58 protein-coding genes, 2 tRNA genes and 1 other RNA gene (1 of these 61 running past the window's edge) are annotated in these 57,671 nt (G+C 40.8%); 5 read left to right on the forward strand and 56 right to left on the reverse strand.

Going from position 1 to position 57,671, the window contains the following annotated elements; translation table 11 throughout:
* Positions 1-423 precede the first annotated feature (423 nt).
* From FPQ10_RS09495 to spoIIE, 13 genes are all read right to left on the reverse strand, one after another.
* Positions 424-1,062: a hypothetical protein gene (locus tag FPQ10_RS09495; protein ID WP_144163280.1), complete on the reverse strand. Its 639-nt coding sequence runs from the start codon at positions 1,060-1,062 to the stop codon at positions 424-426.
* 250 nt (positions 1,063-1,312) lie between these two features.
* Entirely contained in the window at positions 1,313-2,806 is a 1,494-nt protein-coding gene (gene lysS / locus FPQ10_RS09500; RefSeq protein ID WP_144163281.1) for a lysine--tRNA ligase, read from the reverse strand.
* A gap of 333 nt (positions 2,807-3,139) precedes the next feature.
* Entirely contained in the window at positions 3,140-3,634 is a 495-nt protein-coding gene (gene folK / locus FPQ10_RS09505; protein WP_144163282.1) for a 2-amino-4-hydroxy-6-hydroxymethyldihydropteridine diphosphokinase, read from the reverse strand.
* Positions 3,624-3,998 (reverse strand): dihydroneopterin aldolase, encoded by a 375-nt coding sequence (gene folB, locus FPQ10_RS09510; protein ID WP_144163283.1) that lies wholly within the window; start codon positions 3,996-3,998, stop codon positions 3,624-3,626. The genes folK and folB overlap by 11 nt, the downstream gene beginning before the upstream one ends.
* Positions 3,991-4,827 carry a dihydropteroate synthase gene (folP, locus tag FPQ10_RS09515; RefSeq protein WP_370512034.1) on the reverse strand — a complete coding sequence of 279 codons (837 nt, stop codon included), beginning with the start codon at positions 4,825-4,827 and terminating at the stop codon, positions 3,991-3,993. The genes folB and folP overlap by 8 nt, the downstream gene beginning before the upstream one ends.
* A 41-nt stretch (positions 4,828-4,868) precedes the next feature.
* A complete protein-coding gene (gene hslO, locus FPQ10_RS09520) occupies positions 4,869-5,741 on the reverse strand; it encodes an Hsp33 family molecular chaperone HslO (RefSeq protein WP_144163284.1) in 873 nt (290 codons plus the stop codon).
* A gap of 6 nt (positions 5,742-5,747) precedes the next feature.
* Positions 5,748-6,521, reverse strand: a complete 774-nt coding sequence (locus FPQ10_RS09525) for a type III pantothenate kinase (protein ID WP_144163285.1) — start codon at positions 6,519-6,521, stop codon at positions 5,748-5,750.
* 191 nt (positions 6,522-6,712) lie between these two features.
* Positions 6,713-8,776, reverse strand: coding sequence for an ATP-dependent zinc metalloprotease FtsH (gene ftsH, locus FPQ10_RS09530; RefSeq protein ID WP_144163286.1), 2,064 nt, complete (start codon positions 8,774-8,776; stop codon positions 6,713-6,715).
* Positions 8,777-8,939: 163 nt separating this feature from the next.
* Positions 8,940-9,476 (reverse strand): hypoxanthine phosphoribosyltransferase, encoded by a 537-nt coding sequence (gene hpt / locus FPQ10_RS09535; protein WP_144163287.1) that lies wholly within the window; start codon positions 9,474-9,476, stop codon positions 8,940-8,942.
* Between the two features lie 29 nt (positions 9,477-9,505).
* Positions 9,506-10,885, reverse strand: coding sequence for a tRNA lysidine(34) synthetase TilS (gene tilS, locus FPQ10_RS09540; protein WP_144163288.1), 1,380 nt, complete (start codon positions 10,883-10,885; stop codon positions 9,506-9,508).
* Positions 10,886-10,965: 80 nt separating this feature from the next.
* The gene (locus FPQ10_RS09545) at positions 10,966-11,934 is read right to left on the reverse strand and encodes a protein kinase domain-containing protein (RefSeq protein WP_144163289.1); all 969 of its coding nucleotides are present in this window, start codon (positions 11,932-11,934) and stop codon (positions 10,966-10,968) included.
* Complete coding sequence (locus FPQ10_RS09550; protein WP_144163290.1) at positions 11,897-12,637, reverse strand: vWA domain-containing protein; 741 nt, start codon at positions 12,635-12,637, stop codon at positions 11,897-11,899. The genes FPQ10_RS09545 and FPQ10_RS09550 overlap by 38 nt, the downstream gene beginning before the upstream one ends.
* An 86-nt stretch (positions 12,638-12,723) precedes the next feature.
* Positions 12,724-15,168 carry a stage II sporulation protein E gene (spoIIE, locus tag FPQ10_RS09555; protein ID WP_144163291.1) on the reverse strand — a complete coding sequence of 815 codons (2,445 nt, stop codon included), beginning with the start codon at positions 15,166-15,168 and terminating at the stop codon, positions 12,724-12,726.
* Between the two features lie 944 nt (positions 15,169-16,112).
* Here spoIIE and FPQ10_RS09560 point away from each other — a divergent pair.
* A tRNA-Met gene (locus tag FPQ10_RS09560) sits at positions 16,113-16,186 on the forward strand.
* Between the two features lie 52 nt (positions 16,187-16,238).
* Positions 16,239-16,310 (forward strand) — tRNA-Glu (locus FPQ10_RS09565).
* 150 nt (positions 16,311-16,460) lie between these two features.
* On the opposite strand, the gene FPQ10_RS09570 is transcribed toward FPQ10_RS09565, so the two are convergent.
* The 25 genes from FPQ10_RS09570 to metG all read right to left on the reverse strand — a co-directional run bounded on the left by FPQ10_RS09570 (position 16,461) and on the right by metG (position 41,025).
* Positions 16,461-16,841, reverse strand: coding sequence for a S1 domain-containing RNA-binding protein (locus FPQ10_RS09570; protein WP_144163292.1), 381 nt, complete (start codon positions 16,839-16,841; stop codon positions 16,461-16,463).
* Between the two features lie 71 nt (positions 16,842-16,912).
* Positions 16,913-17,305 (reverse strand): FtsB family cell division protein, encoded by a 393-nt coding sequence (locus tag FPQ10_RS09575; RefSeq protein ID WP_144163293.1) that lies wholly within the window; start codon positions 17,303-17,305, stop codon positions 16,913-16,915.
* 15 nt (positions 17,306-17,320) lie between these two features.
* Entirely contained in the window at positions 17,321-17,887 is a 567-nt protein-coding gene (gene yabQ, locus FPQ10_RS09580; protein WP_144163294.1) for a spore cortex biosynthesis protein YabQ, read from the reverse strand.
* Entirely contained in the window at positions 17,884-18,186 is a 303-nt protein-coding gene (gene yabP / locus FPQ10_RS09585) for a sporulation protein YabP (protein ID WP_144163295.1), read from the reverse strand. Before yabP ends, yabQ begins: the two co-directional genes overlap by 4 nt.
* 58 nt (positions 18,187-18,244) lie before the next feature.
* Complete coding sequence (locus tag FPQ10_RS09590) at positions 18,245-18,511, reverse strand: RNA-binding S4 domain-containing protein (protein ID WP_144163296.1); 267 nt, start codon at positions 18,509-18,511, stop codon at positions 18,245-18,247.
* Between the two features lies 1 nt (position 18,512).
* Entirely contained in the window at positions 18,513-19,976 is a 1,464-nt protein-coding gene (gene yabN / locus FPQ10_RS09595) for a bifunctional methyltransferase/pyrophosphohydrolase YabN (protein WP_144163297.1), read from the reverse strand.
* A 5-nt stretch (positions 19,977-19,981) separates the two neighbouring features.
* Positions 19,982-21,484, reverse strand: coding sequence for a polysaccharide biosynthesis protein (locus FPQ10_RS09600; RefSeq protein ID WP_144163298.1), 1,503 nt, complete (start codon positions 21,482-21,484; stop codon positions 19,982-19,984).
* A gap of 345 nt (positions 21,485-21,829) precedes the next feature.
* Positions 21,830-22,363: a stage V sporulation protein T gene (spoVT, locus tag FPQ10_RS09610; RefSeq protein ID WP_144163300.1), complete on the reverse strand. Its 534-nt coding sequence runs from the start codon at positions 22,361-22,363 to the stop codon at positions 21,830-21,832.
* Between the two features lie 108 nt (positions 22,364-22,471).
* On the reverse strand, positions 22,472-26,011 hold the full coding sequence (gene mfd / locus FPQ10_RS09615) for a transcription-repair coupling factor (protein WP_144163301.1): 3,540 nt from the start codon (positions 26,009-26,011) through the stop codon (positions 22,472-22,474).
* A 74-nt stretch (positions 26,012-26,085) separates the two neighbouring features.
* Positions 26,086-26,313 carry an anti-sigma-F factor Fin gene (locus FPQ10_RS09620; RefSeq protein WP_144163302.1) on the reverse strand — a complete coding sequence of 76 codons (228 nt, stop codon included), beginning with the start codon at positions 26,311-26,313 and terminating at the stop codon, positions 26,086-26,088.
* Positions 26,314-26,398: 85 nt separating this feature from the next.
* Entirely contained in the window at positions 26,399-26,956 is a 558-nt protein-coding gene (gene pth / locus FPQ10_RS09625; RefSeq protein WP_144163303.1) for an aminoacyl-tRNA hydrolase, read from the reverse strand.
* A 204-nt stretch (positions 26,957-27,160) separates the two neighbouring features.
* On the reverse strand, positions 27,161-27,799 hold the full coding sequence (locus tag FPQ10_RS09630; protein ID WP_144163304.1) for a 50S ribosomal protein L25/general stress protein Ctc: 639 nt from the start codon (positions 27,797-27,799) through the stop codon (positions 27,161-27,163).
* A 104-nt stretch (positions 27,800-27,903) separates the two neighbouring features.
* Complete coding sequence (locus FPQ10_RS09635; RefSeq protein ID WP_144163305.1) at positions 27,904-28,857, reverse strand: ribose-phosphate diphosphokinase; 954 nt, start codon at positions 28,855-28,857, stop codon at positions 27,904-27,906.
* Positions 28,858-28,875: 18 nt separating this feature from the next.
* Positions 28,876-30,246, reverse strand: coding sequence for a bifunctional UDP-N-acetylglucosamine diphosphorylase/glucosamine-1-phosphate N-acetyltransferase GlmU (gene glmU, locus FPQ10_RS09640; protein ID WP_144163306.1), 1,371 nt, complete (start codon positions 30,244-30,246; stop codon positions 28,876-28,878).
* A 154-nt stretch (positions 30,247-30,400) separates the two neighbouring features.
* Entirely contained in the window at positions 30,401-30,688 is a 288-nt protein-coding gene (gene spoVG / locus FPQ10_RS09645) for a septation regulator SpoVG (protein WP_144089365.1), read from the reverse strand.
* A gap of 373 nt (positions 30,689-31,061) precedes the next feature.
* Complete coding sequence (purR, locus tag FPQ10_RS09650; protein ID WP_144163307.1) at positions 31,062-31,874, reverse strand: pur operon repressor; 813 nt, start codon at positions 31,872-31,874, stop codon at positions 31,062-31,064.
* A gap of 95 nt (positions 31,875-31,969) precedes the next feature.
* Positions 31,970-32,821 (reverse strand): 4-(cytidine 5'-diphospho)-2-C-methyl-D-erythritol kinase, encoded by an 852-nt coding sequence (ispE, locus tag FPQ10_RS09655; RefSeq protein WP_144163308.1) that lies wholly within the window; start codon positions 32,819-32,821, stop codon positions 31,970-31,972.
* A 229-nt stretch (positions 32,822-33,050) separates the two neighbouring features.
* Positions 33,051-33,227 carry a small, acid-soluble spore protein, alpha/beta type gene (locus tag FPQ10_RS09660; protein WP_144163309.1) on the reverse strand — a complete coding sequence of 59 codons (177 nt, stop codon included), beginning with the start codon at positions 33,225-33,227 and terminating at the stop codon, positions 33,051-33,053.
* Positions 33,228-33,443: 216 nt separating this feature from the next.
* Complete coding sequence (gene veg / locus FPQ10_RS09665; RefSeq protein ID WP_144089361.1) at positions 33,444-33,698, reverse strand: biofilm formation stimulator Veg; 255 nt, start codon at positions 33,696-33,698, stop codon at positions 33,444-33,446.
* Positions 33,699-33,869: 171 nt separating this feature from the next.
* A complete protein-coding gene (gene yabG / locus FPQ10_RS09670) occupies positions 33,870-34,757 on the reverse strand; it encodes a sporulation peptidase YabG (RefSeq protein WP_144163310.1) in 888 nt (295 codons plus the stop codon).
* 59 nt (positions 34,758-34,816) lie between these two features.
* Positions 34,817-35,695, reverse strand: a complete 879-nt coding sequence (gene rsmA / locus FPQ10_RS09675; protein WP_144163311.1) for a 16S rRNA (adenine(1518)-N(6)/adenine(1519)-N(6))-dimethyltransferase RsmA — start codon at positions 35,693-35,695, stop codon at positions 34,817-34,819.
* Positions 35,692-36,273, reverse strand: a complete 582-nt coding sequence (gene rnmV / locus FPQ10_RS09680) for a ribonuclease M5 (RefSeq protein ID WP_144163312.1) — start codon at positions 36,271-36,273, stop codon at positions 35,692-35,694. Before rnmV ends, rsmA begins: the two co-directional genes overlap by 4 nt.
* A gap of 424 nt (positions 36,274-36,697) precedes the next feature.
* Positions 36,698-37,942, reverse strand: coding sequence for a G5 and 3D domain-containing protein (locus tag FPQ10_RS13450; RefSeq protein WP_186278634.1), 1,245 nt, complete (start codon positions 37,940-37,942; stop codon positions 36,698-36,700).
* 320 nt (positions 37,943-38,262) lie between these two features.
* The gene (locus FPQ10_RS09690) at positions 38,263-39,030 is read right to left on the reverse strand and encodes a TatD family hydrolase (protein WP_144163314.1); all 768 of its coding nucleotides are present in this window, start codon (positions 39,028-39,030) and stop codon (positions 38,263-38,265) included.
* A gap of 30 nt (positions 39,031-39,060) precedes the next feature.
* Positions 39,061-41,025 carry a methionine--tRNA ligase gene (gene metG, locus FPQ10_RS09695; protein WP_144163315.1) on the reverse strand — a complete coding sequence of 655 codons (1,965 nt, stop codon included), beginning with the start codon at positions 41,023-41,025 and terminating at the stop codon, positions 39,061-39,063.
* A gap of 293 nt (positions 41,026-41,318) precedes the next feature.
* On the opposite strand from metG, the gene FPQ10_RS09700 reads away from it, so the two are divergent.
* A complete protein-coding gene (locus FPQ10_RS09700) occupies positions 41,319-41,600 on the forward strand; it encodes a transition state genes transcriptional regulator AbrB (RefSeq protein WP_144163316.1) in 282 nt (93 codons plus the stop codon).
* A gap of 115 nt (positions 41,601-41,715) precedes the next feature.
* Here FPQ10_RS09700 and rsmI read toward each other — a convergent pair whose 3' ends face one another.
* The 11 genes from rsmI to FPQ10_RS09755 form a co-directional block, all read right to left on the reverse strand.
* Complete coding sequence (gene rsmI / locus FPQ10_RS09705; RefSeq protein WP_144163317.1) at positions 41,716-42,597, reverse strand: 16S rRNA (cytidine(1402)-2'-O)-methyltransferase; 882 nt, start codon at positions 42,595-42,597, stop codon at positions 41,716-41,718.
* The gene (locus FPQ10_RS09710; protein WP_144163340.1) at positions 42,566-43,357 is read right to left on the reverse strand and encodes a tRNA1(Val) (adenine(37)-N6)-methyltransferase; all 792 of its coding nucleotides are present in this window, start codon (positions 43,355-43,357) and stop codon (positions 42,566-42,568) included. The genes rsmI and FPQ10_RS09710 overlap by 32 nt, the downstream gene beginning before the upstream one ends.
* A 347-nt stretch (positions 43,358-43,704) precedes the next feature.
* Positions 43,705-44,031, reverse strand: coding sequence for an initiation-control protein YabA (locus tag FPQ10_RS09715; RefSeq protein ID WP_246569185.1), 327 nt, complete (start codon positions 44,029-44,031; stop codon positions 43,705-43,707).
* 25 nt (positions 44,032-44,056) lie between these two features.
* Positions 44,057-44,887, reverse strand: a complete 831-nt coding sequence (locus FPQ10_RS09720) for a PSP1 domain-containing protein (protein ID WP_144163319.1) — start codon at positions 44,885-44,887, stop codon at positions 44,057-44,059.
* Between the two features lie 7 nt (positions 44,888-44,894).
* Positions 44,895-45,881, reverse strand: coding sequence for a DNA polymerase III subunit delta' (gene holB / locus FPQ10_RS09725; protein ID WP_311379178.1), 987 nt, complete (start codon positions 45,879-45,881; stop codon positions 44,895-44,897).
* A gap of 30 nt (positions 45,882-45,911) precedes the next feature.
* Complete coding sequence (locus tag FPQ10_RS09730) at positions 45,912-46,352, reverse strand: YaaR family protein (protein WP_144163321.1); 441 nt, start codon at positions 46,350-46,352, stop codon at positions 45,912-45,914.
* Between the two features lie 29 nt (positions 46,353-46,381).
* Positions 46,382-46,711 carry a cyclic-di-AMP receptor gene (locus FPQ10_RS09735; protein WP_144163322.1) on the reverse strand — a complete coding sequence of 110 codons (330 nt, stop codon included), beginning with the start codon at positions 46,709-46,711 and terminating at the stop codon, positions 46,382-46,384.
* Positions 46,712-46,782: 71 nt separating this feature from the next.
* A complete protein-coding gene (tmk, locus tag FPQ10_RS09740) occupies positions 46,783-47,415 on the reverse strand; it encodes a dTMP kinase (protein WP_144163323.1) in 633 nt (210 codons plus the stop codon).
* Between the two features lie 14 nt (positions 47,416-47,429).
* Entirely contained in the window at positions 47,430-48,866 is a 1,437-nt protein-coding gene (locus FPQ10_RS09745; protein ID WP_186278635.1) for an aminotransferase class I/II-fold pyridoxal phosphate-dependent enzyme, read from the reverse strand.
* A 332-nt stretch (positions 48,867-49,198) separates the two neighbouring features.
* Positions 49,199-49,378, reverse strand: coding sequence for a sigma factor G inhibitor Gin (locus tag FPQ10_RS09750; protein ID WP_186278636.1), 180 nt, complete (start codon positions 49,376-49,378; stop codon positions 49,199-49,201).
* Between the two features lie 86 nt (positions 49,379-49,464).
* Positions 49,465-49,731 carry a pro-sigmaK processing inhibitor BofA family protein gene (locus FPQ10_RS09755; protein ID WP_144163326.1) on the reverse strand — a complete coding sequence of 89 codons (267 nt, stop codon included), beginning with the start codon at positions 49,729-49,731 and terminating at the stop codon, positions 49,465-49,467.
* Positions 49,732-49,957: 226 nt separating this feature from the next.
* Here FPQ10_RS09755 and FPQ10_RS09760 point away from each other — a divergent pair, with 226 nt between their 5' ends.
* Positions 49,958-50,509 (forward strand): hypothetical protein, encoded by a 552-nt coding sequence (locus tag FPQ10_RS09760; protein WP_144163327.1) that lies wholly within the window; start codon positions 49,958-49,960, stop codon positions 50,507-50,509.
* Between the two features lie 675 nt (positions 50,510-51,184).
* Here the strand turns inward: FPQ10_RS09760 and recR are convergent.
* From recR to tadA, 6 genes are all read right to left on the reverse strand, one after another.
* Positions 51,185-51,781, reverse strand: coding sequence for a recombination mediator RecR (recR, locus tag FPQ10_RS09765; protein ID WP_144163328.1), 597 nt, complete (start codon positions 51,779-51,781; stop codon positions 51,185-51,187).
* Between the two features lie 12 nt (positions 51,782-51,793).
* A complete protein-coding gene (locus FPQ10_RS09770) occupies positions 51,794-52,111 on the reverse strand; it encodes a YbaB/EbfC family nucleoid-associated protein (RefSeq protein WP_144163329.1) in 318 nt (105 codons plus the stop codon).
* A gap of 12 nt (positions 52,112-52,123) precedes the next feature.
* Positions 52,124-53,821 carry a DNA polymerase III subunit gamma/tau gene (gene dnaX / locus FPQ10_RS09775; RefSeq protein WP_144163330.1) on the reverse strand — a complete coding sequence of 566 codons (1,698 nt, stop codon included), beginning with the start codon at positions 53,819-53,821 and terminating at the stop codon, positions 52,124-52,126.
* Between the two features lie 207 nt (positions 53,822-54,028).
* Positions 54,029-54,805, reverse strand: a complete 777-nt coding sequence (nadX, locus tag FPQ10_RS09780; protein ID WP_144163331.1) for an aspartate dehydrogenase — start codon at positions 54,803-54,805, stop codon at positions 54,029-54,031.
* Between the two features lie 61 nt (positions 54,806-54,866).
* Positions 54,867-55,133, reverse strand: an RNA gene (gene ffs / locus FPQ10_RS09785) — signal recognition particle sRNA large type.
* Positions 55,134-55,215: 82 nt separating this feature from the next.
* Positions 55,216-55,686 (reverse strand): tRNA adenosine(34) deaminase TadA, encoded by a 471-nt coding sequence (gene tadA / locus FPQ10_RS09790; protein ID WP_144163332.1) that lies wholly within the window; start codon positions 55,684-55,686, stop codon positions 55,216-55,218.
* 105 nt (positions 55,687-55,791) lie between these two features.
* Here tadA and FPQ10_RS09795 point away from each other — a divergent pair, with 105 nt between their 5' ends.
* Positions 55,792-57,075: a glycoside hydrolase family 18 protein gene (locus FPQ10_RS09795; protein ID WP_144163333.1), complete on the forward strand. Its 1,284-nt coding sequence runs from the start codon at positions 55,792-55,794 to the stop codon at positions 57,073-57,075.
* Between the two features lie 71 nt (positions 57,076-57,146).
* Here the strand turns inward: FPQ10_RS09795 and FPQ10_RS09800 are convergent, their stop codons facing one another.
* Positions 57,147-57,671: the 3' portion of a DUF3891 family protein gene (locus FPQ10_RS09800; protein ID WP_144163334.1), read on the reverse strand. Its footprint extends 240 nt past the window's final position; only the last 525 of its 765 coding nucleotides appear in the window; its start codon lies beyond the right edge, outside the window — the gene reads right to left on this strand; the stop codon is at positions 57,147-57,149.

Below are 57,671 nucleotides of genomic sequence, written 5' to 3' on the forward strand. Positions count from 1 at the left end.
TCTTTCCCAATCAATAAGAAAGAAACCGAATTGACTTCAGGCTATTTTGTTTAGTTTTCAAGGTTCGAAATGTTCTTGTCATTTATTGTCGCCTCAAAACAGCGACTTTATAAATATAACAAAAATGAAATTCAATGTCAACAACTTTTGTTAATTTGTTTTTTCATTTTTGTTCGGTTGCCGTTTTTGTTGCGACAACGTTTAATAATTTATCATGGTTTTTAAATGCGTGCAACTGTTTTATTGAAGTAAATTTTTTCTGAAAACTATTTGCCATATAAACGCCCGTCATGTAGCGACCAACCACTCTCTTATCGCCACTAGTTTCAACCTTTAACAGCCAGTGTGCGACTAAGTGACAAAGCTCCAAAAAACCAGCCAACCTTTTTATCAACGGTTGGCTGGTTCATGCATAACGATCTCTTACCAAATTTTTATCTCTTCCCCTAACCTCTTTTCATTTACTTCTCCGGTCGATGTTAACGAATAATTGATCCACCCGACATAATGATTTTCATTTTGTTTTGCTTGCTGTTCTGTCCACCCCCCTGCCGTACTTAGCCATTGTCCTGTTTGATCACCTGGAGGCGTTCCTGGTTTTGGATGACTTGATCCATTGGAAGCAATGACTTGGCATCCACTGACATGCAGAAATTCGACTGGGAATTGACTGGATGCTACTCGACACCCTGTGAATATTACTTTGCAAGTTGAACAAAAGGTTATTTTTCCTTCCTGTACAAGCTGTGCAAAGTCGTTTATATACCTCGCATCTGTGTCATCGTATAAACTCTGTTGTGAATAGAATCCAGCAACATCCACACCGCCCAGCTTCACACCTCCGCGATTTCCACCGGGTATATATGGCCATGCATGTGAAAATATATATAATCGTTCAATACAGTTCTCTCCTCCATTCGAAGCATTGACCATATGGGTCAGCAGTTCTTTGCCCGATCCCCATTGCTTCGTATTCGGAGCGCCCACCGCTCTTGTTCCCCACGCTTTGAATGCTTCCTCATCTGTTCCTCTAGCCGCAAGTGCCAATGCAATCTTTGCCATCATGATCCTCCTTGAAGTTTTAATTGATATAGCTTATGCATGCACTTTTCGTTGTTGCACCTTCAAGAATATGACTTTTGAAGAGGCCAATGTTGGTTATATGAAGTTTATGACCACGCCACTTGTCTCAAACTTGTTTGCCTTGATGATCAACGACTAGATTCTTATCCGACTTTACAACCGACGGAATCGTACTTTGACTTAAAAAATAAAAAGCCACTCACCTAAAGGCAAGTGGCAATCATTTGTATTATTCAGAGCGTTTTCTCATTTGAGGGAATAGCAGTACATCGCGAATAGAAGGAGAATTCGTGAGTAACATTACAATTCGGTCGATCCCGATTCCTAGACCACCCGTTGGCGGCAGACCGTATTCCAATGACTCCAGAAAGTCTTCATCCATATAATGCGCCTCATCGTTTCCAGCTTCCCGTTCTTTCAACTGGGATTCAAAACGTTCACGCTGGTCGATCGGGTCATTCAACTCAGAGAATGCATTTGCGTGTTCACGACCTACAATGAATAGTTCAAATCGATCGGTAAACCGTTCATCTTCTGGATTCTTCTTCGCTAATGGTGAAATCTCAACTGGATGACCGTAAATGAATGTAGGCTGAATTAAGTGCTCTTCAACTTTTTGTTCAAAAAACTCGTTAACGATATGACCAAACGTCATATGTTTTTCAACTTCGACGCCATGTTCTTCAGCTAACTGACGAGCTTGCTCATCAGACATCTTTTCGAAAAAGTCTACGCCTGTATATTCTTTAATGGCATCGACAATATGCCATCTTTTCCAAGAAGGTGCTAAGTCAACTTCATAGTCTCCATATTGGATTTTCGTCGTTCCTAACACTTCTTGTGCGATATGAGCAATCAACTCTTCTGTAAGGTCCATAATATCGTTGTAGTCTGCATACGCTTCATACAATTCGATCATCGTAAATTCCGGGTTATGTCTCGTAGAAACCCCTTCATTTCTGAAGACGCGGCCGATTTCATAGACTTTCTCCAGCCCACCGACGATTAATCGTTTTAAATGAAGTTCTATCGCGATTCGCATATACAACGGAATATTCAACGCATTGTGGTGCGTCTCGAATGGTCTAGCAGAAGCTCCACCAGGGATCGAATGCATCATTGGTGTTTCAACTTCCAAAAATCCTTGGCCATCTAAGTAACGACGCATCGCTTGAATAATCTTACTTCGCAAAATGAATGTTTCTTTACTTTCATGATTTGTAATCAAATCTAAATACCGTTGACGGTAACGCTGTTCAACATCCTTCAGGCCATGAAACTTCTCAGGTAGTGGACGTAGCGATTTTGTCAGTAATTCAAACGTATTCGCTTTGACGGAGAGTTCACCTACGTTGGTCTTAAACATGACACCGGTAACCCCGACGATATCTCCTAAGTCAGCGGATTTGAAAAGTTCGTATGCTTCTTCCCCGACTTCATCTTTTCGTACATATAGCTGAATTTGTCCATCCAAGTCTTGGATATGGGCAAAGCCTGCTTTCCCTTTACCTCGCTTCGTCATAATTCTGCCCGCGATTGTAACTTCAGTTTCCTCTTCCTTCTCAGCCAGTTCCTCTTTTGTGAAATGATCAAAAGTTTCTTTTAACTGGTTGGTCAAGTGGGTACGTTCAAATTTATTTCCGAATCCACTGACTCCTTTTTCTTCTAACCCTCTAAGCTTCTCTAAACGGGTTTTCATTTGGTCATTCAATTCTTCAGACACTTGCTTCACCTCATATATGTTTAGTTGTATAACTTGATATGTTTTTGCAGTTTCTTCTGCAGGATCTATAAACTGTACGCAATCAAATCACAAGATTCCATCAAAAAACGATCTACTTATTAACGAAAACTGCCTACAGCAAGCAGTGAAGGCAGTTTCCCATTGGTGACATCCATTATAGGAAGTGGCTCGTTTGATCGAAACACTTCTTATGCTCGTATATCAAAATCATTAAAGGTCATTGCTTTCACATAAGTTGATTCGTTTACTTACTTTATCATTCCCTCTGATGCCTTTCAAGTACGAGACAGAACGCTATTGGATGCTCTGTTTTTAATTGGTTTCTCGCTTTCTTACATCTGCCAAGTCGTCTTGTGGAAGTTTACTGACGTATTCCCTTACTTGTTTGCCATCAATTTCGATGGACTCATCAATTTCAGCTAATGGTACTAATACAAAAGCTCGTTCTTTCATTCTTGGATGAGGAATCGTAAGTTGCTCTGATTGCAGCGTTTTATTTTCATAAACCAAAATGTCCAAGTCAATTGTTCGAGGTCCATTTTTGATCGTTCTTCTTCGTCCTAAGGATTGCTCGATGGATTGGCATGCAGTCAGCAATTCGCTGGGTGTATAATCAGTCTTGATTTCGACAACCATATTCAAAAAATAATCTTGATCGGTGTATCCAACAGGAGCAGTTTCATAAACAGCAGACTGGTGAATCATCTCAACAAATGCATCAGCTTCCAATTTTCCTAACGCTTCGCTTAAATAATGTTCTTTCGGCGGAATATTGGCCCCTAATGCGATAAATGCTCTATGCTTCATAATCGTCTCTCTTTCGTGTGACTTCGACGCCGACAGACTGATAATAACCTGGAATCGGAGGGCCTGGTTTATCGATATAAATCGTGATTGTCTCTAATAAAGAAAATGAGTCAAACATCGATTGAGCAATGGTCTCTGCAAGTGATTCCAACAGGTTGTATGCTTTTCCTTCCATTATTTCTTTCGTTACTTCATAAACCTGTCCATAATCAATACTGTCTTCCATACGGTCGGTTTGGCCAGCTTTACGGAAGTCGCCCATTAATTCTACATCGACGGTAAATCGCTGACCTAATTTGTTTTCTTCTGAAAAAAGGCCGTGATATCCGTAAAACATCATTTGATTCACCTTAATTTTATCCAAATGAAACGCCTCCTTTGCCAAGCATCGCATCCATCATTTTGGCAGCCCGATTGATTTCTTTCACATCATGCACGCGCACGATTTCCACGCCTTGTTGTATACCTGAGCAGACAGTTGCGATCGTGCCTTCCAATCGTTCCTCAACAGGCAAGTCCAACACTTTTCCAATCATCGACTTCCTTGAGGTACCGAGTAAAATTGGGTAACCCATCGTTTTCAATTCACCTAACCGGCGCATCACTAATAGATTCTGCTCAAGTGTTTTTCCAAAGCCTACCCCTGGATCAAGAATAATTTTTTCATCTGATACACCATTTTTCTTTGCGATTTCTATACTCTCTGACAAACTTTTTTTCATATCTTCAATAATGTCATCATAATCAGGATCGTCCTGATTGTGCATCAAAATGATTGGTGCATCGAAGGATTTGGCGACGGCAGTAATTTCTGGGTCGGCTTTCGCTCCCCAAACATCATTGATGATCGTAGCACCCGCTTGAAGGGCGTTCTCTGCTGTTTTCGCTTTAAACGTATCGATTGAGATCGGTGTGTCTATTGTTTTCACCAAACGCTCAATCACTGGAACGACGCGGGCACTTTCTTCTTCGTGAGAAACGGGCTCATGTCCAGGTCGTGTTGATTCTCCGCCAATATCAATGATTCCAGCACCGTCAGCAACTAGTCTTTGAGCTCGCTCGACGGCATCATCCAATCGATTAAACTTTCCACCGTCTGAAAAAGAGTCCGGTGTTACGTTTAAAATCCCCATAATGATTGTTTTCTTGGAAAAATCAAGTTGAAATTGATTGTTAATATTCATGATTTTCATATCCCAGCCCCCTCAAGCTTTAGGTCTCTTTTTCTGGCCAGTTAAGATGATTTTAAGGCAGCTAATTCTTCAACTGTTAAATAATAACGTTCATTACAGAAATGACAAGTAGCTTCAGCGCCGCCGTCTTCCTCGATCATCTCATCGATTTCTTCATCGCCTAATCCACGGATGGAGTTTTCTACACGCTCTTTTGAGCAGTGACACTGGAAACGAACATCGGATTGCTCATTGATTTTCCAGTCTTCTCCTTCAAAAAAGATACCTAAGATGTCTTCTGGACTTTTTCCTTCTTGAATCATTGTAGAAATTGCAGGAATTTCTCCGACGCGTTTTTCAAGTTTTGAGATGATTTCTTCAGAAGCGCCTGGCATCACTTGAATAATAAAACCTCCAGCAGCCAGAATGGAATAATCTGTGTCGACTAAAACACCTGCACCGACTGCAGACGGGATTTGCTCAGAATTGACAAAGTAATACGTGAAATCTTCGCTGACTTCTCCTGAGATAATTGGTACCTGCCCCGTAAAGTTATTTTTCAATCCTAAGTCTTTTACGACGCTTAAAGAACCATTCGTTCCTACGGCTCTTTTGACATCCAATTTGCCTTGTTCGTTGGACTCAAAATCTACATGTGGATTCATCACATAACCGCGGACTTCGCCATTCGCATTACTATCCGCAATGACTGCACCAATCGGTCCATCACCTTCTAGCTTGACGGTTAATTTGTCTTCATTTTTCAACATCCACCCCATCATGGCAGATATGGTTACGGTTCGACCCAGTGCAGCCGAAGCCGTTGGCCACGTATCTAACCTCGAACAATTTTCATTAACGGTGTCTGTCGAGCGGATGGCAAATGCCCGTACCGCTCCTTCGTATGCCGTTGCTCGAATCATATAATCCTTCATATATCATCAATCCTTTGTATTGTTTTGATAAATTTCATATAAACCTTTTAACGTTAACGAATCATCGACATAATCAATCGTTCTGGAGCCTTTTCCGATTAGTTTAGCCAATCCACCTGTTGCTATAACGGTTGGATCTGTCCCGGCTTCTTCTTTCATGCGACGCACAAGCTCATCCACTTGTCCGACGTAGCCATAAAATACACCTGACTGCATGGCTCCAACGGTTGATGTTCCGATTACTGAGTCGGGTCGGGCAATTTCAATTCTTGGCAGTTTTGCGGCCTTTGTATAAAGTGCTTCCGTCGAAATTTTTATTCCCGGGGAAATAAGCCCTCCGCTATACTCTTCCTTTTCATTGATATAACAAAAAGTCGTTGCTGTTCCGAAATCAACGATAATTAATGGAGCTCCGTATTCTTTAATTCCCCCGATTGCGTTTACAATCCGATCTGCCCCGACTTCCTGCGGTTGAGGATAATTCATTTTTAGGTCCGTTTTTACGGAATTCTCACCGACAACCAATGCTTTTGTTTTAAAATATTTTTCACTCATATGTTCCAGCGCAAACATAGCTGGTGGCACAACGGACGAAATAATTACGCCTTTAAAATCACTGAAATATAGTCCGTGGTGTCGCAATAATGCTTTTATATTCATCGCATATTCATCTTCTGTTTTGAAACGATCCGTTTTAATTCTCCATTGATAGATTAGCTTGTCATCTTCAAACGCGCCAAGTACAGTATTCGTATTTCCGACATCTAAAACAAAGATCATAAGTTCAACCCATTTCTATCTGGTTTTTCATCGTAAATCATATCACAATTGGCAACGTGATGTGTAATAAGAGTTCTCATTTTACAAATTTTCATACGTGTTGGTTTTTGTTATACGGCAGACTTTATATTCAAATGAAAAAGCGAAACACCAATCAATCGATTAGTGTTTCGCTGACATATAACCTCTTATTATTCTTTACGGTTTGGATCATCTTCTGGTTTTTTCGGCTCTTTGTCTTGATCTGTATCTTCCGAATCAACAACTGAAGAATCATTCTCTTGACGGTTAATGTTCACTTTCACATCTGAGCGTTCTTCACGGTTTTCCGTTTGCTCGGAGTCCGCATCAGATTCGTCTTCTTTATAATCAGACTTCGTATTGTCAACTTCACTTAATTGCTCTTCGACACTCTCTTCTTTTGGCTCAGGAAGTTTTCCGTGATAGAAGAGGCCATCGATTTGGTCTGCATCCAATGTTTCGACCTCAAGTAAGGTTTGAGCAATTAATTCAAGCTGTTCTTTATGCTTCGTGATAATTTCTTTAGCCCGTTCGTAACATGTGTTGATAATGTTTTGAATTTCTAAGTCAATTTCATAAGCAATTTTATCACTGTAATTCGGTTCGTTTTGTAGGTCGCGACCTAAGAATACTTGACCGCCACCAGAACTACCGAACTGTAGTGGACCTAGTTTTTCACTCATACCAAACTCAGTGACCATCCGTCTGGCAATACTTGTTGCACGTTGGAAGTCGTTATGAGCTCCTGTACTTGCTTCATTGAACATAACTTCCTCAGCAACACGTCCGCCAAGCAATCCAGTGATTTTATCCAATAACTCTGGTTTTGTTTGGAAATAACGGTCCTCTCTCGGAAGCATAACGGCATAACCGCCTGCCTGGCCACGAGGAACAATCGTTACTTTGTGTACCATGTCTGCATCGTTCAGCACAACGCCGATGACAGTATGGCCACTTTCGTGATAAGCGACGATGTTTTTCTCTTTTTTAGAGATTACACGGCTCTTCTTCGCTGGACCTGCAATCACACGGTCAATAGCTTCATCAACGTGTGACATATTAATCATCTTAGCATCTTCACGAGCTGCAACGAGTGCGGCTTCGTTTAGTAAGTTTTCTAAGTCAGCACCTGAGAAACCTGGTGTACGCATCGCAATCGTCTTCAAGCTAACGTCATTCGCAAGTGGTTTGTCCTTCGCATGAACACCAAGCACTTCTGTACGTCCTTTTACGTCTGGCGCATTGACAGGTATCTGTCTGTCAAAACGACCTGGACGAAGCAATGCTGGGTCAAGAATGTCCGGACGGTTCGTAGCTGCCATGATGATAATTCCTTCGTTCACACCGAAACCATCCATCTCAACAAGAAGTTGGTTCAATGTTTGTTCACGCTCATCATGTCCACCACCGACACCCGCGCCACGTTGACGACCGACAGCATCAATTTCGTCAATGAAGATGATACATGGTGCGTTCTTCTTCGCGTTTTCAAACAAGTCACGAACACGTGATGCACCAACACCGACAAACATCTCTACGAAATCGGAACCACTGATGGAGAAGAACGGAACGCCCGCTTCACCTGCAACAGCTTTCGCAAGAAGCGTTTTACCGGTACCAGGAGGTCCAACGAGTAGAACACCTTTCGGAATACGTGCACCGAGAGCAGAGAACTTCCGTGGATCTTTCAAGAATTCAACCACTTCTACAAGTTCCTGTTTCTCTTCATCAGCACCGGCAACATCGGTAAATCTTGTTTTCTTCTTATCTTCGGTATACATTTTCGCTTTACTCTTACCGAAGTTCATCATCTTACCGCCGCCGCCTTGCATTTGGCTAAGCAAGAAGAAGAATAGAATAAAGATGATGATGAAAGGAATCAACGTCGTTAGAACCCGAGCCCACGCACTTGGTTCTTCAGCTGGCTCAACAGTCAACTCACTTTGTTGATTCGCTTGCGTTACAATCGCATTAATGATCTCATCATTTGCTGGAATTTCAGCAATGAAACTTTGTGTACCTTCATCTCCCGTGTATTCACCACGGACTTCATAAGCAAAATTTGTATATTGCAAGGTCATTTCATTTACTTGACCTTCTTCTAACACTTCAGTGAATTGGTTATAATTCATTTGTTCTGTCTCTGATGCAGGGCTATTAAACATGCTGACAATCGCAATCAGAATCAAGAATATAACCAAATAAAATATGGTATTACGGAACACCCGACTCATTACTTACCTCCTCCTAAAGCACAAAACTAAACTCATACTATCACAATATTTTTCACTCACTCAACTATAAAGTCTTGACTTTTCCCAAATCATTTCAATTTAGCTTTATTATTACATGGACCACTACAAACAACCGCTTGTTCTACAAAGGATTCAACTCATTCTATGAATAAATTTCAGGTTTCAACACACCGATATAAGGAAGGTTCCGATATTTTTCTTGGAAATCCAGTCCATAACCGACTACAAATGCATCTGGCACTTCGAAACCGACTAAGTCAGCCGAAATATCTGCTTTACGACCACTTGGTTTATCCAACAAGGTTACAATGGTGATCGACTTGGCTCCTCGGTGCTTAAACAATTCAACCAAATAACCTAACGTCAAACCACTATCAATAATATCTTCAATAATTAGTAAATCGCGACCTTTGACTTGTGTGTTTAAGTCTTTCACGATTCGAACTTCTCCACTCGATTCCATGCCACCACCGTAGCTGGAAACATCCATAAAATCCATTTCCACATGTGTGTTCACATTTTTCAATAAATCACTCATAAAAGGCATGGCGCCTTTCAAAACGCCAATCGCTAATGGGAATTTTCCTTCAAACTGCTCAGTAATCGTTTGTCCCAGTTCCTTTGTTTGTTTCTGTATCTCTTCTTCTGTAAATAAAATTTCCTCGATCTCATTATGCATGGACGGTCCTCCTAATCTTCGTTGGTCCTTCAATTTTTCTCTTGGCGGTTCACGCGAATCACAACATAGGAAGTCGCATGATCACTAAGAACACCCAACTCGCTCCGGGCCAATAAAGGCAGCCAAAGGATTTCTCCATCTCCATTTACCACAATTGGCCACGTATCTCGGTCAACGGCTGGTACTTTTTTATCGATAAATATATCCTTCACTTTTTTCGTACCCGCTAATCCTAAAAGTCGAATTCGATCTCCGGGATTCCGAGTGCGGATGTGTAAAGGAAATTCGATAAGCCGGCGATCACAAACAAAAACATTTTCATTGAAAAGCTTGTTTGTGTTCGAGTGCACTTCCTCCACGGTCACTGTCCAACCGCCCGGTAAGTGTTGTGTCTCATTTAACTGGATGTTTTCGGAAAATGAAGAGGTGAACCCTGTTTTCTTCCGTATTTCACATTGTCCATAGCTCTTAATCCAGCTATAATCTTCTTGAAAAGAATATGTAGCATTCGGCTTTTCTGCTTGAAGCCATTCCAAAAAATCAAAAAAATAATCTTTTTTCCCTATTGGAACTTGAAGATAGTTTAATATTAGATGAAACCCTCTTCTTTGTAAAGGTAAAGGAAGTTCAAGGAAACCATCTATTGAAAAAGTCACTTTTTGTTCATAAAACTGAGTGAAGTGTCGCATTTTTTCTTCCATCACTTCATCCAAAATCAGGTCTTCATCACGTTGGATTTCCGCGATTCTTTGCACACCTTCAAGAAAATTCGGATTTTCGCTCTTAAAAAAAGGCAGTACATATTTTCGAAATCGATTACGTGTGTATGTATCCTCCTCATTGGAAGGATCCTGATGATAAGGAACTTCATTCTCCTCGGCGTACGAAATCAACGCCTGTTTACTGACACATAAAAAAGGACGGATCAGTTGGAAGCCTTCAAATTGCCCACTAGCAGGAATCCCCTTGGGCCGGACTCCTTTGCCAAGTTGCATTAATATCGTTTCCGCTTGATCATCTGCGTGATGTGCGGTAACCAGCTTGGCTTTTTTTTGACCGCGCAATTGTTTCTGGAAAAAATCGTATCTGAGCGTCCTTGCCGCTTCTTGCGTACCTATTTGATGATTTTTTTGATAAGCTTTCACATCTACCTTACCTTCGATAACAGGTAATCCTCGTTTAGCGGCTTCTTTTTTAACGAACTCCACATCTTTTTTTGAGTCTTCTCCGCGAAGCTGATGGTCAACTGTAATAACGTTAATATCCAGTGACCATGTTTCCTTAATTTGATAAAAAAATTCAAGCATGGCCATTGAATCTGGTCCGCCTGAAACCGCCAAATACAACGTATCTTTTTGCTTAAACAATTGATGCTTTTGATTAAACGTCAAAATGGTTTGTAAAAGCATTCGCCCGCACTCCGTTTTTCATCATATACATTCATTACAGTATATCACCACTATTCAACTAGATTCAACGAATGCTTTCGTTAAAACCAATAATAAAAACTGACCAATAATGAAAATTGCACGAACAAAAGCGAACCAATACCGACCACCTCTTTTTTCATCGACTGCTTGGCTGATTGGAGGTGTTGGGGAGTTGGTTGGCTGACTGATTTCTTCGTGACGGGAGTCGTCTTTCTTCTTCCTGTTTTTCTTCGTTGGTTCAGTTGTATGCGATCTAAATCTTTTTTCATTTGCATCGCTTGTTTATAGTCACCTTGTACGGCTTTCTTTAAAACTGGATGATACGCTTCAAGTGTGCGGCTTTGACCGATTAACTTCACTAACTCTCGTCGATTGGTAGCCACCCGTTTAAATGTAGGGTCCAGTTGGAGAATACAAATGGCGAGAGCAAATAAGTCATATGCAGGGTCGGCTTTTCGTTCGCCCTTTTGCCAGTAACCGCGATCATAGTAACTCGTATATTCACGTACAGACCTTCCTACCTGTGTAACGCCACCAAAATCAATCAGTCTTACTTGCTTCGTTTTCCGGTCAATCAGTAAATTTTCTAACTTCAAATCACCGAAAATATATCCGGCGAGATGAAGATGATGCAACTGGAAAAGAAGCTGTTTGACCACGATTGCAAGTTGCGACGCTTTACTTGGATGGTACCAATCTTTAATGCGTATGCCATCCACATATTCCATGACATAAAAAGAGTATTGTGTCTGACGTAGGTTAAAGTCATCAACATCGATTAAAAAAGGTCCAAGCTGTACGCCCTGGACCTTTTTCATGAGTCGAAGAATTTTTGCCTCGCGGGTGATGACAGAAGAATCCTTGCTGATTTTCAACGCATTCAGCCCTTGACTCCCTTTGACAAGATAAATGGATCCTCTTGCACCCTCACCAATTTGACGAATAACTTTATAGGTCTGCTTATGCCATTTGCCAACAATCTTCGTACCGTTAGCTAGATGAACGGTAGGATGAATCGATGATGTCATAATGTGGTTCCTCTCCAATCACGTCTTCGTCGAACATCTTCACCGCTTCCTTCAACGCTGCTCCAGTTGGAGTAATTCCCCCTGTAGCAAGTTTCGGAAATACTTTTGCGATTTCTGCTCCTTCGTTTGTCCACGAAAGAAGCCTTTTCGTAATTTGTCTACGCGTCGGAAAATGATAGATGGAGAAATAATAGCTTCCCATACGTGCTCTTAAACTAATGACTAAATCATTCAATGACTCCCGTACAGCAGACATTTTGTGCTGCATACTCGCACTTGTGTCAATCAAAATCAATACTTGCAAGTCGACCGTCTCACCTAAGTCCTCAACGATCTCGTGAACTTCTTCCTTGGTTTCCGGTGATAGTTCGTCCTCATTTACTTCTTTTCCGAAAATATCTTTTAGTTCCTTTGAAACGTAACCTTGTATCGTTTGTGTGATCGCCTGTTGGGTAACCATCTGGACGGTCTCCGATAAATCTTCTGCATAAACAATCCGGCTGACACCGTTTCCTGCCTCTGCAATTTCGTTCACTTCGGTCAATCCGGTCGGGTCTTCTGTCTGGTCATCTTCCAAAACACCAATGACGTTAACAGAGATTCCTTGCTTCGCTATCTGTTCACTAACACGAACCGGGTCTTCCCCTTGGTTTGAACAACCATCTGTAATTAATAGAATTTGTCGAATGGTTCCTTTACTCATCGCCGATCGCCTCCTCTATTTTTATCTCCATTCTTGACCTATTTCACAGCATTTATACGATGGAGAGTTAAAATGTTCTTGTTTCATTAAAGACCGACGAAAGCAGTAAAAGAAGCCCACTTCGGTTTGCTTTTATCTACCTTTGCAACCAAAACCGTCATATCGTCAACAATTTGCCCATAATTACTTCGCACCACTTCTTCCAACAACAAGTCTGCGATCTCTTGAGGATCCTTTGTTTCCATGTGTCTCAGTTTCCGTTTCAACCATGCTTCTCTGTTTTCTGCCCGATCGGTCGATTCCAAAATTCCATCACTGGCCATGACAAGAATATCGCCATCCTTTAGATCTTCCCTTACTGGTTCCACATCAAATTCTTCCAATATTCCAATTGGTAGATTTCCGGACTCCACCGGGTAAATTGAACTACCACGTAGGATATAACTGACGGTCGCTCCAATTTTCAAGAAATTGACGTAAGGTTGTTGCAGGTCAACGATCGCTAAATCCAATGTGGCATAGATCTCATCCGATGTTCGCAGCGAAAGGATTGAATTGATGGATTGAATGGCTACCTCTTCGCTAATGCCAGAATTTAATATTTGTTGTAATAACCGCAATGTTTCCGAACTCTCTTGGTAAGCTCGCTCTCCATTGCCCATTCCATCGCTGATCGCCAAGGCGTACCGGCTTTTACCTAATTCTTTAATCATGTAACTGTCCCCTGATAAAAAGTTTCCGTTTTTCGCAGCATGCGCGATTCCTGTAGTCAGTTGGAATTTACGAATGGAACTTAAATGGAACGTCCGGTAACCATTCCGACCTCCAAATGCTTCTTCTTTTTCAACTACGACGGTTTCTCCCAATAAGTCGGATAAATATGGGGCGATCAATTTCTCCGCTTCTCCGTGATAATCATGGAAATAAGCAGTCAATTCAATATCGATATTTCCTTTGTGAATCGAATATAGTTCAAGTCGCTCCAACAAAATATTCATTTGACCAAGCACACGGCGGATTTCCTCTTCGTGCCATGAATATTCTTCACGTTCTTTCATCATTTCTTTTGCGAAGTTGTTCATAACTTCCGAAACACCATTCAATTGTTCGGAAACAAATTTCCTGCTTTCCTTCACCTGTTGCTTTAATCGTTTATTGGCATGGTAGTAAGAAAGCTCGTAACGCATCTGGTCTGTCATCTGTTCTGGTTTTACACAAAATTTCCGTAGCTTACCAACGTTGAAATTCGTCCGCGATGTATCTTTTTCTTCGATAGATTGAATCATATCGCGCAACACAGGGTATGTACGATCGAAATGTTGTACCCAACATGAATGCTTTTTCAAGCATGACTGACACGTGTTTTCAGTGACCCTGCTTAAATATTCATCCACTTCCGCTTGATTCTCCAGTTGCTTCCCCTCTTGCTCAATCGATGCAAAGCTATGCGATAAGGCTTGAAACATTTCCGAAAAGCGCTCCACACGTTCTGCTGTCACATGGCGAATCTTTTCGGCGTACTGATCTTGACTCTCTTTTTCTTCATTGGTCCCCGGTACGAATCCAGCAATTTTTTTCAATAAACCTTGTGGTGTAAGCAAAAAGAGCCCTGTCGCTATAGATGCTTCGATTACGAGCTGTTCAAACTGAATCACTTCAATATTGTAAAAGCCGATTAAAAGAACTGCGAGAAATAATCCGAATGCCGAGATCAATCGATGCATATCCTTTAGTAAGCCGACCATCAATCCAGCAAGTGCCAACAAGCTGACGTGGTATAGATCCATCATGTTGACGAAGCTCAGCATCAATCCAACAATGACTCCAACTGCGGCGCCTACCGTGGCACCGGATATATAAGCTCCCATTAAAATAAAATAACTGGCGCCAATCACTTCCAATTGCAAGTCATAAAATTGAATTCCAGCCAGTCCCGTTAAAATGGCTGTCACAAAAATAACCAGGCAAACGAGTTCTTCAACTTTAAGCTTTTTCGTCGATACTTGGATCGTCAAAAAAGGATACGATTGAAGAAAAATCATGACTAAAAATGATGCGAGTAATGCTTCAATAAAAATAATCACGCCATTATACAATGTTAAAGAGTCCACAAGTGCAACAACAGATGTTCGAGCAATCACTGAACTTAAGAAAATAGCAAAGATCATTGGATAGATCATTTTTGTCATTTTGGACAACCAATGTTTATAACATAGAAATAGCAGCAATCCTGTACCTAATACATAAAATGTTTGTTCCAAGTTCACTGTCCAAGCGCCAAGGGCTAAAAAGAGATAAACCCTAAATGCAAGTGACTTCTTGGCGACAATGGTTGCACCTAAAAAAGCTATAGCAAACGGGGATACACTGGATAAAACAATAGCTCGTCCGAGTAAAAAGCCAATTAAGTAAAATAACCATCCTCGACTCAAGAAGCTACTGACCCATTGAGTTTTTAGTGAACGAAAAGCTTGAGATATCCTCCCGATTTTCGAATCAACTATTACTTCACCGATCTTCATTGAATCCATAACGTAATTCCCCCTCCTGTATTCACTATCTAATCACAGAGGGTGGGATGTTTTTTGTCATAAAAACAAAGGGACACCAAAAAATCATTCGACGAATCAAGGGGATTTTATCTAACGATTCTACAAGAACTGATGGAATTAATAAATTTCGGTTCGAATTTTTGTAGATAGGATATAGAAACTCGTCGATTGACGAAGTTTGAGTGGTGAATATCCGCAGAAATACGATTGACTTAGTATGCCGTGTGAAACAGTACGTTGGCCGAAAACCGTGGACAGAAGAAAAGTACTTCCCCGGTTGAGATTCCTTCTCGGATACGGAAGAGAACGAATTACGATCCCTTTCCCGGCTTGATAACCCCTCTCGAATACGGAAGAAAACGAATTACGATCCCTTCCCGGCTTGATAACCCCTCTCGAATACGGAAGAAAACGAATTACGATCCCTTCCCGGCTTGATAGCCACTCTCGAATACGGAAGAGGACGAATTGCGATTCCTTCCGTGTTTGAGAGCCCCTCTCGAATACGGAAGAGGACGAATTGCGATCTCTTCCGTGCTTGATAACCCCTCTCGTACACGGAAGAGAACGAATTGCGATCTCTTCCGTGCTTGATAACCCCTCTCGTACACGGAAGAGGACGAATTGCATTTCCTTCCGTGTTTGATGAACTCTTCTCGATGCTGTTCCATTGATTCGAATGATTAGAGGTACTAAAATCAACCAAGGCAAGCATCAACTAAAACTTCGAGTAAATAAAAAGTTTCCCTTCAGGCGAATTTACTTAGATAAATTTCGAGCGGTGAATAAGTAATTACTTGATTAGAAGGGATTTTCTAATAAAGTTAAATAAATAGAAAAGTTAAATTTCGATAAAGTTATTGACAGGTGCTGGATCGTGTTGTACCATAATTTTTGTGTCTAAGAGACATATTTCAATAAACGGCGGCGTAGCTCAGCTGGCGAGAGCGTACGGTTCATACCCGTGAGGTCGTGGGTTCGATCCCCTCCGCCGCTATAAAAAGGGATCGGTTTTCTGATCGTAAACCGGTCTCTTTTTCTTTACATAAGGCCCGTTGGTCAAGTGGTTAAGACACCGCCCTTTCACGGCGGTAACACGGGTTCGAATCCCGTACGGGTCATAATTTTATAAGTGCGTAAGAAGTAGGAGAGAAGTCTAAAAGCTTCTCTCCTACTTTTTTACAAGTAAAAAACCTGTTCATCCTAACGATGAACAGGTTGAACGATCATTTATTTAGTGACATTCTTTATATAATCATCATAGACAGCAATTATCCCCGCTTAGCACCTCGACCTCCACGACGAGACTCCGTGTGTTTTTTGAGTGAGGCGAGCTTATCTTCGCTATCCTTTAAGAATTTGTTCATTTTGGATTCGAAGCTTTCCACTCGTTTGCGTGGTTGCGGACGGTTATTTTTCTCATTGGCTTTCTTGATGGATAGACCAATTTTACCGTTCTTCTCTACATTTAATACTTTTACGGTGACCTCATCACCGACAGAAAGGTGTTCGTTGATATCTTTAACATAACGATCAGCGACCTCACTAATATGAACCAAACCTGTTGATCCATCTGGTAGCTCTACAAAAGCTCCAAAATTTGTAATGCGGGTTACTTTTCCGCTTAGCTTGCTGCCTACTTCGACTGACATAAAAAAAATGCTCCTCCTTAAGAATTTAAAAGTATATTCTAATACATTATATATATGGGGTTCAAAAAGTGTCAATAAGAAGGCTCTTCATCAGGTAATTTAAAGATGATTTCACCGTCTTTTGAGAAAAAGTAATCTTTCCTGGCAATTTGAAGTAAATAATCAATGTCACTCAATTTTTCTACTTCTTCTTTTAATGTTTCGTTTCTGTTCGTTAATTGTGTCATTTTTTCATTTAACTGCTGGTATTCCGCTTGCTTTTCTTGCATTTGAGCACGTTGTTGGAAATGGTATGTTGTCATACCGCCACAAATCAATACAAAAAGAAAGACGAAAGCAATCAGACGACGAAAGAGAAGTTTTTTTTCGCGTGACTTTTGGGCCATTTGTTTTTCCTGCTGCTTAGCATAAGTAGAATTTATTTTTGCGATATTATCTTTATTGCGTTCTTTTCTTCTCTCCATAGTATCTGTCGCCTCCTATCTTTTCATCATTTCTTTCATGCGGAATAATAGCTTATCTTTTATTCTACTACACTTTTTCAGAAAAGAAATACCACTTCGCTTGATTTTTTCTGGAATTAGTGGTTCGACCAGCCACCAAATAATTTTACCTATCAAAGCTATGATCTTTCGAAGGATATAGAAGATGAATACAACTAGTGTGAATAATTGTATAAGGATCCACGTAATCGGTTGAAAAACAACTCGATTAATAATTCTCAATATTATCCCGAAGAAGCCTTTTACAATACGTACCAACTTGTCCAATAACCATAAATACGTCCGTTGCAGTAATGCATAATAAATTGAGATGCCGAGTAAAATAGCTAAAAATAAATAAAATTTCAGAATTCCGCCATTGATTTGATATAAGAAGTAAAAGAGGACACAGGCTTCCGTTAAAAAGAAAACGACATCAACGCCGATTTGTCGCCAAAAAGAGGCGGGCCGGAATAATTGCTTGTACGTATCAAATGTAAGTGCTGCTTGAATGCCGCCAGCAACCATCACGGCCATGGATAAAAATTGCACGCTTAGCGTCATTTGAATAGCTTACCTAATAGACTCTTGGATTGCTTCTGATCTTCATCGATGTAACTAAATGAGGCAATCCTACCTTGAATGGTCAAGAGTCCTTGTTCGACATTCAAATTTTTCATATGCAGATTGTGGCCTTGAATGACGAGATAGCCTTGTGTCGTTTTCAATAAAAATTCTTCCGTATCAAAACTATCAACATCTTCCACGCCTTGCACTTCAAGCTTTCTCCGATTGACTAGCTTTAACTCGTGATCCTTTTGCTGGCTTCTCCCTTGATTATACATTGGTTTTTCATATGGCATGTCCTTTCCCTCCTATCAGTATAAAATATGAGGGAAATCTATAAAACATGCCTATAATCTATTCATCAGCTTGAATTCTTTCTTCATTGACAACTGAGTATAAGTTTTCTGCTTGTTCTTTGTTGACCTGTTCCCGCAAATCCTCTATTTTAATCGTTAGTTTTTTCTGAGCAAAATGAATCGTCATCTCATCACCAACTTGCAGGTTTGATGATGCCTTAGCCGGTTGGCCATTCACTTTGATTCTACCTTTACCAGCGATTTCTTTAGCAACTGTTCGTCGTTTAATAATACGGGATAACTTCAAAAATTTATCTAAACGCATATTATTCCTCTCCTTTTCGTAACTCCTTTGCTTGTTTCCAGTAGTCCTCCATAACCTCTAAAGGTAGATCCGCGAGTTCATCTCCGTTTTCTTTTGCGATGGATTCAATATATTGAAAACGATTCTTGAATTTTTGGCTCGTCCGATGAAGAGCGACTTCTGGATCAATGGAAAGCAACCGAGCAACATTCACTAGTGAAAACAGTACATCTCCGAATTCCAGTTCTATTTCATTAGTATCTTCTTTCTGGATAGCTTCTTGTAATTCCTTTATTTCTTCTTCAACTTTTTTAAAGGCAAGCGTTGCATCACCCCAGTCAAACCCTACTTTTGATGCTTTTTTCTGCATTTCTTGCGCATAAAGTAAGCGAGGTAATGCTTCCGAGATCCCTTCCAATATCGTATCCTTTTTCGGTTTCCCTCTACTTTTGATTGCTTCCCAGTTCGACGTGACTTCATCCGCTGAACCAACTTCAACGTCCCCGAACACATGTGGATGCCGCTCAATCATTTTTTCGGTAATCGACCGGATGACATCGTCAACAGAGAAAAATCCACTGTCTTCTCCTATTTGGCTATGCAGCATGACTTGAAGCAGTACATCGCCAAGTTCTTCTGCTATATGGTCGTCATCTTCTTCCTGTATGGCGTCGATGACCTCGTATGCTTCTTCAATCAAATACGGACGAAGCGATTCATGGGTCTGTTTTCGATCCCATGGACATCCGTTTGGTCCACGAAGTGTTGCGATCACTTCCCTTAAGCGATCAAACGTATGTGTTAAATGCTCACTTGATTGGGGTGCAACATATAAGGTCGTCAAATCACTAAAAGTACCTTCGCGGTCGAGCTCATATAAAGGTAGTGTCGAGACTTTTTCATCGTTACTTCCTGCAGCATCGACAATCGTTACCGGATAATCTTCCGGCAAGTCCTCCATTAACGTCAGCTTAATGTCCGAAGCGACAAAAGAATCGTACACTTGAGCAATTAATAAGTGATTTGTCAATTGAATGGAAGACCGCTCTAATGCTGTTCCGTCGAGTAATTGAAAGCCCTCAATTGGATCAATTTCCAACGCATTGAATAATGAATCTAAAAAACTTTGGCCGCCGTGAAATTTGATATGAAGATGATCGCTTTTATGTTCCAACAGTAATTGCACCGTTCGTTCTGCAACAAATGGATGTCCAGGTAATGCATAAACAATGTCCTGCCGTTGTGCCGCTTCGACTAATTGTTTCGTGATGTCTCGATAAACATCTTCAAATTGTTCATGTTTCTCATAGACGTGATCAAAACTTTTAAACGTCATCCCCTCTTGTTCCAACTCTTTAATGACAGGATGTTGGTTCGTTCGAACGAAAACTTCTGTTTCTACATTTGTTAAAAATCGATAAATCCCTATGGGTAATTGGTCAAGCGTACCTGCACCCAGACCAATCACGTGAATTGTTTGACTCATTACGTTCACCTGCTTCTTTTTAGTATGTTTTGTAAAAGACTTTTAGGAAAAAGCTTCATGGCCCACGTCATAATTAACACCATCATGACTCCGATGAAACTTAATAGAATTGTCGGCACAATCAAAAATAAACGCGTTGCATGTATGGAAAAAAGTTGTGCGCCTAAAACAACAATGACATACATGAAACCGATTGTGATCATTGCTTTTACGTAAAATAATAAATCCAAATGTATCCCAGCCCGCTTCAGCCAAATCCAACCATAAATAATGACTAAAGTCGTCGCTGAAAGGATTGAAGCGATACTGGCGCCTAGTATGCCATAGATCGGGATCAACCAAAAGTTGCAAGCAATTTTCACGGCAAACATCAATACAATCCATTTAAATTGCTGCTGTTTATAGCCTGTACTTTGCAATAAAACGGAGAAGGTAATGATTAAAGACAATAAAAAGACGAGAAGCATCAACCACTGGATAGCTGTTGTCCCTTGCTGGTCCAAGTAAAATAAGGGATTTAAAAATGGCATAATGGCGATTAACCCAGCTGATGCTGCCAGGGAGAAAAGAAAAGTCATTTGGATTGCTTGCACCGCTTCTCCCTGTTTTCGTTTTGATTGTAAGCTTGGAATCAAAGCAAATGCGAGGGATGAACCGAATACTAACCCTAACTGAATCATCGGATTTCCACGGTCAAAAATTCCCTTTTGCACTTTAGATTCTTCGAAAGACCATCCATGCTCCTGCAGAAGTGGAATCATTGTCATCACATCGACAGCTTGGAAAATTAGGTGAAGAACATACGTCAAACTGTAAATGAACACGCCAGCAAAGAACCACTTAGCTGTTTGCCTGAACGGAATCTTACTAGTTGGCGTCTCCATTGAGTTCTTTCGAAGAAGAAATTTGATACCTAAATAGATGACTGCAACAAACGTACCGATGATCGTTGCCAGTGCAGCAAGCGTTCCGAGTTCATATAATGAACGATTCGTTGAAACGACATAAAATGTAATGCCGATAATTAAAATAACGCGGACAAATTGCTCGACAACTTGTGAAATGCCTACCAAATGCGTTTCTTCATAGCTTTGAAAATAGCCCCGCAACAGTGAGATCATCGGAAGCAGTAAAAACATAAAACTGCTCATTTGTATAGGTTTGGTCAGTTGCAGATCACCCATCAGCAGCGCCCACGTTTCTGCAAATAAGTAAATTCCCAACCATGACAAAATCCCAAGTCCTGTCAGCAAATAAAAGACCCGGGTGAACAGTTGCCGCGACGGTTGGTCTTCTGAAAACTGCTGTGCGACTGCGCTTGGAATGCCATACAGCGATAAGATGATGGCTAGTGAGAGCAAAGGATAAATTTGCTGATATACATATAAGCCTTCGTCTCCAGCAATATTCTGCAAAGGAACGCGGTAAATCATGCCCAATATGCGACTGATGAACCCCGTAATCGTAAGGATGATTGCGCCCCTCATCCATTTATTTGTTTCACTCATAAAAACTTCACTTCCAACAATAATTCAATCTTTTAGGACGTTTGAGTCTCCTTTTACTTTATCATAGTTTGAAGCGTGAAGAATCTCTTTCTTTGGTTGATGGATGAAGCATAGTTACACGCGTTCTTTGAACAGTCAACGCAATGATTTGAACGGTCACGCACGCTTTTTGAACAGTCAGCCCGACACTTTGAACAGTCACGCGCATTTTTTGAACGGTCACATGCATTCTTTGAACGGTCACACACGCTTTTTGCACAGTCAGCGCGATGTCTTAAGCGATGAGAACGTTTCTGTAAACATGCAAAAAGCCTACCGGACTTTTCCAGCAGGCTTTAATGAGTTTTATTCCATTTGGCGGGCAAGGAAGCTGGCAGCAGTTTGGCAAAGTTTTATTTCCACGTCGGTGACAGAATCTTTATCTGTAAATAAGATGATACTTCCGACAGGGTCGCCATTAGAGATGATCGGTTGAATTAAATAGGATGCTACTTTCTCTTCAATTCCATCGACGATTTCCAATGTGTATTCATTCTTCTCGACAACCGCTTCTCGGTCTTCCATTGCTTTTTCAATTAGTTCTCCAATGTTTTTATTCAAGTACTCTTTTTTACTGACTCCCGCCGTCGCAATAAATTCATCCCGATCTGCAATGAGAATTTTTTGCCCAACTGCTTCAAAAAGCGATTGTACATATTCATCGGCGAATTCACTAAGCTCATTAATCGGAGAGTATTTTTTTAAGATAACTTCTCCTTCACGGGCAACAAAAATCTCGAGAGGATCTCCTTCCCGAATTCTCAATGTTCGCCTGATTTCTTTCGGAACAACAACTCGTCCGAGGTCATCAATACGGCGTACAATTCCTGTTGCTTTCATCTTCGAATCCCCACTTTCTTTGATGTACTTGCATGGGTGAAGCCTTGCTAAAGGATTCCTGGCTAAATCACCTGCTAGTAATTGTTAGTATAAAACAGTGGCGATGAACTATTCATTGTTTGATGAAATTTTTGCCTGATGAAGCTTAGATAGGAAATCTTCAAGTTGATCGTGACGAATTGTTTTATTTTGTCTGGAAAACTGGAATACAATTTTCAATTGTCGCCCTTCTGTTCCCAATTGGATGGTTCGCCCATATTCGTTGGCTAACTCAAATAGCTTTGCACCATCAATTTGTTGGCTTTGTTCAGCTTCCATGAGACATTCGATTTTTTGTTTCGACTCATGGATCGATTCAATTTTGTTCTCTTTTCCATGTAGGCGTATTCTTGAAATTTGCAGTAAGTTTCCGACTTCATCTGGATACTCACCGAAACGATCTAATAATTCGTCATTCAAATCGTACGTTTCTTGGATAGATTCCAAAGCTTGAATGCGTTTGTACATCTGAATTTTTTGTCCTTCATCTTGAATATAAGATTCAGGAATATAGGCGTCCAGGTCGAGACCAATTTCAACTTCAAATGGTTTTGCTTCTTCATAAGAAACCCCTTGTTGTTTGGCACGAACCGCATCATTCAGCATTTGTGAGTACAAGTCAAAACCAACGGAATCGATAAATCCGTGTTGCTCCGTTCCAAGAAGGTTTCCGGCACCCCGAATCGATAGGTCACGCATGGCGATTTTAAAGCCACTTCCGAGCTCGGTAAATTCCTTAATGGCTTCGAGACGCTTCTCAGCGACTTCAGACAGAACTTTATTTTGTTGATAAGTAAAATAAGCATAAGCTAATCGATTCGACCGACCGACACGACCACGGATTTGATAAAGTTGGCTTAATCCCATTTTATCTGCATCATTCACAATTAAGGTGTTCACGTTCGGTATATCAACACCCGTTTCAATAATGGTCGTACTGACTAATACATCCGCTTCACCTTCTAAAAACTCCAGCATGATGTTTTCTAACTGACGTTCATTCATTTGACCATGGGCGTAAACCACACGTGCATCTTCAACGAGTTCATTGATTTGCGCAGCGACACGATCAATCATATCGACTCGATTGTATAAGAAAAATACTTGGCCGCCTCTCGCCAATTCTCGCTCAATGGCATCCCGAATGAGTAGTGGATTATATTCCACTACGTATGTTTGAATTGGAAAACGGTTTTCCGGTGGGGTTTCAATAACAGAAAGATCACGCACCCCTACCATCGACATGTGCAACGTTCTTGGAATTGGTGTCGCTGTCAACGTTAATACATCGACATTTGTTTTCAGTTGTTTAATTCGCTCTTTGTGTTTCACGCCAAAACGTTGTTCTTCATCGACGATCAATAGGCCCAAATCTTTAAACACAACATCCTTGGATAAGACACGATGCGTTCCAATGACGACATCAACCAACCCTTTTCGGAGTTGATCAATCGTTTCTTTCTGCTGCTTCGGTGTTCTGAACCGACTAAGCAGACCGACGTTTACGCCGAATTCCTTAAAACGTTCTTGAAACGTTTCGAAATGCTGTTGTGCCAAAATGGTTGTCGGAACTAACACAGCTGCTTGTTTTCCTTCGACAATCGCTTTAAAGACTGCTCGAATGGCAACTTCTGTCTTCCCGTAACCAACGTCTCCACAAAGTAGACGATCCATCGGTTGCGTTTTTTCCATATCACTTTTAATCTCTTCGATACAACGAAGCTGATCTTCCGTTTCTTGATAAGGAAAAGCCATTTCAAAGTCTTTCTGCATTTCTGTATCTGGACCAAACTGATGACCCTGAGCTGCTTCACGCTCAGCATAAAGCTTAATTAGATCGTCGGCAATATCCTCTACAGAAGACTTGACCCGCGACTTGACCTTTTTCCATTCGCTGCCTCCCAGTCGGTATAGCTTCGGTTCTTTTCCTTCCGACGCAACATATTTTTGAACTTGATCGATTTGATCAGTCGGAACAAAAAGCTTGTCGTTTCCTGAGTACCGAACGACCATATAATCTTTATGAAGTCCGTTGACCTCTAACGTTTCTATGCCAAGATACTTCCCGATTCCGTGACTGTTGTGAACGACATAATCGCCTTTATTCAATTCTTGATAGCTTTTTATTCGTTCAGCATTCGAGACTTTTTGACGCCTGCGTTTTTTCGGTTTTTTCTTTTTAAATAATTCTTCCTCTGTTAAAACAGCTAGCTTGTACGCCGGCATCTCAAAACCTTCGTTCAAGTCACCTTGTAAAACAACTGGCTCTTCAAGTGGAACGCTTATAGGTCGAATACCAACTCTTGCAGCAATGCCGTAATCATCGAGCACACGAAGAACACGGTCGACTCGCTCTTCGTCCGCCGCATAAATGATTACCGAAAATCCCGCTTTATTCCAGCGTTTCATCTCACTTTTCAACAGGTTCATTTGACCATGAAACTGTTGCATTTGACGACTGGAGATGTTTACTAAATTATCGGGTTTCGTATTTGGTATATGTCTTAAAAATAAAGAGAGATAAATTCGTTGATGATCGATCTTTTCAAAAACTTCTTCCCATGTAAACGAAAATGTTAAATCTTCCACAATCATCCGTTGATCGAGTAAGTCTGTATGCCAAGTAGCTTCTTCACGGTCTAACCGTTCTGCCGTCTCTGTGATTCGGCTCATTTCATCGAATATAAATAAGCTGTTCTTCGGAAAATAATCTACTAAACTATAAACATCCTCATAAAGCAATGATAGATACTGATAGATTCCATCAAACGGCTGTCCTTCTTTTAATCGTTCAATATCATGCGATAATTGCTCGTTCAATTGCTGTTTCTCTTGGTCAGAATGAATATTTTTCAGCGATTTTTGCAGGAGTTTTTCTAGCTTGTCACCTGCTTTTTTCATTTGTTCATCCGTAAAGATCCATTCTTCCGTTGCGGTGATTTCGATTTGGTTCAATTCTTCAATGGAACGTTGCGAGCCAACATCGAAGTACCGGATCGATTCAACTTCGTCGTCGAACCATTCAATCCGGATCGGATAGACATTCGTCAAAGGATAGATATCAATGATGCCCCCACGCTTACTTGCTTCTCCAGGTGAAGAAACCATATCCGTCACTTTATAACCCATGGTAACGAGACGCGCCATTGTATCGTCCAATGAATACTCTTTTCCTGTTTCAATGGTGAGAGACAAGTCACTGGCTGTTTGCTTCGGTGGCATGAGCCGTTTCAACCCAGCAACAGGGACGATGAAAATTCCATTTTCTTTCTCTTGCCAGCGGTTTTTCGCCTCAATCCGCTGTGATTTCAATTCAGGGGAGGCAGTCATAATCTCAGCGGGCAGCATTTCGTTAATCGGGTATAAATACAATTGATCTGGGTTTTCCGTCAACCCTTGTAGATCATCGTATAACTGTTGCGCTTGATTCAATTGAGGCGTGACGACGACTACCAGACGATTCGTCGACTCATGAGCCATAACCATTAAAAAGTTACGTAACGAGTTCGTTAACCCGGAAACAAGCTGTTCACGCATTTCACCCTTAATCCCATTAATTATATGTACAAAATCATCTTGTAAGCTTAAATAATCCTTTAATCCTTTCATCTGCTCTCCCCCTAGCTCGATACGTCCCTCTTCGGATTCATTGAATGGAAAAATGCTTTGGCGTGTACCAAAGCTTAGTGAATAAAATTATCATTTTCAAATAAACCCGGGTTCTGCGTGAGTGTTTCTTCACATGTTTCGCAAACCAATTGTAGCATCAAATCACCTTGCTGATTTTCTTTCATCATATGATTCGATTCCTCTGTTGATAACTCTTGATTCAATAAATCGAATACACGCGGATGCTCTTTCAACTCACCCATAGATTCTCCACAATGCCGACATGTCATCTGAATCGCCATCGATATCTCCTCCTCATCATAAGCTAGTGACTAGCTTTTCCAAGAAGAAGCAAATTTATTCTGTCGGTAAGTCTTCAAACGGTTTTTAATTAAACTGATTCATCACTTCCGGAAATGCCGTATCCATCCATGCTTCACAAGCATCATAAGTTTTCACGATGGATGAGTTGATCGTTTCCTTTTCTTGTTTGGAAAATTTACTGAGCACATAATGGACGATATCGATATTTGTGTCAGGTCTGCCGATTCCAAAACGGACTCGGTTAAATTCCTTTACCCCAAGATGCTCGATAATATTCCTCATACCATTGTGACCACCATGGCCTCCTGTATGTCTAAGACGGATTTTACCCGCCGGAAGATCCAAGTCGTCGTAAATGACAAGCAAGTTCTTAGGATCGATCTCGTAAAAATCCATTGCCTGTCTGACGGATTGGCCGGATAGATTCATAAAGGTTTGTGGTTTAAGTATGAGCACCTTTTCTCCTTGCCAGTTTTCAACAGCATAATGGGCTTCAAACTTCCCTTTTTTAAGCTTCCAGCCATTCTGCTTCACCAAGTAATCAATCACGTCAAATCCGATATTATGTCTTGTATGCTTATACTTTAAGCCTGGATTCCCTAACCCAACAATACATTTCATGACTGTCTTTATCTCCTTTTTGTCCATCGACTAACAATCGTTAAACAGCGATTATCCTACCCTCAATGGGCCATACCATCTTATTCAAGTTTACCCTGAGAAGCTTCGTGCCATGCCAGTCTAATTGAAAAAAATGCAACATGAAAACAGATCGAAGCGCCATATCGTGCTCCGATCTGTTTCATTCATGCTATGAAGACGGACTTATTTTTCTTCCTCTTCATCATCTTTAGCATCAACCAATTCTGGTTCTGCTGGCTCCTCGCCATCATCTTCTGTTTCAACTTCCTCTTGCTGTGGTGGTAAGATCGTAATGATGGTCGTTTCATCGTCGTCCATGATCTCGTAGTTTTTATCACCTTTAAGATCGCCAACAGTGATGACATCGCCAATGTTTAACTCAGAAATATCGATCAAGATCTCTTCAGGAATATTTCCTGGAGTCGAACGAATATTCAAGACATGCATTGGTTGCTGTCTGACACCACCGTCTTTTTCACCAATCGCTTCTCCGTCAAGGTTGATGGAAACTTCCACATCTACTTCTTGAGACATGTCCACCATATAGAAATCAACATGCGTCAATTCGCCTTTGATTGAATCTTGTTGATAATCATATAACATGGCATCATAAGCATTCCCATTATCTAATTTAACAGAGAATACAGCGTTCCTACCTTCTTCACGTACCTTTTTGATTAAATCGATTCCATCTACAGAAATATTAACAGGCTCTTTCCCTTTTCCATATAAAACGCCTGGGATTTGACCTTCGCCTCTCAATTTTTTTGTATTGGAAATACGTAAATCTGTTCTTGCTTTACCTTCGATTGTTGCAGCCATAATTTTTCACTTCCTCCATAAATAATTTCCAGTATATTTGTATTCTTCTCTATTATAACCTTTTAGACAGCTTTTTTAAAATTTTAGCTTATTTGAATGAAACCTTAGTTAAATAATGTACTGATTGAACGGTGCTCGTGTACACGCTTAATCGATTCCGCAATTAACTCACCAACAGAAAGTTGTTTGATTTTGTTTGAAGTAATTTGCTCAGTCAATGGAATTGTATTCGTCACAATCAATTCCTTGATTGGTGACTGATCAATTCGGTCATTTGCCGGACCGGATAATACCGGATGCGTACAGCATGCGTAAACTTCCTTCGCACCGCTATCCAACATAGCGTCAGCTGCCAATGTAATGGTTCCCGCTGTATCGATGATATCATCGATTAAAATCGCTGTTTTGCCTTCAACTTCACCTACAATGTTCATGACCTCTGCCACGTTCGGTTGTGGACGTCTTTTATCAATAATTGCAATCGGTGCTTTCAAACGGTCGGCTAGCTGTCTTGCACGTGTTACGCCCCCATGATCTGGAGAGACAACGACGACATCTTGCAGTTGCTTTTCTTCAAAATATTGACTTAAAATCGGCATGCCGAATAGGTGATCAATTGGAATATCAAAGAAACCTTGAATTTGAGCCGCATGAAAGTCCAATGTAATCAGTCGATCGGCACCTGCTTTTTCAATTAAATCGGCGACCAATTTTGCGGTGATCGGTTCACGGGATCTTGCTTTTCGATCTTGTCTTGCATAGCCATAATATGGTGTGACAACATTGATTGTACGAGCGGAAGCACGTTTTAATGCGTCAATCATAATCAATAACTCCATTAAATGCTCATTTACCGGGTTGGAAGTCGACTGTACAACGTATACATCACAGCCCCGCACACTTTCTTCGATATTGATTTGTACTTCACCATCACTGAAGCGCTTCACAGAACTTTTACCTAATTCCACACCGATATGATCAGCAATTTCCTCAGCAAGCTTCGGGTTTGAATTTAATGAGAACACCTTTAAAAATTCATCTTGATATTGACGAGTCATATTGAAACCTCCAACCAATTATTTTTTATTTAAACGCTCAACGTAACCTTCTTTATTTACTTGACGTGCACGGGCTATAGACAATGCTTTCTCAGGGATGTCTTTCGTAATCGTTGAGCCAGCAGCCACATAGGACCCTTCTTTTAGTGTAACCGGTGCAACTAAATTCGAATTACACCCGATAAATACGCCATCTTCTATAATTGTTTTATGTTTGCTTTTTCCATCATAATTGACGGTAATTGAACCACAACCAACATTCACATCATCGCCGATTTCTGCATCACCAAGATACGATAAATGGGAAGCTTTACTATTCTGTCCCATCGTCGTTTTCTTGATTTCCACAAAGTTACCGACTTTTACATCATCCTGGAGCGTACTCTCTGGACGAATATGTGCGAACGGGCCAACTTTTACTTGGCGGCCAACCTTACTTTCTTTCAGTACACTTTGGTGAATCTCCGTGCCTTCACCAATCTCACAGTCGATGATCTCACTGTTTAACCCGACATAAACATCGGATTGAATCGTCGTTTTCCCTTGAATCCGACAACCTGGTTCGATGACGACATCCGGTTCAATTATGACATCAGGGCCAATATATGTCTGATCGGGGTCAATTAACGTCACACCGTTTTTCATATGTTTTTCGTTAATTCGCTTCTGCATCAGTTTTTCTGCTTTGGAAAGCGCCAAACGATCATTGACTCCAATCGTTTCTTTATCGTCAGGAGTTAAGTATGCAGTCACCTTTTTTCCTTCATCTTTAGCAATCTCTAATACATCAGGCAAATAATACTCACCTTGCGCATTCGAGTTGGATACATTCTTTAACGCTTCGAACAACATTTTATTATCGAAACAATACGTACCGGTATTGATCTCAGTCAGTTGTTTTTCTTCATCAGTTGCATCTTTATCTTCAACAATTTTGGCTACTTCATTTGATTCATTACGTACAATACGACCATATCCTGATGGATTTTCAAGTTCAGTCGTCAACACAGTTACGGCGGATTGTTCTTTCTCATGATGTTGCATTAATTGCTTCAATGTCTCTGCTGTCAGTAGCGGGGTATCTCCACAAACGACAACGGTCGTTCCTTCATTATTCCCAATGAATGGATCGGCCATTTGGACCGCATGACCTGTTCCAAGCTGTTCCTCCTGCAGTGCATATTCACTACGGCTTCCCAGCTGTTCTTTAACTTTTTCAGCTCCATGGCCTACTACAGTAATCAGTTGGTTTAACTGCAACTCATCCAGCTGATCGACAACATGCTCGACCATCGGCTTCCCACAAACGGGGTGCAGCACTTTATATAACTTCGATTTCATGCGTGTTCCTTTTCCCGCTGCCAACACGACAGCATATCTATTCGCCATAATTTCCCCTCCATACATAGGCATACATTATGAATATATCTTAAATAAAAAGTCGTTGCAACTGATGACAAGAAGTTCCAACAACTTCTTTTCCATCAACAAAAAAGAAGCCTATTCATTTACTTCATGAATAGACTTCTTATTCAACTCTTTTTTAGGAAGCTCCTGCTTCTTCAAGCTCAGATTCTTCTCCAACACGATGGTATTCTTCCAATACAGCATCTTGAATTTTACCTCGTGTATCTGAGTTGATTGGATGCGCGATATCTCTAAACTCTCCATCTGGTGTACGTTTACTTGGCATAGCAACGAACAAACCATTGTTTCCGTCGATCACACGGATATCATGGACGACAAATTCATCGTCCAATGTAATGGAAGCGATTGCACGCATACGACCATCAGTGTTCACGCGGCGTAATCTTACGTCGGTAACTTGCATTATGTATCACCACCTTTAATGAAAACTGCGCTTACGAGAGATCCGTAAGCTTGATCGGTTTCTCCATTCTTTTTAAACAAAGAATACGACTTATTATTGTCAATTCAACATTCTATCGATAAATCCTTCTTTTTATTAAAAATAATTTAAAAAATTATTGCATGGATGGAAACTACTTACGAGGCTGGGACAAAATCTTTAAAGTTGACTCAGATACGAACATTCTATTTTAGTGTGCTGGAAATACCCGCTTCGAAAATATACTGCGCTAAGTTAGATTGTTATTCATGTTTGTGAGTTTATCACTTTGATTTGTCCTAGCCTCTATATGTTACCAACAACCCAGTTGTCTTTTATGAACTTCTATAAACGATTATTCAAAGTAATTCCCACGGACAACTTGAATACGGCCTTCACGCTCATTGACTTCTTGAAATTTCAACAGGGAGATATAATCATCCACGCGACGGTCTTCTTCATCATCTTCAGCCTCCGCCAATACCCCGATTCCTTTGACGGTTGCATTAAATTCATTCATCAGGCTAACCATGCCATGAATGGTGCCTCCTGCTTTCATGAAATCATCTAGAAGGATTACATTCGAGTTCTCTTGAATGCTCCGTTTCGATAAAACCATCGTCTGAATTTTTCTAGAAGAGCCAGACACATAATTGATACTCACGGTCGAACCTTCCGTCACTTTCGGATCTCGTCTAATAATGACAACAGGAACTCTTAATACATCTGCAACAGCGTACGCGAGCGGAATCCCTTTCGTCGCAACCGTAACGACGTAATCGACATCATACGCTTTGAATGCTGCGCCAAACATTTTCCCGATAATGCGTAGTTGTTTAAGATCACCGAGCAGATCACTCATATAAATGTACCCGCCAGGCAAGATTCGTTTAGGATCTTCTAAAAGTTCAATAATATCATCAATCTTCTTTTTACTTAAGTCCATGTGATAATCCGGAATGTATTGAACCCCTCCGGCTGCACCAGCCGATGTTTGCAGCCGTCCAATTCCTAATTGATCAAACATGGCGTCAATAATATCCAAATCCTCACTGATCGATGATTTTGCCGCTTCAAACCATTGCACGAAAAAAGGCAAAGAAATATGTGTATAAGGGTTTTCTTTGAAGTAGTCAGTCATCGCCACCAGTCGTTCGCTTCGTCTCATTACCTTTCCACCTTTTTATTGCCGAATATTAATTAATAATATATCACTTAATGTTTGGGTTTACTAGGATTACTGGGTATTTTAACGGTATATAGTTAATCCGTTAAGGCACGGACTAAATAAACTTCTTGGCAAAAGCCCCTTAACCCATTTACGGTCCGTTCAGCTTTCGAAAGATGCTCGGTCAATCCGTATACAGTCGGTCCACTACCACTCATTAACACACCTTCCAAACCTTGCTTTTGCATAAATGTCTTTATTTGATGAACTTCTTGATGCATGGCGACCGTAATTGGTTCCAATACATTTTCTAGATGGTTACATAACGATTGGAAATCTTTCTTGCGAAGAGCATTAGCCATTGACTCTGTATCCGGATGCTCGATCTGATCTACATTCACGTTTCCGTATACATCTTTTGTCGATACGCCGATATTTGGTTTTGCGAGCACAACCCAACAAGGCGGGGGAGACGGTAAAGTGGATAGCTTCTCTCCCCTCCCTCTCGCAATTGCTGTTTTTCCCGACACACAAAACGGTACATCGGAGCCAATTTCCTCACCGATCTTTTGAAGCTGTTCAGTGCTCTGCCCAAGATTGAACAACCGATTCATGCCTCTTAGTGCAGCTGCTGCATCACTACTTCCGCCAGCAAGCCCTGCAGCAACAGGTATTTGTTTATCAATCGTTATTTTCACACCTGATTGAATCCCGAATTTTTCTCGCATCAAGGCAACCCCTTGATAAGCAAGGTTTCGTTGATCATTTGGTACGTATCTTTTTTCGGAAACAATCGTGATGGACGGATCGTTTGTTTTCTCAAACGTGAGTCGGTCTGCAAGGTCAATGGATGTCATAATCATTTCAATTTCGTGATACCCATCGTCTCGTTTATATAAAACGTCTAGCGTTAAATTGATCTTCGCCGGCGCTTTTTCAAAAATCATTGTTTCACCTTCTGCATCATTAATTTCTTTGATTGTATCACATACAAGAAACCATTTATAAAGAAAAAGAGCAAATGATTTTATTCAGTTTTTTTAGATGATTCATGTTATGTAACTTTAAGATTTCAAGCTCCCATTTTGAATGTGGCCGACATAGAAAATCGGCCACAGTTCAACTGAACCGTGACCGATGCAATCATTAGGGGGACATGCAGTCGGAGGAGAAAATTTACAATTTGTTTTTCGTGTTCTCCTCAGCCATTTCAATCGCTCGCTTTACCATGTTACCGGCATCGCGAGACTTGATGCCTCCCCATCCTTCTTTTTGAACCGTGTCGTAAATCCCCATTTCCTTTGCGATCTCCTCTTTCAAGCGATCAGACATGATGCCTTTTCGTCTACTCAATGATCACAACTCCTTTTCGGTTTTATTTACGACAGGCTTAGTATATGTATTTCCGGAAACATAAGACATGTAATTATTGGTGATATCATCATTGAATTTCATGAGAGACAATCACTTGAGGGGGGGATAGCTGGAGGACGATTTTCAAAACTAGTCCGCGTAAACATAAGAGGTCCCACAGTCAATTGCTGCAGGACCTCTTATGCTTGCTCTCCGTTAAGCCATTTTACTGACTTCATCTGTGAAGGTAATCTCTACGGTTTCTGTAAGTACGTCTGCATAGCTGTAAGAGACTCTTTCAAAAGAATGCTCATCCTGGTCTAGCTCAACGATAAAAACAGATGGGTACGTTTCTGCCAATACGCCAAACCGCTCAATCGTTTTGCGTCGACCACCGTTTGCTTTCAATGTTAATTGCTGCCCGATCTTAACATCCAAAGCTTGTTTAATTTCAGCCAAAGTTTTTCCCATACGACTCCACCTCACTAAGTGCTATCTTAACACAAAATGGCTTGGAAGTCAAAAAGTATTTAATTATATCAACATTCCAGCCATGGTGTCAACATAAATTTACGAACTATATTTTAACATTTCCCATTTAGCCAAATTCATGCATCAGAAATTCCGTTGGGGGTTCTTGTTTTATTCATCTGTGTTGGCTTTTTCATGTGTTTTAGGTAATTTTTTCATATATGGTAACCCAGTTCGAAAAAGACCTCTCGTCTCCAATCCACCGATTCCTTTTTCTTGCGTAACGGTCTTTTCGATGACGTCGTAAATATCTACTTTTTCCATAAAAGGTGTATAACCAACTTTGGCTGCTACATATACAGGATCTAATGCATGGATATTGATTCGCGTCGGTGAGCTGGCAAAGTTCGCTCCAGCTCGAATTAATGACTCAAAGTGGGATTGACAAGCGCCTGCAAAAATCACGAGCTGATCTAGGTGGGAAACCTTTTTTCTTGCGGCACGTACCGCTTCAACAAAATAGCGGCTATTACGATATGCACGCAAATCCACTTCTTCTCCTTTTTGCTTTGAATAAGAGTCATGGCCGGTCAAAACTAAAATGTCCGGCTGAACTTTTTCAAGCAATTCAGCCACTTGATGCGGCATCTCGCTTTCTTTTACATGCGCTCCATGTACTTGAAGCCCAAGTTTCTTATAAAGAAGTACACACTTTTTCAAGAATAACGCATCACTATCCATGTGAAGGACTTTGGGGCATATTTGGAACCTAGGTGCATCTTTGACGGAAATTGGCTGTGAGTGGTCTCTGAAGGACCTTAAATAGTAATCCTGTCTGAACAGTCTGTAGGATTCATGCTCTTTATGAATGATTGATTGTTCCACACGCTTTTTTTCTTCTTGAATGACTATCTTCAAGTCATCAATCGGTGCATCGACCTCAAGGCGAAAGTTTTCACCGTATAATTGAACTTGGTCTTGATCGATCGATTGGACGCGAAACAATAAATCATGATCATAAGAGTATCTTGTGACAATATCGCCTCTTTGAAGATTCATGGATGTCTCTCCCTCGTAATAGGCTCTCTGACTATCCTATTGAGGGAGCAGATGAATTGTTACACTTCTAACGCTTCTTTCATGAATTTTGTCAGTGTGGAGAATTCCTCCATCGACAAAGATTCACCTCGACGCGAAGGTTCGATTGCCGCTTGATTGAACACGTTCTGTAATTGTTCTTTGGAAACTCGGTCTTGAAAACCTTTTTGAAGGTTATTTTTCAACGTCTTTCTTCTTTGTTGAAAGCTTTTCTGAACGACTTCGAAGAACAACTCTTCATCGGTCACTTCAACGGGAGGCCGGTCACGTTTCACCAATTGTAAGATCGCTGAATCAACGTTCGGCTGTGGGATGAAGCAAGTCTTCGGAACGGTCATGACTACATTGGATGTCGTATAATATTGGACGGCAATCGACAATGATCCATATTCTTTAGAATTAGGCTTCGCTGCCATTCGTGCCGCGACTTCTTTTTGCATCATCACGGTTATGGAGTGAATGGGTGAGTTTTCCATCAATAATTTCATTAAAATTGGTGTCGTAATGTAATATGGTAGGTTGGCTACAACGCGAACATCAGAAGCTTGTGGCATCTTTTCGGCTATGAACGCATTCAAATCCACCTTCAAAATATCTTCGTTCATCACTTGGATATTTTGAAAGCCTTGCAATGTATCGTTTAATACCCCAATAAAACGCTGGTCGATTTCAATGGCAAAAACTTCTTTCGCTTTTAATGCCAACTGCTCCGTCAATGCACCGATCCCTGGACCGATTTCAATCACTGTCGTATCATCAGTTACACCGGCTTTATCAACAATCTTCTTTAAAATATTGGCATCAATCAAGAAGTTTTGGCCTAAACTTTTCTTAAAGGATAGCTTATGCTTGTCCATAATCTCTTTGGTTCTGGAATACGTCGCAATCGGTTTGCTCATGAATTGTTCCATCCTTTATCGATTTCATTCTGAATAATTTCTTTCATTGCCGCTTCGAACTGATATTCATCTATGGCAAACATGCTCAATCGTTTTTCCAATTGCTTGGCATTGGCATAGCCAATTTTTAAATGGTTGCCGAGCTTCATTCGTCGGTCTTTTGCTTTAGGACCACCAATTAAGCCATAGTGAAGTAAATACGGTCGCCAATCAATTGAATCCTTCATTTCTTGTCGTACCGTATAAACATCTTTTAGCGCTTGCTGAATATCCTCGATATGAGCATGCTCAATCCCTAAACCTTTTCTTTTCCCCTTAGCCTTAGCTTTTTCCTTTGGTAAAAAAGCATGCTTACACCCAGGGATATAGGCATCAATCAACCGTCTGAGTCGCTCTCCGGGATAGTCTGGATCGGTAAAAACGATGACTCCTCGTTTTTCCTTAGCATGTTTGATTTGCTCTAATGTATGTTGATTTAATGCAGAGCCATTCGTTTCGATTGTATCGGCATCGACGGCCAATTTGATTCGAACGGTATCATCTCTGCCTTCAACTACAATTACTTCTTTTATTTTCATATAAACCCTCACTGAATAAAAAATATGTAAGTCTAAAAAACATCACATAAAAATGAAGAGGCTGGGACAAAACTTTTAAAGTTGACTCAGATACGAATGTTCTAATTTAGTGATACGGAAATATCCGCTTCGGAAATATACTCCGCTTTTACCCAAAGGGCATAAGGCGACATCTGCGGTAAACCGCAGTGTCTTCTATATCGCGGGCAGCTGTTGAGCCTCCTCGTGCTTCGCACTGCGGGGTCTCACCTAGGCTTTTGCTCCCGACGCCCAGGACGGGCTAGTGTCAACGTTGGCCACAAGACGTGGCCGTATTTAGTTGACCGCAGAAGTCTCCGTATATTTCCTACGCTAAGTTAGATTGTTATTCGTATTTCTGAGTTTATAACTTTGATTTGTCCCAGCCACTTCATGAGTTTTTTTATTAATATACTTTAATTCGGACTGTTTTTCTTCCGAATGATCTTGCTTTCTCATAAGAAGAAAAATGAATGTCAATTTTCTTTCCGTTAATCGCTCCACCTGTATCGCCAGCAATCGCCGTCCCATAACCTTCAACCCAAACTTTCGAACCTAATGGGATGACGTTAGGGTCAACTGCGATAACCTTAGGATTCGAACGTAAGTCAATTCCTGTTGCTGTATGTGTTCCTAATGACGGATTGTTCGTTGAATAGGCCGTTGCCTGAACAACCATCGTTTTGCCCGTTTCTTGCTTTGTATCTTTCGTTTCAATTTTAGACTTAGACTCAGACTTAGCGGATGTTTGTTGAACATTGGATGATTTCTTCGCAACAGTTCGCTTCGGTGGCTCCTTCGTTCCTTGGGCAACCACTCGATTTTGACTTTCTTCCGTGATTTCTTCCTTCACTAGCTCACGGGAAACTTCTTCGCCGTTCTTATACGTGATTTCAAAGGTTTGAACCTTTTTTCCTTCTTTACCTTGTTGTACGATACGTGTTTTTCCTTTTTCTAATGAATCATCGCTTTCCGTTTCCGTATTGAACGGAATGATTTCATCATATGTCTTTCTCTCTTTATCAACTCGAGTAATCGTAATGGTTTCTTCAGAGTCAAGTTTTTTAGTCGGCTCCATGTTGAGCTGATCATGGTCTGAAAGCTTAATTCCCTCTTTTGCAAGAAGTGATTGAATCGTCTGACCTGTCGTCATGACGGTTTTCTTCTCGCCGTCATCATTAATGACGACTTCAAAAGCTTTCGATATCGCTAAATGACGACCGTCACTTAACTCTTCTTCTAATTCAAAAGAAAGGTGATCATGTTCACTGATCTTGATATTTTCTTCTTCTAAAAACTCATCCGCCGTATCTGCTAACGTATGATAAGTTTCAGTTTCATCATCAACTGTGACGACCACTTCGTTGGCATAGTCTAGTTCAATCTCCATGCCATCTTCCACTTCTTTTGTAAGATCCTCGGAAAGATAGTCATGTTCGTCCTTTTCAAGACCCAGTTCATTCAATACGTCCTCAACTGTTTCAGCCATTGTGTTCGTATGAAACTCTTCTTCATCGGCCACGACAGTGACTTCTTTTTTCATAGATTCATAGACAATAAAAAATAATGAGGCCATAGCAACTACTGTTAAAGATAAAATGACCATGCCTTTAACGCCAAATCGTTTTGGAGCTGAATTCTTAGCATTCATAAACGAGCCTCCTATACGCAATTGATTATAGGCATACCCAAAAAGGAAGTCAATGAACAACCACATTACAAATTCATTACAATACTGAAACATTGACTGGATGATGCGAATCAATTGCAAATTGAAATCTTTCTTCTCTTGAAAAATAAGAGAGAATCGATCAACGATGAGCCTCACACTAAGCTTTTAGATAAAAAACACACCTAGGCGATTGTTTAAATATTGCTCATTTTAAACTGTATGCCTAGGTGTGTGTTTTAGAACATTGAATTAGCGCTTCAAACATTGACTAGCGATCGTTTCTTCTGAATAATCCATTCTTAAGCTATACCAAATAACTTCTTCGCATTATTCCGTGTCACTTCACCAATCTCTTCTACGGTCATTTGCTTAATTTCAGCGATTTTCTCTGCTACTAATAAAACGTATGCAGGTTCATTTCGTTTACCCCGGTTCGGATGTGGAGCCAAAAATGGACAATCCGTCTCAATCAACAATCGATCAAGTGGTACTTGTTCGGCGGCGATTTTTGGATCGGTTGCATTTTTAAACGTCACTGGACCACCTAATGAAATATGGAAGTTTAAATCGATACATTCCGTTGCATATTCAGCGGGGGCATTAAAACAATGCATAATTCCGCCAATTTCTTGTGCATTTTCATCCTTCAATATTTCGATAATATCTTCAGTTGCTTCCCGATTATGGATAATGATTGGCATGGCCAGCTTTTTCGCAAGGCGAATTTGTTTCCTGAAAACTTCTTTTTGGACATCTACAGGCGATTTATCCCAATGATAATCGAGCCCCATCTCTCCAATAGCAACGACTTTTTCATGTGCTGCAAGCTCTTCAATCCATTTTAAATCGTCGTCGGTCATATCAATCGCATCAACAGGATGCCAGCCGACCGCTGCATAAATAAACGGATAGGCTTCAGCGATTTCTATCGCTAATGGTATGGTTCTTCGGTCGAACCCGACGACAACCATTTCAGTCACCCCTGCCTCTTTCGCTCGCTCGATGACTTCATCACGGTCTTCCATAAATTGATCGGCATTTAAATGAACATGTGTATCAAATAACACAGACTCATCCTTTCATTTGAACAGTTCGAATTAGTTAATTTGCGTTCCATTTGGTAACGTTTGATCGATCGTAGCCAATGAGAGGATTCCTTCATCATCTTCTCCAGCTAAAATCATACCTTGCGATAGCTCTCCGCGCAGTTTGACCGGTTTTAAATTCGAAACGACAATCACTTTTTTCCCAACTAGTTCATCTGGTTTATAGTGTTCAGCAATTCCCGAAACGACCTGACGTTTTTCATAGCCGAGGTCCACGCGCAATTTGAGTAATTTATCTGCTTTTTTCACTTGTTCTGCCTCGATGACTTCACCGACACGGAAATCAAGTTTTAGAAAATCATCAATGGTTACCTCAGGAGCGATCTCCTGCTCTTTCGGTTCTTCTTTCGTTTCTTCTTTTTTCGGTGCTGGGGGTGCCATCATGTCTTTGATCGCTTGTACTTCTACTTCATTATCTAAACGTGGGAAGATCGGCTTTCCTTTTTGGACAATTGTGCCAGCAGGAATGCCATCAATTGTATGCAAGCTTTCCCATTTTTGCTGCTCTTCTTTCTCCAAACCTAGTTGACTGAAAATCTTTTGTGGCGTAGAAGTCAAAAATGGTTGAAGCATAATGGCGATTTGTCTAAGTGACTCGACTAAGTGAGCCATGACATTTCCAAGCCGTTCTTTTTTCGCATCATCTTTTGCCAATACCCAAGGTTCATTTTCATCGATATACTTATTCGTACGGCTGATAAACTGCCAAAGTGTGGACAATGCAACCGAAAATTGCATATTTTCCAAAGCCTCTTCCACTTGTTCTCTTGTCGTCGAAGCCACGTTCATTAACTCTCGGTCATATTCTGTTTCATTTAACTGAATCGTTTGAATCTCACCATTGAAATATTTGTTGATCATTGCAACAGTGCGGTTCAATAGATTTCCAAGATCATTTGCCAGATCATAATTTGTACGTTCTACGAAAGCTTCCGGTGTGAAAACGCCGTCTGAACCAAAAGGCACTTCACGAAGCAAGTAATAACGTAATGCATCCAGGCCATAGCGATCGATCAAATCAACTGGGTCGACAACATTTCCTTTGGACTTGGACATTTTTCCGTCTTTCATTAAAAGCCATCCATGAGCAAAAACTTTTTTAGGGAGTGGCAAATCCAATGCCATGAGCATGATTGGCCAATAAATGGTATGAAAACGAACGATCTCTTTTCCAACTAAATGAACATCCGCTGGCCAGAATTTTTGAAAACGTTCATCATGATCCGTTCCATAACCCAATGTCGTAATATAGTTGGACAGCGCGTCGATCCATACGTAAATAACGTGTTTCGGATCTCCTGGCACGCGAACTCCCCAATCAAATGTCGTTCTGGAGACCGCCAAGTCTTCAAGACCTGGTTTAATGAAGTTATTTAACATTTCATTTTTTCGGCTTTCAGGTTGGATAAATTCAGGGTTTTCTTCGTAAAATTCAACCAAACGATCGGCGTATTTACTCATCTTAAAGAAATAAGATTCTTCTTTCACTTTCTCAACCGGACGTCCACAATCAGGGCATTTTCCATCATCCAGTTGACGTTCCGTAAAGAAAGATTCACAAGGAGTACAATACCAACCTTCATATTGATCTAAATAAATATCTCCTTGTTGATACAGCTGATCGAATATTTTTTCGACAATTTCTTTATGGCGTTTCTCCGTTGTTCGAATGAAATCATCATGAGAAATGTCCAATTGACTCCAAAGTTTTTGGATGCCGGATACAATCTCATCGACGTACTTGATCGGTTCGACACCTTTTTCTTCTGCTTTTCGTTGAATCTTTTGTCCGTGTTCATCTGTCCCTGTCAAGAACATGACTTCATAACCGCGAAGGCGTTTGTATCGAGCAATCGCATCAGCCGCAACGGTCGTATATGCGTGACCAATATGCAAATTGCCACTTGGATAATAAATAGGTGTTGTTATATAAAACGTATTTTTTTCTTCTGGCATCCTGGAACCTCCTGTTTTTACTATAGCTTTTTCATAAAATGTTAACATGAATATGACAAATTTTTTTAAATTGCAAAAAAATGTTCTCTATTTAACAGTTGTTTGGTAAAATATCAACTAGATATTATTGTACCCATTTAATAGTTTAATTTCCACACAGAAACAGGTAAGATTGCGCAAAACATTTTCTGCCAATTTTTCCTTTACTTAATTGACTGTTAAAAATAATAGTGGTACATTAATGTCATAAGATAGCGAATCTTATATTATGATCGAGAGGAGAGAGAAAAACAATGAAATCAACAGGTATTGTAAGAAAGGTTGACGAGCTTGGTAGAGTCGTTATTCCAATTGAATTGCGTCGTACTCTAGACATAAACATTAAAGACGCGCTTGAGATTTACGTGGATGACGATCAAATCATCTTGAAAAAATACAAACCAAACATGGCATGTGCAATCACTGGTGATGTTTCCAATGACAATATCACTGTTGGCGACGGCTCTATTGTATTAAGTCGTGAAGGCGCCGATCAATTGATCTCTGAGATTAACAAAAAGTTTGATAGTAAATAAATCTATGAATACATCATAGACTGTAGCGATTAGCTGCAGTCTATTTATTTTTCCCAAGAAATTCATAAGCTTATGTGCATGTGTTTCTTGCCATACAAAAATTCGCCCGTCGTTTTTACGAATTGCCTACATGATATGCTTGGTACACCTCTCGTTTAGGGATGGAACGATCGATTGCTGTTTGCTTGATCGCATCCTTTGAAGAAGATCCCTTCTGGATATAAGTCTCGACATGTTCAATCAAACTTAAACTTTTCCACCAAAAATCCTCAGAAGAATCCTCTCCGCGAGGACCAACAAGTAAAACGAACTCTCCTTTTAACGTTGCATTGCCTTCGTCGATGAATTCTTTTACGTCATTAATTGTACCCCGTACATATTCTTCAAATTTTTTCGTTAGCTCCCTCGCTAAAACAATTTCACGCTCTGGATGATACCATTCCGCCATGACTTCAACCGTTTGTTTAATACGATATGGTGACTCATAAAAAATCACCGTTTGCTTGATCTGATCAAGGCTAGCCAATATCTCAGTAATTTCCTTTTTCTTTTTAGGCAGAAATCCATAAAACGTAAATGTATTCGCGGGCAGGCCTGAAGCAACCAAAGCGACAAGCGCCGCGTTGGCTCCCGGAAGGCTCACGACATCAACTTGCTCTTCTCTCGCTCGTTGGATCAGTCCAAAACCTGGATCTGACACAACGGGCATTCCTGCATCACTGACAAGGGCAATCGAATGGCCTTCACGCAACTTTGACATGAGCTCGTCTTCTTTTTGACGATTGCTATATTCATGGTAGCTGATCAATGGTTTGTGAATCTCGAAATGATTCAATAGCTTCTTTGTCTGGCGCGTATCTTCACAGGCAATATAAGAAACTTTCTGTAACGTTGACAATGCCCGATACGTAATATCATCCAAATTGCCAATTGGTGTCGGCACTAAATATAACTTCGCTTCCGCTTCATTCTGAAAACTCTTCTGGACGTCGACCATGAAATCGGCTCCCCTCTTCACCGTATAAAATCTTTGCAACCTCTCCTGTATAATGACCATCTTCATCATGAATATAAATCGGTGGCAAGACATCCAAATCCGGTTTACCATCCTTGGAATACTCAATCAACACAATATTTGCTTCACGACCCTTTTTTGGATGAACAAACTGTAGTCGTTTTGGCTCGAGATTGTACTTTTTGCCGATCGTTATTAAATCTGCCACACGCTGTGGTCGGTGAACAAGTGAAACTTTTCCCTTCGAGCGGACGAGGGAGCTGCAAGCTTTTAATACATCGTCTAAGTTGCATAGTATTTCATGTCTTGCATAGGCGAGAAATTCATTTTCGTTTATTTTTTTCTGTCCATCATCCGTACGGAAATAAGGTGGATTGCATGTTACAACATCAAACCGCTGATTGGCAAGTTCTGGAGGAAGCTCTTTTAAATCACCCTTGACGGGCTGAATTTGTTCTTCAAGATGATTCATTTCCACATTCCGCTTAGCCATATCAAAAATCCGCTCTTGAATCTCCAATCCATAAATGGACGCCTGGCTTCTTTTCGATAAAAATAAAGGGATGACTGCATTACCTGTACACAAATCAAGTATTTTTCCCTTCTTTATCGGTAAATAAGTGAAATTGGCCAGCAATACGGCATCAATTGAAAATGAGAATACAGTCGGACTTTGAATAATCCGACGTTCTTGGTCAGCTAGCAAATAATCTATACGTTCATCACCTTTAAGTTCCACCATAAACTTTCCTCGTTTCTTCGTTGCTATGATTTCATGTTTTATTGCTACAAAATTTGTTACATTCCATAATCCACTACGGCCGGGACGCCATCCCTTTTGCTTTTTTAATTGGAGAGAAGGCTGATTCAACGGCTCGAGCTGATTATACGACGGCTTGATTTGGTTTATCGACGGCTCCGAGTGGCTTTTCGACGGCTTCGAGTGATTTTTCAGCGGCTCCATCTGATTTTTCGACGGCTTCGGATGTTTATTCGACGGGTCCATCCGATTTATCAGCGGCTCCGAAGAGATTCTGATTGAAGAAAAACACCCTCCGTCGTTTTCACAACAAAGGATGTTTCACTGGTTCACTCAAAAAATTTCAAACAGAATATACAATCTTTTTCGCCTCTTGGCGTACCAAAATAGACATGACAGATGTGAAAACCTTCCTCATAGATCCGTGCTAAATTGTCATATCCTTCTCCTACGGCTTGTATGTTTTCTCCATTTGCCTCTTCTGATTCGGAATCACCGTCACTCCGTAACTCATCAAGACGTTGCCGTAAATGGTGGTTTTCATGGGCCAACTGGTGATTCTCTTCAACCAATTGCACGAGATTGGTTTTTAATTTCACCAAATCCTCTTGTAAATCGGTAAACTTTTTTTCAAAGCTAGAGAAATGCTCTAACATTTCTTTTTTGTTCACGTTACCCACCTCATTGTTTAACAGCTGGAACTGAAAGGGCCCCCTCTTCAATCAGTTCGTCGATGGTATATTCGACAACCCGTTCCAATTCAGTCAATTCAACTTGGACAAGCCGTTCAAGCATATTGAGTCCAACTACTTTCCCTTTACCTTGTGCAGTGTTTAATCGCTCTCCAATGTCTGGAAGTTCTCGTTTTGCATCTTCGTACATATCATTCTCATATTTTAAGCAACACATTAGTCGACCGCATAATCCAGAAATTTTCGCCGGATTCAATGAAAGGTTTTGGTCTTTCGCCATTTTGATGGAAACTGGCTCAAAGTCCCCTAAAAAGGTTGAACAGCAAAGCATTCGGCCACAAGGTCCAATTCCACCTAACATTTTCGCTTCATCGCGCACGCCAATTTGTCGTAGCTCGATTCGCGTTTTGAATACAGATGCCAAATCTTTAACCAAGTGTCTGAAATCAACACGGCCATCTGCTGTAAAGTAAAAGATAATTTTGTTCCGGTCGAAGGTGAACTCCACATCGACCAAATTCATATCGAGCTCGTGCTCATTAATTTTACGAGCACACAGTTCAAAAGCTTCCTCCGTCTGCTGTTGATTCTCCATCACTGTCTGATGGTCGTGCTCATCAGCAATCCGAATGACCTTCTTTAGTGGAAGAACGACATCTTCCTCGTCGACACGCTTATTCGCAATGACGACGTCACCGTATTCGATTCCGCGAACGGTTTCTACGATTACATGATGATCCGTTGTAATCGCCAAGTCACCTGGATCGAAGTAATATATTTTACCCGCTTTTTTGAAGCGGACACCAATAATTTCAATCAATCTATATTCACCTCTCCATTTTGAGGATTAATTGCTCCATTGCCAATGTTGGATGGACATTCATCGCCAATCTTCTCTTCGTTTGCAACACTTCATAAATCGCCGCTTTGATTCGCTGTAGCGGCAAATGAGCTTGTTGCTGTTCCAGTCGATCCAATTGGTCAATGAAGACGAGTTGTTCCTTTTCATCTAAGTGTAAATAAACGAGATCCTTCAACCATACAAGCAACAAATCAAGCCCTTTTTCATGCTGCACCCGACCATCGAAATGTTGCATCCATGTTTGATGGAAATATATGTAGGATTCCTCATTTGATTGGACAATCCTATCCATTAATTGTACCACTATTTTTCGGCTATTCGCAAACCACTCATCGCTTTGCAGTTCTTTCGCCTCAGTTAAATCAAACTGCAGCGCTGATGCCAATCGTGCATTTGCTTCACTGAGTCCTTCCTCACGTAACTGCTTCAAATAAGCTTCTTGTGCGAGTGGGTAAAAATGAATGCGTTGGCAGCGGGATAAAATCGTATCCAGCAACGCGTCAACCTGCTCTGTCAAAAGAATGGCCAACGTTCGCCTGCTTGGTTCTTCCAAAAATTTAAGTAACCGATTGGCTGCGTTAACGGTCATTTTATCTGCTTTTTCAACAATATAAATCTTTGAATCGGACTCAAAACTCGAATAGGTAAATTCTTTTTGCAGAAACTCAATTTGTTCTTTTTTGATGGATTGGCCATCTGGCTTAATCCAATGTACATCCGGATGGTTTCCCGATTGAATTCGTTTGCAAGCCACACACTCACCGCAAGGCTCTTCATTTTCTTGCGGTCTTTCACAAAAATAGCGCATAGCAAATAAAAGACTGGCCTCCCGTTTGCCAGTCCCTCTAGGCCCATGAAACAAATAGGCATGTGCTATTCGGTTTTTTTGAATACTGTTTTGCAACATTTTTGTTGCGACAGGTTGTTTTTCGCCTAGTACTGACCAGTTCATCATGCCCATCCTATCTATCTGAAATCAATTTTAAGCGTATATGTTTACTAGCAATCCTTTAATCTCACCGATTACCTTCAACAAATCGAGAGAGTCTTTTTCTTGATCTAAAAGCTGGTCGGTTAAGTTCATCAGCTTCTCATCGATTTGTTCGACTAATGTAAGCTGTCGATTTCCACCCGCCAGGTCCCAGCTTCTCGACTGCTTCAACGTCAACCCATGCTTGACAGCTTCGTCGATAAATTCATGAATCATTCGTTTATATTTAGCTAAGTCTTTAAACGAACGGAATTTCGCGATTTTCTCACCTTGTGCTTGAATTTGGTTGAGAAACTTTGTCAGCTGCTCTCCTTGTAGTTTATCTCGTTCTTGTCCAACCATCGATAAAAAAGCTTGCGAAGGTTGTGAAGTATTCACACGTTTAGTTTGAGCCGTATCGATTTTAGGTTGGAGATCTTGAGTGATCTTCATAACGATTTACCTACCTTTACATGAGGCAATTAAAATTTATGAAACGCATCTACAGGTAATACAAAGACAGTTGCTCCGCCAACTTCCACTTGTACAGGTCGTGGAATATAGGAATCTGCATTTCCACCCATCGGCGAAATTGGTGCAACCATTTGTTCACGCTGACTGCAATTATCCCGGATAATCTCAAGCGCCACATCGACTTGATCGTCCTCACAACCGATCATTAACGTCGTGTTTCCTTCTTTCAAAAAGCCACCACTTGATGCTAACTTCGTCGTCTTGAACTCTTTCTCTGATAAAGCTTCTTGTAAACGATTCACATCTTTGTCTTGGACTACAGCAAGGACTAGTTTCATCCTTAACCTCCTTTAGATCCTTTTCTATCATTATAACAAGCTTTAAGCCAGTTTATCACTCGTAAATACTTTTAATGTATATTTAATTGATTTTTTATCAGGTTTAAGCATTCATTTTGAACAGCTTCAACCGGTTGACTGGCATCAATTGGTTGAATGCGATTCGGAAAACGATCGATCAATTGCTCATAAGCATCAAAAACTTTTTGATGAAAATCAATTTTTTCCAAGTCCAATCGGTTCTGTTCACGATGCTTGTTCGCGGCAATCCGTTCTAATCCTTTGACAGGATCAATTCGAAATAAAACGGTTAAATCAGGCATCGCATCTTCTATGGCAAATTGATTCATTTCATATACTTCATCAATACCAAGCCCTCTCGCATAGCCCTGATACGCAAGACTACTATCGATAAACCGATCGCAAAGAACGATTTTTCCTTCCTCCAGGGCTGGCAGAACGCGCTCGACCAAATGTTGTCTTCGAGCTGCAGCATACAGTAATGCTTCGGTCCGAGCTTCCATTGCTGTATGCTCTGGATTTAAAATGACATCGCGAATTTTCTCGGCAATTTCTATTCCTCCGGGCTCACGCGTTCGAATCACTTGATAGCCCGCTTCAGTCAACTGGTTATGTATATAGGAAAGAGCAGTCGTTTTTCCTGCCCCCTCAACGCCTTCAAATGTAATAAATAATCCACTCACGCACATAAACTCCTCTACAGTTGTTCTCGATAAACCGTCATTCCTCGTTTTAGGTCGTGTCCATCGTATTGAATCGATTGGAATAGCTTTTCTTTGGAATGAAGCACCTCAAGTTCCTTGTCATGAATCCGTTCACCTTGGAGAATCAATGGTATTCCTGGTGGATAAGGTGTAATCGTTTCTGCAGCTAATCGTCCGACTGCTTTTGACCACGGAACCCATTCCGCATCCAAATGATGGAGCTCTTGATAACTCAATTCCAATCGTTGAATCTCTTTTTTTACATGTCTACTTTTTATTTTACCATGAAAATTGTTTAATTCGAGCGTATTCACCGACTTTACTGCCTGTTTTAAACGAGAATAATCAAATTGTTCATCATAGAAGCCATGAATCAACAATAATTGATTATTTTGTACCATCTCAGCATATATGCCTTTTGCTTGTAGTTGGCCATCCAAATCTCGCATATCGAAGTCATTTGAATACAACGTCGTTTTCAGCGGATCATCAATCCCCGGTCGAATCGGTTGGATTGATACGTTTTGCAACGAACTAAGCTCTTCACGAATTGCGCGGATCTGAGAAAACGTTTCTTTCAAATCCTTCTCCGTTCGTGTCGCCAAAAAAGACCTCGCCAAATCAAGCGATGCCATCACAGCATACGACGGACTGCTCGTTTGTACCATCTGTAAATAATACGCAATCCGTTTGGGTGAAATCCGTTTGCTGCTACAAACATGCAAGTAGGACCCCATCGTTAAAGCCGGCAACGTTTTATGAGCAGAATGAACAACCACATCAGCCCCACAATCAATCGCCGATTTCGGAAACGGGAGACCTAACCGAAAATGTGCGCCATGCGCTTCATCGACTAAAACGGGGAGGTTTTTTTCATGACAAAGCTCAACAATCCTTTCCAGATCATATGTTGAACCGAAATAATCCGGGTACGTTAAAACAACCGCTTTAATGGAAGGAAAGCGGTTAATAGCTTCTCTTATTGTTTCACGTGAAATATTCGATACACGGTCCACTTGTTCATCATAATCTGGTGAAACGAAAATCGGTCGAGCCCCTGCTAATTCTAGCGCATGCATGATCGATTTATGACTGTTTCGCTGGACGAGAATTTCATCCCCTGGCGAACAAGCCGCTAAAATCATCGCTAGATTACCCGAAGTCGTACCATTCACGAGAAAAAACGTCCGTTCTACTTGAAAATAATCTGCTGCCAACTCTTCTGCTTCCTGAATCACACCCTCAGGTTGGTGCAAATCGTCCAATCCCGATAGCTCCGTCAAATCAAACGGCATCATCTTTTGGAATGGATTTGTTTTATGGGAAGGAAAAACACGTCCATTTTTATGGCCCGGAACATGAAAAGAGACAGTATTCGTGTCCACATGTTCGATTAATCGGTTAAATAAAGGAGTTTGTCGTTGGTCCATTTTAGCTTCCTCTTTACAGTTGTTTGTATCGAGCATAGCAGAGGCATCCAGAATTGAAAAGCTACCGGCTTAGACGAACTACGGAAGCATATACTTCAATCTTGGGACCATTTATTGATCACCCGGGTCTATATCCTGGGACGCCGGTGCCACCTACTCCCATCTTAGGACCATATATTTTTAGTTTGGTAACATAATTCATAAGCTAGGGTCCATATATCCTTTTAGTGGTCACATAATCCTCTCGAACGGGCTCATATTTGCCAACAGTAGTCTCATATCTTTCATAAAAGGGCGCATAAATCTATCACTAAAGTACAAAAAAAAGACTCCTACTGTTTTTGGTAGGAGCATGCTTTTAATCGGTCGACATAGTAATCATAACGTTCTTCTTCAGGTGAGGTATGAATAATTTCTTTTTCACAATCCGTACATATAAACGCAAAGAACAGCTGCAACCCCTCTTGCTTCGGTTGATCACAAACCTTGCAAACTTTCATAGATTCTTTCATAAATAACTTCCCCTCCTCTTTATCTACTAGCTTGTCCAGGACGAGAAGCATTTATACACAAATCTATGAAATTTTTAATAGAAACTTTAAGGTAGGATTAAAAAGTGAATGGCTGCTAAACTGCCTAAACCAAATAAACCGAGAAATCCAACGAACAATGATGTGAAAATGTTAATGGGTATATGAAGCCCGAACATCGAACCAAATACATTGGCAAAGAAAATAAACAACGCTCCAATAATCAGCCGAACGACTCCTTTGGAAGCAAAACGCATCAACTTTAACGGCGGACCAAAAAATAGAACAAGAACAATCAATGCAACGATCGTTAAAATGACGACGATAGGATCCATCTGACATCCCCTTTCTACACTTACTCTATTGCCATTTTATGTTGTGTCTATTTTAAGTAGAACAAGTTATTTTCACACTTTTATGGGCTCATTTGATTTGGTAATTTTTTAAATATATTGATTGTGGTATAGTAAATATAGAAAATTTTAGCAACTGTGCGGAAACCAATGGTTACATTCTAATGGTAGTTGCTATCAATCATGCAACTGCGATAAGGAGGAACATATGAGGAAAGATGTCTTCTTAATAATTGGTTTAATTTTTTTAGTTGCATGTAATCAAAGTGTAGATCAAGAAGTGTCTAACCAACCACAAAAAGTAGTTAAAAAGCAAAATGAAGAGACGACTAATGAAGAAAACATTTCATTAGAAAAACAATTCATTCCTCCAAATTTCACCATTAATCAGTTAGCAATGGATGTACAAGAGAATGAATTGGCCTTTCAATTTGATTTCACGCTGTCTCAAAACCTCTATGATTTACTTCTTCAGTATGAAGATTATTACTTTGTCATTGAATATCCAAAAGCTTTTCACGAATATACGGGGATTTACCTATCAGATCCTATAAAAGGTCCTATACCAACCAACGAAAAACGCTCATATCAAGTGAGCATTCGCACCACATGGAACAAGAATTTATCCGCAAGCTTGATGAATTATCTTACACGGGAAGATACGAGCTATAATCTACTGATTTTAGATAGAGAGTACATGCCTGTCCACGCAGTTAAGGACGTACAATGGTACCACTACGGCAATAAAAATAAGGGATAAAAAATGAAGAAGAGATATTTGAGTTATATTCTATTTAATATCATTGTAATTGGTTATGTCGATTACATTAATCAGTTGCCGAAAAAACTATGATTATATGACGAATCCAAATCATTACAGACGTAATATGATGCAACTGATCGTGGTTGAATATAATGAGGGCCTGATCTTATTATGGCAGCAGCATAGACTATTGAGTTTTCTATAAGACTTTCCGGCGTTTTTTCCTACCCGTTCAGGGGTATAGAGCACTCCTATAAGACTTTCTGGCATTATTTCCTGCTCGCTCGGGGGTATAGAGAACTCCTATAGGACTTTACGGCGTCATTTCCTGTCCGTTCGGGGGTATAGAGAACTCCTATAAGACTTTCCGGCGCTATTTCCTGCCCGTTCAGGGGTATAGAGCACTCCTATAAGACTTTCCGGCGTCGTTTCTTGTCCGTTCAGGGGTATAGAACACTCCTATAGGACTTTCCGGCGTCATTTCCTGCTCGCTCGAGGGTATAGAACACTCCTATAAGACTTTCCGGCGCCTTTTCTTGTCCGCTCGGGGGTATAGAACCCTTCTACCCGACTTTTCAACTTGCTTTCTTGCTTAGCGAAGACCTAACAAAAGATCCGCACGCTCCAACTAAAAGGAGCAATGCGGATTACTTACATATCTATTGAGTATTATTATAAATCTCGTCGACCTTCCAAAGCTTTGGACAATGTTACTTCGTCGGCATATTCTAAGTCTCCTCCGACTGGTAATCCATGGGCAATTCGGGTTGTCCGGATTCCAGACGGTCTCACTAACCGGGAAATATACATCGCTGTCGCTTCCCCTTCTACCGTCGGGTTTGTCGCTAAAATCAATTCTTCTACTTCTTCATCTTTTAACCGTTCAATCAACGATGTGACATTAATGTCTTCAGGTCCAATTCCATCCATTGGTGAAATCGCACCATTCAATACATGATATCTTCCTTGGAAGTCTTTCATCTTCTCCATGGCGATCACATCTTTTGGATCTTGAACGACACAAATAAGCGTGTTATCTCGATTTGGATCCGTACAAATATTACATGGATCTTTATCGGTTATATGCCCACAGTTACTGCAATGAGTTAACTCACGTTTCGCATTGACGAGTGCTTTCCCAAACTCCAACACATCATCTTCTTCCATCGATAACACGAAAAAAGCCAGGCGGACGGCTGTTTTCGGACCAATGCCTGGCAGTTTTGTAAAACTGTCGACGAGCTTTGATATTGGTTCTGGATAATACATGAAGCGTGCCTCCTAGAAGCCCGGTATATTCATACCTTTGGTAAATTGACCCATCTTATCATTCGTCGTGTCTTCCACTTGCTTCATGACGTCGTTCGTTGCTGCGAGAATTAAGTCTTGTAGCATTTCTACATCATCTGGATCAACGACTTCTTCGCTAATTTCAACATCTGTAATTTCTTTTTTGCCGTTTGCGATGACTTTCACCATGCCACCACCAGCTGTTGCTTCAAATGTCATTTCATGAAGCTCATCTTGAGCCGCCATCATTTTCTTTTGCATTTTTTGCATTTGTTTCATCATATTATTCATGTTTCCTCCACCACGCATATAAATGCCTCCTTAAGATTCTTTTATTTCAAGTAGTTCGTTACCCACAAGCTTTCGGGCTTCAGCGACCAAAGGATCTTCTTCACTTTCTTCCTTTTTAGCTGGTTCTTCCGCTTGCTGTTGGTTTAAAAAATCTTCTCGAATTGTTGTCCATTCACTTTCAGGAACTGGAATAATCGTTAATTGCTTTCCAGTATACTCACTCAATTGTGATTCTATCATAGTTTGATTTTCCATGACTAATGAACAATGGATTTCATAACGGAAAGAAATAATCAAGGATTCTCCTGAAGCGGCTCGTGGCTTGCTATCGACCAATTTTGCGTGAGCTGGCGGACTGTTCCGCTTCAGTTGGTCCATAAAGTTCGCCCAATTTTGTTTCACATTTTGAATATCTTCCTTCGTCGCTTCGGATAATGTTCGTCGGATTTTTTCATATGGTATTTTATAACCAGATCCCCGATTAGTCCTCCGCTTCGTTTCCTTCACAGGAGAAGACTCTTGTTTCACCTGAACCCCTTGCTCTTTCAATTGATTCAATGCTTTCTCAAGCTGTGCAACCTGTCTTTGGAGAACAGCTGTATCTTCTGCAGGCGTCGCTGGTTGATCTTCTGTCGTATGAAGGTCAATTTCTTGTAGGTCCAATAGGGCAACTTCAAGCAAAACTTGTGGGCTGTTTGTCCAGCGCATATCTTGCTGCGTTTTATTCAAAATTCCAATCGCTGTTTCAAGCCAATGTCGAGATACTTTTTCCGTCTGCTCTTTGAATTCCTCGTTTGGAATGGCTCGGACGAGTACTTCAGCTTGTCCCCGAGAGCTTTTAAACATCAGCACATCTCGAAGATAATGGATAAAGTCAAAAACGAAACGGCCTGGGTCCTTACCGGATTGCAATTGACGGTCCAAGAGTTGCAAGGTCTCTTTAGCATTATGCTCCAACAAGGCATTTGTTAACGTAAAAAGATGTTCTTGGGCAATCGACCCTGTCACAGCAAGTACATCATCCATTGAAATCATCGAGTCATCACTGTAAGCGATCGCTTGGTCGAGTAAACTCAGTGCGTCACGCATACCACCCTCAGCAGTTAAACTGATGTGAATCATCGCATTTTCTTCATACTGAACGTCTTCTTCATCTAAAATATACTTCAATCGGTCCGTAATGGCTTGTTGTGAAATCCGCTTGAAATCAAATCGCTGACAACGTGAAATAATCGTAAGCGGAATTTTATGCGGTTCCGTCGTCGCCAAAATGAATATCACATGCTCTGGAGGTTCTTCCAATGTTTTTAACAACGCATTGAACGCACCTTGTGAAAGCATATGTACCTCATCAATAATATACACTTTGTATTTAACGGACGTCGGTGCATACTTCACTTTGTCACGGATTTCCCGGATATCATCCACACCATTATTCGATGCAGCATCAATCTCAATAATATCGGAGACCGTCCCGTCCTGGATTCCCTGACAAGCTGAACATTCTCCACAAGGTTCCTCAACCGGTGAACGTTCACAGTTGATCGCCTTCGAGAAGATTTTTGCAGCACTTGTTTTACCGGTTCCACGAGGTCCCGTAAACAAATAGGCGTGCGCAACTTTGTTCTGCAATAATGCATTTTGCAGGGTGCGGGTAATATGCTCTTGTCCGACGACATCACGAAAATCTGTTGGTCGCCATACGCGATAGAGCGCTTGATATGCCATGAGCTTTTCTCCTTTAAAATTCTCTCTTTATTATAACCGATTTTACGTCAATCGGATAGGATTTTAATATCGTCTACTTTCTTAATCATACGGCATTCTCTTCAATAATAAGCCAAAAAAAGAGCATCCGGTTTGGATTCCGCCTGGACGCTCCTTTTCTATGAACATATTTTTCGTTCACTGTTTTCTATTGAATATTTTCAAGCTTTAACCAATATTAATTCTTTTGGTCATTTTCTTTAATGTACCAAGGACGCTTACAGCAGCTAGGTAACTTGTATTTTTGTTTGATGGAAATGGATTATTGCTAATTTCAAACGAAGCTGTACCAAAATTACCACTTACTTGGATGGAATGGATGTTTTTATCCAAATTTGGATCAGCTAATAGAGTCACTCTTGTTTGTTGTAAGCCGACTCCAGCCAGTGCCAATGCGATGGATACATTGATATTTTTAGGATATTGTTCAATTGCTTCCGCCGCGTTCCCTTCAAACACCGTCTTCGTTTCATCGGTCGGTTCGCTCAACAATGTGTGGGCTGGTTTTCTTGTGACTAGAGATACAGTATCGATGATTCCCGCTTCAGTAACATTTTCAATGAGGTCTAAACCACCGATGGCTCCAGATGGTAAGTGAACTCGATGATTCTTTTCATTGATAATCTCTGTTATTTTATTAAAGAAGTTCTCTTCCGCTAGTGCACCAATACTGATTAATACGGTTTCTTTCTCGCTCACAATGTCTGGAAGCACTTCTCTAGCTGCTTGAACATTTGCAGCTTCCACAACAACGTCGATGGATGAATCTAAAAATTCATCGACAGATGTGTACAATTGCACACCATACCGCTCTTCTAAATGTTGATATTTTTCTAAATTACGGACGAAAACACTGGTAATTCGTATATCTTGATCATTTTTTCTGGAAAGCTCATCAAGTAAATACGTACCAATTGTTCCTGCACCGATTAAACCGACTCTCATTTTTATTCACCCTATAAAAAAAGCTCACCTATGAAGGCAAGCATTGATTTTGTATGTAACACCGTGCACCCGTTGTCGACCAGGCCATCATATGCGTTACGCAAGTTTGCAGCTCGGCCCAGGCGATCCTGCGTCACATAGAAGGGTTCGCTTACTGCTGCTTCCTTCCGGACCTGACAGGGTTCGCGAGTTTCTATTGCGCAGGACCCAAGCGTCAACACTGCTCCCTTGCGGCAGGCCATACAATGACCTGGCCTCGAACGGGAATTCAGCCCCACTATAGCGGATTGTGGGTTACAGGGCACCGCTACCTCCCCACCTAGCACGGCAAGTTTTAAATATCGTGCACTCCTAATTGAAGTGCACTACCTAGTATATAGCGATTTGGGGAAAAATGCAATCGGAAAAACTTACTTATCCGCATTCTTCTTTTTTCGATTTCTTAAGTTTTTAAAAAATGTTTTCAACAGTTCCGCACATTGTTCTTGCAGCACGCCTGGCACGACTTCCGACTGATGGTTAAAACGTTTTTCATCCAATAAGTTCAGCAATGTGCCTGCACAACCTGCTTTCGGATCTGCTGCTCCATAGACGACTCGTGGGATTCTCGATTGAACAATCGCTCCAGCACACATTGGGCAAGGCTCAAGCGTTACATAGAGCGTGCTATTTTCCAACCGCCAACTCCCAATCGTTTGATTGGCTTCCAAGATCGCCATCATTTCAGCATGCGCCTGACTATGTTGGTCGGTCTCCCGGCGATTATATCCCCTTCCGATTACCTCTCCGTCATGAACAATCACTGCCCCGATCGGTACTTCATTGATTGCTTCAGCTTTTTTCGCTTGTTCGATTGCTTTTTCCATCCAATAAATATCCATCGCGGCCAACTCCTTTTTTCAGCTCGGATGGCTGAATCTCCAAGTCATAACTTTTATTCGTACACATAAATATAACATATACTGTGCAAAAGGGAGTGTACGTGATTGATCATCCATACTGTTTCTCGAGGTGACTCCGTCTATTTACTTTCTCAACGTTATCAAACCTCTGTTGATTTGATTGTTCAAGCGAATGAATTGGACCAACCAGAAGACTTAGTGGTCGGGCAAGCATTAGTGATTCCAATTGATTTTTATACTGTTCAACCAGGTGAAAGTTTATATCTGATCGCACAAAAATTAAATACAACCTACCAAACACTCGCTGCCTATAATGACTTAAGTTTGGAGGCGCCACTTCAAATCGGGCAGGTACTGGCAGTTCCCAAACCTGCTGAGCGACCGATTGTTTCCAATGCTTACATCGAGCCATTCGGCGGTGTAGTCAGTGAAAAGTTGCAACAGTCAGCGCGCTCAAAGTCTCCGTACCTGACTTACTTGGCACTGTTTTCTTATCGGATCAATCGTGATGGTACATTGAATCCCCCACCAATTGATGATTTTCCTGCTATTGCCGAAGCAAACGGGGCATCTTTAATGATGGTTATATCAAATTTGGAGGAAGGAGCTTTTAGTGAGGAGTTAGGACGACTGATCTTAACCGATAATACGGTCCAAACAACGCTGTTAGATGAAATCATCCAAATAGCTACTGACATGAATTATCGTGATGTTCATTTTGACTTCGAATTCCTTCCTGCAGAACTAAAGGAAAGTTATAATGATTTTCTACGTCGAGCTAAAAAACGGTTACATGCCAATCATTTATTACTATCCACGGCATTAGCACCGAAAAACAGGGCGGACCAGCCTGGACAATTGTATGAGGCGCACGATTACAAAGCTCATGGCGAGATCGCTGATATGGTCGTGTTAATGACTTACGAATGGGGATACAGTGGTGGCCCGCCGATGGCTGTCAGTCCAATCGGTCCCGTTCGTGCAGTTGTTGAATATGCTCTTACCGAAATGCCTGCCGAGAAAATTTTACTTGGGCAAAATCTCTATGGTTATGATTGGACGCTTCCCTATGAACCTGGCGGTGAATATGCCCGCGCACTTAGTCCAAATCAAGCTGTCCAGCTAGCTCGTTCGATGAATCAGGCCATTCAATACGATGAAGAGGCTCAGGCACCGTTTTTCAATTATTGGGACGCAGAAGGAAATGAACACGTAGTTTGGTTCGAAGATGCTCGTTCGATTCAAGCAAAATTTGATTTAATCAGAGAACTGAACCTCCGTGGCATTGGTTATTGGAAGCTCGGATTGGCATTCCCGCAAAATTGGCTGTTGCTTCAAGATCAGTTTGCTATCGTTAAAAATGTTTAATAAACAAACAGTCAAAACATCCAGACGGAATAAAAGTCTGGGTGTTTTTATGTTTACCGATCAAGATTTTCTCAGTCAGGTTCGATTTTCGCTTTCCTAACCTTTGTTTCTGCCAATTCATACGCTTGTTTCAATCCGTGTTGGTCAATCTCAGCTTTTGAGATTTTCTTATAAGGAATTTCTAATGAAAATGTTTCTGCAAATGGTCCGCTTTTCAATAAAATGAAGTCGGGTTGCTCCCAATATGCCACCATTTTTTCCTTTATACCTTCGAATTGTTGACGAAAACCACGTTTAAACATTTCCGTCTCATTCTCTTTGTCGATTCCTGGTTCATTCAGGCAGAAGTATAACGATAAATCGTCACAAAACTGCAATAAACGAAAGTGAAAATCAAATGCTTGCTCATTAAATTGTTCACCAAGTTCCTCTTTAATTCGTTCATTTTTCTTTATTTCCTGGGAAATATAGCGCTGGATGGTTGGGTCATTTGATGAATGATCAAAAAACGATAAGTAATGATGACTGCAAAGTAAGCCAGCATATTTCGACTCGTTTCGTACTTCTTCCACACCCTTTTGGTAATGCTCAACTTT

The sequence above is a fragment of the Allobacillus sp. SKP2-8 genome (assembly GCF_007559355.1).
GTDB lineage: Bacteria > Bacillota > Bacilli > Bacillales > Alkalibacillaceae > Allobacillus > Allobacillus halotolerans.

Coding starts and splice junctions, on each gene's coding strand:
- FPQ10_RS09495 (WP_144163280.1), bottom strand. CDS start 1,062: ATGGCAAAGATTGCATTGGCACTTGCGGCTAGAGGAACAGATGAGGAA.
- folK (WP_144163282.1), bottom strand. CDS start 3,634: ATGAAGCATAGAGCATTTATCGCATTAGGGGCCAATATTCCGCCGAAA.
- folP (WP_370512034.1), bottom strand. CDS start 4,827: ATGAAAATCATGAATATTAACAATCAATTTCAACTTGATTTTTCCAAG.
- hslO (WP_144163284.1), bottom strand. CDS start 5,741: ATGAAGGATTATATGATTCGAGCAACGGCATACGAAGGAGCGGTACGG.
- FPQ10_RS09525 (WP_144163285.1), bottom strand. CDS start 6,521: ATGATCTTTGTTTTAGATGTCGGAAATACGAATACTGTACTTGGCGCG.
- ftsH (WP_144163286.1), bottom strand. CDS start 8,776: ATGAGTCGGGTGTTCCGTAATACCATATTTTATTTGGTTATATTCTTG.
- hpt (WP_144163287.1), bottom strand. CDS start 9,476: ATGCATAATGAGATCGAGGAAATTTTATTTACAGAAGAAGAGATACAG.
- tilS (WP_144163288.1), bottom strand. CDS start 10,885: ATGCTTTTACAAACCATTTTGACGTTTAATCAAAAGCATCAATTGTTT.
- FPQ10_RS09545 (WP_144163289.1), bottom strand. CDS start 11,934: ATGACATCATCGATTCATCCTACCGTTCATCTAGCTAACGGTACGAAG.
- FPQ10_RS09550 (WP_144163290.1), bottom strand. CDS start 12,637: ATGAGTAAAGGAACCATTCGACAAATTCTATTAATTACAGATGGTTGT.
- spoIIE (WP_144163291.1), bottom strand. CDS start 15,168: ATGGATTCAATGAAGATCGGTGAAGTAATAGTTGATTCGAAAATCGGG.
- FPQ10_RS09570 (WP_144163292.1), bottom strand. CDS start 16,841: ATGTCAGTCGAAGTAGGCAGCAAGCTAAGCGGAAAAGTAACCCGCATT.
- FPQ10_RS09575 (WP_144163293.1), bottom strand. CDS start 17,305: ATGGAGAGAAGAAAAGAACGCAATAAAGATAATATCGCAAAAATAAAT.
- yabQ (WP_144163294.1), bottom strand. CDS start 17,887: ATGACGCTAAGCGTGCAATTTTTATCCATGGCCGTGATGGTTGCTGGC.
- yabP (WP_144163295.1), bottom strand. CDS start 18,186: ATGCCATATGAAAAACCAATGTATAATCAAGGGAGAAGCCAGCAAAAG.
- FPQ10_RS09590 (WP_144163296.1), bottom strand. CDS start 18,511: ATGCGTTTAGATAAATTTTTGAAGTTATCCCGTATTATTAAACGACGA.
- yabN (WP_144163297.1), bottom strand. CDS start 19,976: ATGAGTCAAACAATTCACGTGATTGGTCTGGGTGCAGGTACGCTTGAC.
- FPQ10_RS09600 (WP_144163298.1), bottom strand. CDS start 21,484: ATGAGTGAAACAAATAAATGGATGAGGGGCGCAATCATCCTTACGATT.
- spoVT (WP_144163300.1), bottom strand. CDS start 22,363: ATGAAAGCAACAGGAATTGTACGCCGTATTGATGACCTCGGACGAGTT.
- mfd (WP_144163301.1), bottom strand. CDS start 26,011: ATGAAAGGATTAAAGGATTATTTAAGCTTACAAGATGATTTTGTACAT.
- FPQ10_RS09620 (WP_144163302.1), bottom strand. CDS start 26,313: ATGGCGATTCAGATGACATGTCGGCATTGTGGAGAATCTATGGGTGAG.
- pth (WP_144163303.1), bottom strand. CDS start 26,956: ATGAAATGTATTGTTGGGTTAGGGAATCCAGGCTTAAAGTATAAGCAT.
- FPQ10_RS09630 (WP_144163304.1), bottom strand. CDS start 27,799: ATGGCTGCAACAATCGAAGGTAAAGCAAGAACAGATTTACGTATTTCC.
- FPQ10_RS09635 (WP_144163305.1), bottom strand. CDS start 28,857: ATGACTCGTCAATATCAAGATGAATTTTTAAAGGTGTTCTCATTAAAT.
- glmU (WP_144163306.1), bottom strand. CDS start 30,246: ATGGCGAATAGATATGCTGTCGTGTTGGCAGCGGGAAAAGGAACACGC.
- spoVG (WP_144089365.1), bottom strand. CDS start 30,688: ATGCAAGTTACCGACGTAAGATTACGCCGCGTGAACACTGATGGTCGT.
- purR (WP_144163307.1), bottom strand. CDS start 31,874: ATGAGACGAAGCGAACGACTGGTGGCGATGACTGACTACTTCAAAGAA.
- ispE (WP_144163308.1), bottom strand. CDS start 32,821: ATGATTTTTGAAAAAGCGCCGGCGAAGATCAATTTAACGCTAGACGTT.
- veg (WP_144089361.1), bottom strand. CDS start 33,698: ATGGGAAAAACTTTGGCTGAAATTAAACAAGCTTTGGATGTTAAGATC.
- yabG (WP_144163310.1), bottom strand. CDS start 34,757: ATGAATCTTCAAAGAGGCGATATTGTCACAAGATACTCTTATGATCAT.
- rsmA (WP_144163311.1), bottom strand. CDS start 35,695: ATGAGCAAACCGATTGCGACGTATTCCAGAACCAAAGAGATTATGGAC.
- rnmV (WP_144163312.1), bottom strand. CDS start 36,273: ATGAAAATAAAAGAAGTAATTGTAGTTGAAGGCAGAGATGATACCGTT.
- FPQ10_RS13450 (WP_186278634.1), bottom strand. CDS start 37,942: ATGAATGCTAAGAATTCAGCTCCAAAACGATTTGGCGTTAAAGGCATG.
- metG (WP_144163315.1), bottom strand. CDS start 41,025: ATGCCAGAAGAAAAAAATACGTTTTATATAACAACACCTATTTATTAT.
- FPQ10_RS09700 (WP_144163316.1), top strand. CDS start 41,319: ATGAAATCAACAGGTATTGTAAGAAAGGTTGACGAGCTTGGTAGAGTC.
- rsmI (WP_144163317.1), bottom strand. CDS start 42,597: ATGGTCGACGTCCAGAAGAGTTTTCAGAATGAAGCGGAAGCGAAGTTA.
- FPQ10_RS09710 (WP_144163340.1), bottom strand. CDS start 43,357: ATGGTGGAACTTAAAGGTGATGAACGTATAGATTATTTGCTAGCTGAC.
- FPQ10_RS09715 (WP_246569185.1), bottom strand. CDS start 44,031: ATGTTAGAGCATTTCTCTAGCTTTGAAAAAAAGTTTACCGATTTACAA.
- holB (WP_311379178.1), bottom strand. CDS start 45,881: ATGAACTGGTCAGTACTAGGCGAAAAACAACCTGTCGCAACAAAAATG.
- FPQ10_RS09730 (WP_144163321.1), bottom strand. CDS start 46,352: ATGAAGATCACTCAAGATCTCCAACCTAAAATCGATACGGCTCAAACT.
- FPQ10_RS09735 (WP_144163322.1), bottom strand. CDS start 46,711: ATGAAACTAGTCCTTGCTGTAGTCCAAGACAAAGATGTGAATCGTTTA.
- FPQ10_RS09745 (WP_186278635.1), bottom strand. CDS start 48,866: ATGGACCAACGACAAACTCCTTTATTTAACCGATTAATCGAACATGTG.
- FPQ10_RS09750 (WP_186278636.1), bottom strand. CDS start 49,378: ATGAAAGAATCTATGAAAGTTTGCAAGGTTTGTGATCAACCGAAGCAA.
- FPQ10_RS09755 (WP_144163326.1), bottom strand. CDS start 49,731: ATGGATCCTATCGTCGTCATTTTAACGATCGTTGCATTGATTGTTCTT.
- FPQ10_RS09760 (WP_144163327.1), top strand. CDS start 49,958: ATGAGGAAAGATGTCTTCTTAATAATTGGTTTAATTTTTTTAGTTGCA.
- recR (WP_144163328.1), bottom strand. CDS start 51,781: ATGTATTATCCAGAACCAATATCAAAGCTCGTCGACAGTTTTACAAAA.
- FPQ10_RS09770 (WP_144163329.1), bottom strand. CDS start 52,111: ATGCGTGGTGGAGGAAACATGAATAATATGATGAAACAAATGCAAAAA.
- dnaX (WP_144163330.1), bottom strand. CDS start 53,821: ATGGCATATCAAGCGCTCTATCGCGTATGGCGACCAACAGATTTTCGT.
- nadX (WP_144163331.1), bottom strand. CDS start 54,805: ATGAGAGTCGGTTTAATCGGTGCAGGAACAATTGGTACGTATTTACTT.
- tadA (WP_144163332.1), bottom strand. CDS start 55,686: ATGGATATTTATTGGATGGAAAAAGCAATCGAACAAGCGAAAAAAGCT.